The sequence below is a fragment of the Massilia forsythiae genome (assembly GCF_012849555.1).
In the GTDB taxonomy this organism is placed as follows: Bacteria; Pseudomonadota; Gammaproteobacteria; order Burkholderiales; family Burkholderiaceae_D; genus Telluria; species Telluria forsythiae.
Genome location: NZ_CP051685.1, coordinates 3,622,407 through 3,679,217, shown reverse-complemented (window position 1 = coordinate 3,679,217; position 56,811 = coordinate 3,622,407). Strand labels below are relative to the sequence as shown.

Annotated in this window: 51 protein-coding genes, 4 tRNA genes and 1 pseudogene (2 of these 56 running past the window's edge); 13 read left to right on the top strand and 43 right to left on the bottom strand. The window is 64.9% G+C overall.

Annotated features, from left to right (window positions below; genetic code table 11):
• From ltaE to HH212_RS15720, 13 genes are all read right to left on the bottom strand, one after another.
• Positions 1-100, bottom strand: the start of a protein-coding gene (gene ltaE, locus HH212_RS15780) for a low-specificity L-threonine aldolase (RefSeq protein ID WP_170203337.1). 935 nt of this gene lie to the left of the window's left edge; the window shows 100 of its 1,035 coding nt (coding positions 1-100); its start codon is at positions 98-100; its stop codon lies off the left edge, out of view.
• 84 nt (positions 101-184) lie between these two features.
• Positions 185-1,135 (bottom strand): class I SAM-dependent methyltransferase, encoded by a 951-nt coding sequence (locus HH212_RS15775; RefSeq protein ID WP_170203336.1) that lies wholly within the window; start codon positions 1,133-1,135, stop codon positions 185-187.
• Between the two features lie 135 nt (positions 1,136-1,270).
• On the bottom strand, positions 1,271-1,465 hold the full coding sequence (gene iscX / locus HH212_RS15770) for a Fe-S cluster assembly protein IscX (RefSeq protein ID WP_170203335.1): 195 nt from the start codon (positions 1,463-1,465) through the stop codon (positions 1,271-1,273).
• A gap of 13 nt (positions 1,466-1,478) precedes the next feature.
• Positions 1,479-1,820 (bottom strand): ISC system 2Fe-2S type ferredoxin, encoded by a 342-nt coding sequence (gene fdx / locus HH212_RS15765; protein WP_170203334.1) that lies wholly within the window; start codon positions 1,818-1,820, stop codon positions 1,479-1,481.
• Positions 1,821-2,085: 265 nt separating this feature from the next.
• Positions 2,086-3,975 carry a Fe-S protein assembly chaperone HscA gene (gene hscA / locus HH212_RS15760; RefSeq protein ID WP_170203333.1) on the bottom strand — a complete coding sequence of 630 codons (1,890 nt, stop codon included), beginning with the start codon at positions 3,973-3,975 and terminating at the stop codon, positions 2,086-2,088.
• Positions 3,976-4,017: 42 nt separating this feature from the next.
• Positions 4,018-4,533, bottom strand: coding sequence for a Fe-S protein assembly co-chaperone HscB (hscB, locus tag HH212_RS15755; protein ID WP_170203332.1), 516 nt, complete (start codon positions 4,531-4,533; stop codon positions 4,018-4,020).
• Between the two features lie 48 nt (positions 4,534-4,581).
• Entirely contained in the window at positions 4,582-4,905 is a 324-nt protein-coding gene (gene iscA / locus HH212_RS15750) for an iron-sulfur cluster assembly protein IscA (protein WP_170203331.1), read from the bottom strand.
• A gap of 90 nt (positions 4,906-4,995) precedes the next feature.
• On the bottom strand, positions 4,996-5,388 hold the full coding sequence (gene iscU / locus HH212_RS15745; RefSeq protein ID WP_170203330.1) for a Fe-S cluster assembly scaffold IscU: 393 nt from the start codon (positions 5,386-5,388) through the stop codon (positions 4,996-4,998).
• A gap of 49 nt (positions 5,389-5,437) precedes the next feature.
• Entirely contained in the window at positions 5,438-6,694 is a 1,257-nt protein-coding gene (locus HH212_RS15740) for an IscS subfamily cysteine desulfurase (protein WP_170203329.1), read from the bottom strand.
• A gap of 96 nt (positions 6,695-6,790) precedes the next feature.
• Positions 6,791-7,264 carry a Fe-S cluster assembly transcriptional regulator IscR gene (gene iscR / locus HH212_RS15735; RefSeq protein ID WP_170203328.1) on the bottom strand — a complete coding sequence of 158 codons (474 nt, stop codon included), beginning with the start codon at positions 7,262-7,264 and terminating at the stop codon, positions 6,791-6,793.
• A gap of 363 nt (positions 7,265-7,627) precedes the next feature.
• Positions 7,628-8,401: a uracil-DNA glycosylase family protein gene (locus tag HH212_RS15730; RefSeq protein ID WP_170203327.1), complete on the bottom strand. Its 774-nt coding sequence runs from the start codon at positions 8,399-8,401 to the stop codon at positions 7,628-7,630.
• 212 nt (positions 8,402-8,613) lie between these two features.
• The gene (gene maiA, locus HH212_RS15725; protein ID WP_170203326.1) at positions 8,614-9,258 is read right to left on the bottom strand and encodes a maleylacetoacetate isomerase; all 645 of its coding nucleotides are present in this window, start codon (positions 9,256-9,258) and stop codon (positions 8,614-8,616) included.
• Positions 9,255-10,292 (bottom strand): fumarylacetoacetate hydrolase family protein, encoded by a 1,038-nt coding sequence (locus tag HH212_RS15720; RefSeq protein ID WP_170203325.1) that lies wholly within the window; start codon positions 10,290-10,292, stop codon positions 9,255-9,257. Before HH212_RS15720 ends, maiA begins: the two co-directional genes overlap by 4 nt.
• A gap of 244 nt (positions 10,293-10,536) precedes the next feature.
• Here HH212_RS15720 and HH212_RS15715 point away from each other — a divergent pair, with 244 nt between their 5' ends.
• Positions 10,537-11,103, top strand: a complete 567-nt coding sequence (locus tag HH212_RS15715; protein ID WP_170203324.1) for a gamma-glutamylcyclotransferase — start codon at positions 10,537-10,539, stop codon at positions 11,101-11,103.
• A 121-nt stretch (positions 11,104-11,224) separates the two neighbouring features.
• Positions 11,225-11,767, top strand: coding sequence for an ankyrin repeat domain-containing protein (locus HH212_RS15710; RefSeq protein ID WP_170203323.1), 543 nt, complete (start codon positions 11,225-11,227; stop codon positions 11,765-11,767).
• Between the two features lie 145 nt (positions 11,768-11,912).
• Here the strand turns inward: HH212_RS15710 and HH212_RS15705 are convergent, their stop codons facing one another.
• Positions 11,913-12,467, bottom strand: a complete 555-nt coding sequence (locus HH212_RS15705) for an RNA 2'-phosphotransferase (RefSeq protein ID WP_170203322.1) — start codon at positions 12,465-12,467, stop codon at positions 11,913-11,915.
• A gap of 48 nt (positions 12,468-12,515) precedes the next feature.
• Positions 12,516-13,283, bottom strand: a complete 768-nt coding sequence (locus HH212_RS15700; RefSeq protein WP_170203321.1) for a PadR family transcriptional regulator — start codon at positions 13,281-13,283, stop codon at positions 12,516-12,518.
• A gap of 185 nt (positions 13,284-13,468) precedes the next feature.
• Here HH212_RS15700 and HH212_RS15695 point away from each other — a divergent pair, with 185 nt between their 5' ends.
• Positions 13,469-14,803: a deoxyguanosinetriphosphate triphosphohydrolase gene (locus HH212_RS15695; protein WP_170203320.1), complete on the top strand. Its 1,335-nt coding sequence runs from the start codon at positions 13,469-13,471 to the stop codon at positions 14,801-14,803.
• Positions 14,804-14,825: 22 nt separating this feature from the next.
• Here HH212_RS15695 and HH212_RS15690 read toward each other — a convergent pair whose 3' ends face one another.
• Positions 14,826-15,347, bottom strand: coding sequence for an AAA family ATPase (locus HH212_RS15690; RefSeq protein WP_229217304.1), 522 nt, complete (start codon positions 15,345-15,347; stop codon positions 14,826-14,828).
• 473 nt (positions 15,348-15,820) lie between these two features.
• On the opposite strand from HH212_RS15690, the gene HH212_RS15685 reads away from it, so the two are divergent.
• A complete protein-coding gene (locus HH212_RS15685) occupies positions 15,821-16,423 on the top strand; it encodes a GNAT family N-acetyltransferase (protein WP_170203318.1) in 603 nt (200 codons plus the stop codon).
• Between the two features lie 52 nt (positions 16,424-16,475).
• Here HH212_RS15685 and HH212_RS15680 read toward each other — a convergent pair whose 3' ends face one another.
• The 7 genes from HH212_RS15680 to HH212_RS15650 all read right to left on the bottom strand — a co-directional run bounded on the left by HH212_RS15680 (position 16,476) and on the right by HH212_RS15650 (position 24,627).
• Complete coding sequence (locus HH212_RS15680) at positions 16,476-17,828, bottom strand: PA0069 family radical SAM protein (RefSeq protein ID WP_229217303.1); 1,353 nt, start codon at positions 17,826-17,828, stop codon at positions 16,476-16,478.
• A 105-nt stretch (positions 17,829-17,933) separates the two neighbouring features.
• On the bottom strand, positions 17,934-18,584 hold the full coding sequence (locus HH212_RS15675; protein WP_170203317.1) for a tRNA-uridine aminocarboxypropyltransferase: 651 nt from the start codon (positions 18,582-18,584) through the stop codon (positions 17,934-17,936).
• Between the two features lie 167 nt (positions 18,585-18,751).
• Positions 18,752-19,399: an NADPH-dependent FMN reductase gene (locus HH212_RS15670; protein ID WP_170203316.1), complete on the bottom strand. Its 648-nt coding sequence runs from the start codon at positions 19,397-19,399 to the stop codon at positions 18,752-18,754.
• A 446-nt stretch (positions 19,400-19,845) separates the two neighbouring features.
• The gene (locus tag HH212_RS15665; RefSeq protein WP_229217302.1) at positions 19,846-21,318 is read right to left on the bottom strand and encodes an efflux transporter outer membrane subunit; all 1,473 of its coding nucleotides are present in this window, start codon (positions 21,316-21,318) and stop codon (positions 19,846-19,848) included.
• Positions 21,315-22,397: an HlyD family secretion protein gene (locus tag HH212_RS15660; protein ID WP_170203315.1), complete on the bottom strand. Its 1,083-nt coding sequence runs from the start codon at positions 22,395-22,397 to the stop codon at positions 21,315-21,317. The genes HH212_RS15665 and HH212_RS15660 overlap by 4 nt, the downstream gene beginning before the upstream one ends.
• Before the next feature lie 23 nt (positions 22,398-22,420).
• Positions 22,421-24,199: an MFS transporter gene (locus HH212_RS15655; protein ID WP_211172349.1), complete on the bottom strand. Its 1,779-nt coding sequence runs from the start codon at positions 24,197-24,199 to the stop codon at positions 22,421-22,423.
• Positions 24,196-24,627: a MarR family winged helix-turn-helix transcriptional regulator gene (locus HH212_RS15650; RefSeq protein WP_170203314.1), complete on the bottom strand. Its 432-nt coding sequence runs from the start codon at positions 24,625-24,627 to the stop codon at positions 24,196-24,198. Before HH212_RS15650 ends, HH212_RS15655 begins: the two co-directional genes overlap by 4 nt.
• Before the next feature lie 192 nt (positions 24,628-24,819).
• Between HH212_RS15650 and HH212_RS15645 the strand changes: the two genes are divergently transcribed.
• Both HH212_RS15645 and HH212_RS15640 read left to right on the top strand, forming a co-directional pair.
• Complete coding sequence (locus HH212_RS15645; protein WP_170203313.1) at positions 24,820-26,082, top strand: dienelactone hydrolase family protein; 1,263 nt, start codon at positions 24,820-24,822, stop codon at positions 26,080-26,082.
• Between the two features lie 154 nt (positions 26,083-26,236).
• A complete protein-coding gene (locus tag HH212_RS15640; protein ID WP_170203312.1) occupies positions 26,237-27,439 on the top strand; it encodes an esterase/lipase family protein in 1,203 nt (400 codons plus the stop codon).
• A gap of 105 nt (positions 27,440-27,544) precedes the next feature.
• Here the strand turns inward: HH212_RS15640 and HH212_RS15635 are convergent, their stop codons facing one another.
• Positions 27,545-29,467, bottom strand: coding sequence for a hybrid sensor histidine kinase/response regulator (locus tag HH212_RS15635; protein ID WP_170203311.1), 1,923 nt, complete (start codon positions 29,465-29,467; stop codon positions 27,545-27,547).
• 385 nt (positions 29,468-29,852) lie between these two features.
• On the opposite strand from HH212_RS15635, the gene HH212_RS15630 reads away from it, so the two are divergent.
• Both HH212_RS15630 and HH212_RS15625 read left to right on the top strand, forming a co-directional pair.
• Positions 29,853-32,150, top strand: a complete 2,298-nt coding sequence (locus HH212_RS15630) for an ATP-binding protein (protein ID WP_170203310.1) — start codon at positions 29,853-29,855, stop codon at positions 32,148-32,150.
• Between the two features lie 13 nt (positions 32,151-32,163).
• A complete protein-coding gene (locus tag HH212_RS15625) occupies positions 32,164-32,625 on the top strand; it encodes a response regulator (RefSeq protein ID WP_170203309.1) in 462 nt (153 codons plus the stop codon).
• Between the two features lie 63 nt (positions 32,626-32,688).
• Here HH212_RS15625 and HH212_RS15620 read toward each other — a convergent pair whose 3' ends face one another.
• From HH212_RS15620 to HH212_RS15595, 6 genes are all read right to left on the bottom strand, one after another.
• Positions 32,689-34,293 (bottom strand): response regulator, encoded by a 1,605-nt coding sequence (locus tag HH212_RS15620; protein WP_170203308.1) that lies wholly within the window; start codon positions 34,291-34,293, stop codon positions 32,689-32,691.
• Positions 34,294-34,517: 224 nt separating this feature from the next.
• A complete protein-coding gene (locus HH212_RS15615) occupies positions 34,518-34,808 on the bottom strand; it encodes an HNH endonuclease (protein WP_229217301.1) in 291 nt (96 codons plus the stop codon).
• A gap of 72 nt (positions 34,809-34,880) precedes the next feature.
• Positions 34,881-36,308: an MFS transporter gene (locus tag HH212_RS15610; RefSeq protein ID WP_170203307.1), complete on the bottom strand. Its 1,428-nt coding sequence runs from the start codon at positions 36,306-36,308 to the stop codon at positions 34,881-34,883.
• 168 nt (positions 36,309-36,476) lie between these two features.
• Positions 36,477-36,552: transfer RNA gene (locus HH212_RS15605), tRNA-Asn, on the bottom strand.
• Positions 36,553-36,636: 84 nt separating this feature from the next.
• Positions 36,637-37,764: an acyl-CoA dehydrogenase family protein gene (locus tag HH212_RS15600; RefSeq protein WP_229217300.1), complete on the bottom strand. Its 1,128-nt coding sequence runs from the start codon at positions 37,762-37,764 to the stop codon at positions 36,637-36,639.
• Between the two features lie 99 nt (positions 37,765-37,863).
• Positions 37,864-37,939 (bottom strand) — tRNA-Asn (locus HH212_RS15595).
• 136 nt (positions 37,940-38,075) lie between these two features.
• Between HH212_RS15595 and purT the strand changes: the two genes are divergently transcribed.
• Positions 38,076-39,293, top strand: a complete 1,218-nt coding sequence (gene purT / locus HH212_RS15590) for a formate-dependent phosphoribosylglycinamide formyltransferase (RefSeq protein WP_170203306.1) — start codon at positions 38,076-38,078, stop codon at positions 39,291-39,293.
• 235 nt (positions 39,294-39,528) lie between these two features.
• On the opposite strand, the gene HH212_RS15585 is transcribed toward purT, so the two are convergent.
• From HH212_RS15585 to HH212_RS15575, 3 genes are all read right to left on the bottom strand, one after another.
• A tRNA-Asn gene (locus tag HH212_RS15585) sits at positions 39,529-39,604 on the bottom strand.
• Positions 39,605-39,686: 82 nt separating this feature from the next.
• Positions 39,687-39,762: transfer RNA gene (locus HH212_RS15580), tRNA-Asn, on the bottom strand.
• Positions 39,763-39,817: 55 nt separating this feature from the next.
• Entirely contained in the window at positions 39,818-41,029 is a 1,212-nt protein-coding gene (locus HH212_RS15575; RefSeq protein WP_170203305.1) for an amino acid aminotransferase, read from the bottom strand.
• Between the two features lie 129 nt (positions 41,030-41,158).
• Between HH212_RS15575 and uvrB the strand changes: the two genes are divergently transcribed.
• Both uvrB and HH212_RS15565 read left to right on the top strand, forming a co-directional pair.
• Positions 41,159-43,258: an excinuclease ABC subunit UvrB gene (uvrB, locus tag HH212_RS15570; RefSeq protein ID WP_170203304.1), complete on the top strand. Its 2,100-nt coding sequence runs from the start codon at positions 41,159-41,161 to the stop codon at positions 43,256-43,258.
• Positions 43,259-43,370: 112 nt separating this feature from the next.
• Positions 43,371-46,544, top strand: coding sequence for a metallophosphoesterase (locus HH212_RS15565; protein ID WP_170203303.1), 3,174 nt, complete (start codon positions 43,371-43,373; stop codon positions 46,542-46,544).
• 280 nt (positions 46,545-46,824) lie between these two features.
• Here HH212_RS15565 and HH212_RS27100 read toward each other — a convergent pair whose 3' ends face one another.
• Together HH212_RS27100 and HH212_RS27895 are read right to left on the bottom strand one after the other, a co-directional pair.
• Positions 46,825-47,433: a transposase gene (locus HH212_RS27100; protein WP_211172348.1), complete on the bottom strand. Its 609-nt coding sequence runs from the start codon at positions 47,431-47,433 to the stop codon at positions 46,825-46,827.
• Between the two features lie 111 nt (positions 47,434-47,544).
• Positions 47,545-47,715, bottom strand: coding sequence for a transposase (locus tag HH212_RS27895; RefSeq protein ID WP_211172347.1), 171 nt, complete (start codon positions 47,713-47,715; stop codon positions 47,545-47,547).
• Between the two features lie 181 nt (positions 47,716-47,896).
• On the opposite strand from HH212_RS27895, the pseudogene HH212_RS15555 reads away from it, so the two are divergent.
• Both HH212_RS15555 and HH212_RS15550 read left to right on the top strand, forming a co-directional pair.
• Positions 47,897-48,085, top strand: a pseudogene (locus tag HH212_RS15555) (UvrB/UvrC motif-containing protein); the annotation flags it as partial.
• A 156-nt stretch (positions 48,086-48,241) separates the two neighbouring features.
• Positions 48,242-48,721, top strand: coding sequence for an RICIN domain-containing protein (locus HH212_RS15550; protein WP_170203302.1), 480 nt, complete (start codon positions 48,242-48,244; stop codon positions 48,719-48,721).
• A gap of 70 nt (positions 48,722-48,791) precedes the next feature.
• On the opposite strand, the gene HH212_RS15545 is transcribed toward HH212_RS15550, so the two are convergent.
• The 8 genes from HH212_RS15545 to hflK all read right to left on the bottom strand — a co-directional run.
• The gene (locus tag HH212_RS15545; protein ID WP_170203301.1) at positions 48,792-49,250 is read right to left on the bottom strand and encodes an FKBP-type peptidyl-prolyl cis-trans isomerase; all 459 of its coding nucleotides are present in this window, start codon (positions 49,248-49,250) and stop codon (positions 48,792-48,794) included.
• Between the two features lie 177 nt (positions 49,251-49,427).
• Entirely contained in the window at positions 49,428-50,024 is a 597-nt protein-coding gene (locus HH212_RS15540; protein ID WP_170203300.1) for a MarC family protein, read from the bottom strand.
• A gap of 253 nt (positions 50,025-50,277) precedes the next feature.
• Positions 50,278-51,924 (bottom strand): methyl-accepting chemotaxis protein, encoded by a 1,647-nt coding sequence (locus tag HH212_RS15535; protein ID WP_170203299.1) that lies wholly within the window; start codon positions 51,922-51,924, stop codon positions 50,278-50,280.
• A 311-nt stretch (positions 51,925-52,235) separates the two neighbouring features.
• Positions 52,236-52,778 carry a phosphoribosyltransferase gene (locus HH212_RS15530; protein WP_170203298.1) on the bottom strand — a complete coding sequence of 181 codons (543 nt, stop codon included), beginning with the start codon at positions 52,776-52,778 and terminating at the stop codon, positions 52,236-52,238.
• A 27-nt stretch (positions 52,779-52,805) separates the two neighbouring features.
• Positions 52,806-54,116, bottom strand: coding sequence for an adenylosuccinate synthase (locus HH212_RS15525; protein WP_170203297.1), 1,311 nt, complete (start codon positions 54,114-54,116; stop codon positions 52,806-52,808).
• Positions 54,117-54,119: 3 nt separating this feature from the next.
• Positions 54,120-55,274, bottom strand: a complete 1,155-nt coding sequence (locus HH212_RS15520) for an ATP phosphoribosyltransferase regulatory subunit (RefSeq protein WP_170203296.1) — start codon at positions 55,272-55,274, stop codon at positions 54,120-54,122.
• A 219-nt stretch (positions 55,275-55,493) separates the two neighbouring features.
• Positions 55,494-56,390 carry a protease modulator HflC gene (gene hflC / locus HH212_RS15515; protein ID WP_170203295.1) on the bottom strand — a complete coding sequence of 299 codons (897 nt, stop codon included), beginning with the start codon at positions 56,388-56,390 and terminating at the stop codon, positions 55,494-55,496.
• Positions 56,390-56,811: the end of an FtsH protease activity modulator HflK gene (gene hflK, locus HH212_RS15510; protein WP_229217298.1), read on the bottom strand. The gene runs 1,147 nt beyond the window's last position; 422 of the gene's 1,569 nt are visible here — the last part of the coding sequence; the start codon falls outside the window, past its right edge; it ends in the stop codon at positions 56,390-56,392. Before hflK ends, hflC begins: the two co-directional genes overlap by 1 nt.

Below are 56,811 nucleotides of genomic sequence, written 5' to 3'. Positions count from 1 at the left end.
CGCCCACCGGCGCGGCGGCCATGGCGGCGCGCATGGCGGCGCTCGGTTGGGTGACGGTGTCGCTGCGCAGGTCGATCCAGCGCTGGTGTTGGTCGCTCATGGTCTCTATCGGTCGGTGGTGGCGGTGATGGGTGCAGCGGATGCGGACGGTCGCGCGGCGGCACGGCCGCATCCGTGCAGTGTATCAGGCGGGTTGCGCTTCCGGAGCCGCGGCGGACGCGGGCCGGGCGACGCCGAAGCGCGCGGCCATCTCGTCCAGGCCCAGTTCGGCCAGCACCTCGCGCAGGCGCTCGGCGGGCCGCCTGCGCGGCAGGTCTTTGTAGGTGGCGACGATCAGCTCGTTCTTCATCGAGTGTTCCCAACCCACCAGCTCGGTCACCGTGACCTGGTAGCCGTGCGCTTCCAGGCGCAGGCAGCGCAGCACGTTGGTGATCTGGCTGCCGAACTCGCGCGTGTGGATCGGGTGGCGCCAGATCTCGGTGAGCGCGCTGCGGCCCAGGTCGCGGCCCTTGTTCTTGCGCAGCACCGACGCCACCTCGGCCTGGCAGCACGGCACCAGCACGATGTGCTTCGCCCCCTTCTGCAGCGCGAAGTCGATGGCGTCGTCGGTGGCGGTGTTACAGGCGTGCAGCGCGGTGACCACGTCGACGGTGGGCGGCAGCCGGTCGGAGCTGGTCGATTCCGCCACCGACAAATTCAGGAACGACATGCCGGGAAAGCCCAGGCGCTCGGCCAGCGCGCCCGACTTCTGCACCAGCTCCTCGCGCGTTTCGATGCCATAGATGCGCGAGTCGTCGGCGCGGCCCTTGAAGAACAGGTCATACAGGATGAAGCCGAGGTAGGACTTGCCGGCGCCGTGGTCAACCACGCTGACGCCGCGCGCCTGCTCGCCCTTTGCTTCCCGGGCGACCCGCACGTCCTCGAGCAGCGGCTCGATGAACTGCACCAGGTGGTAGACCTGCTTGAGCTTGCGGCGGCTGTCCTGGTTCAGCTTGCCGTCGCGGGTGAGGATGTGCAGTTCCTTGAGCAGCTCGATCGACTGGCCAGGCTTGATTTCCGGGGCCAGTTCGTGGAGTGACGGGGCCGGTCTTGGGGTGGCCGGCTGCTGCGTGGCCTTGTTCTGTTTCTTGCTCATTGTCGTATTCTTCCGATTACGCGGTAGGGTGGACGTGGCCGGCGAGGCGGCTTTGCCGTCCACACGTTCAACGAATGCCCGCGTTGGTTGGACGCGTGGACGGCGCAGCCGTCCACCCTACGATGCATTGCTGTATCAACGCGCCTCGTCGATCCACGCGGCCTGGATCGCTTCGAGGACGCGTTCGCCGCCGCGCAGGCGGTCGTCGTCGAAGCCGTCCAGGCCGACCACCCAGTTGTGCAAATCGACGAAGCGCACCGTCGACGGATCGACGTCCGGATAACGTTCCAGCAGCGCCTCGGCGATGGCGCTCACGTCCTGCCATTTCATGGGAAACCTCCCGTCAATGGTTCTTTTCGGCTGCGTGGTTGATCGTGTATTTCGGGATCTCGACCACCAGATCCTCGTCCGCGATGATCGCCTGGCACGACAGACGCGAGTTCGGCTCCAGGCCCCAGGCCTTGTCGAGCATGTCCTCTTCCTTTTCTTCCTGCTCGTTCAGCGAATCGAAGCCTTCGCGCACCACCACGTGGCAGGTGGTGCAGGCGCACACGCGGTCGCAGGCGTGTTCGATGTCGATGTCGTTGTCGAGCAGGACGTCGCAGATCGACTTGCCGGCCGGGCCGTCGAGCACGGCGCCGTCGGGACAGAACACGGGATGGGGGAGGATGACGATTTGTGGCACTTCTTTACCTCGTTGGTTTATTTGCTTTTTTGGGTGGGGCATTATCCCATACGGGCTTGGCAGACATCTTTCTGCCCGCTGCGCCACCCCGTCGTCCCCGCGCAGGCGGGGACCCATGCCGGGCATCCAGAATCGATTCCTGAGCAATTCGCTGGCGGTTCAAACGCCACGAATCCTGTCATTCAGTATGGGTCCCCGCTTTCGCGGGGACGACGTTTTGTGTTCGTATCCTGTCAGAATGCCGCTGGAGTTCGAGCAACAGCCCTTACACCTGATCCAGCGATTTCCCCGCCAGCACCTTGCGCACGCTCTTGTCCATGCGCCGCGCGGCGAATTCCTCGGTACCGTCGGCCAGGGCGTGCACCGCGTCGTGCAGCGCGTTCTGGCGCGCGCCGGCTTCCAGGCCCTGGTCGTTGGAGCGCACGGCGGCATCGCGCACCGCCTGCACCAGTGTCGCGATGGCGTCGCGCTCCGCGTCGCTGAGCAGTTCGTTGTCGGCGTCGAGCGCCGATTGCGTGGCCAGCAGGATGCGCTCGGCCTCGACCTGTTCCTCGCGCAGCGCGCGCGCCGCCATGTCGACGGAGGCGGAATTGTACGAATCCTGCAGCATGCGCGCCACCTCGTCGTCGCCCAAACCGTAGGACGGCTTGACGGTGATCGACGCTTCCACGCTCGATCGCATCTCGCGCGCCGCCACCGACAGCAGGCCGTCGGCGTCGACCTGGTACGTGACGCGGATGCGCGCCGCGCCGGCCGCCATCGGCGGGATGCCGCGCAGCTCGAAGCGCGCCAGCGAGCGGCAGTCGGACACCAGCTCGCGCTCGCCCTGCACCACGTGCACCGCCAGCGCGGTCTGGCCATCCTTGAAGGTGGTGAATTCCTGCGCGCGCGCGCACGGGATGGTCGAGTTGCGCGGGATGATCTTCTCGACCAGGCCACCCATGGTCTCGATGCCGAGCGACAGCGGGATCACGTCCAGCAGCAGCCAGTCGTCGCCCGCCGCGCGGTTACCGGCCAGCAGGTTCGCCTGGATGGCGGCGCCCAGCGCCACCACCTTGTCCGGATCGATGTTGGCGTGCGGGATGGTCTTGAAGTAATCGCCCACGGCGCGGCGGATGTGCGGCATGCGCGTGGCGCCGCCGACCAGCACCACGCCGTCGACGTCTTCCACCGACACGTTCGCGTCGCGCATCGCCTTGCGCACCGCGTTCATGGTTTTCGCCACCAGCTGCTGGGTGATGTCGGCGAAGGTCCTGGCGGCGACGGTAACCTGCACCAGCTCGCCCGACTTCAGGATCGCCTCGACGGTCGTGTCCTCGTTGGTCGACAGCAGTTCCTTGGCCTGGCGCGCCTTGACCATCAGGGTCGCGGTGTCCTGGTCCGACAGCGGAGACAAGGCAGCCTGCTGGGTGATGTGGCAGAACAGGCGCTGGTCGAAGTCGTCGCCGCCCAGGGCCGAATCGCCGCCGGTGGACAGCACCTCGAACACGCCCTTGGACAATTTCAAGATCGAGATGTCGAAGGTGCCGCCGCCCAGGTCGTACACCGCGAACACGCCTTCCTTGCCGTGGTCCAGGCCGTAGGCGATGGCGGCCGCGGTCGGCTCGGACAGCAGGCGCAGCACGTTCAGGCCGGCCAGCTGGGCCGCGTCCTTGGTGGCTTGCCGCTGGGCGTCGTCGAAGTAGGCCGGCACGGTGATCACGGCGCCGACCAGTTCGTCGCCCAGCGCATCCTCGGCGCGCTGGCGCAGCGTCGCCAGGATCTGGGCCGAGGTCTCGACCGGACTCTTGACGCCGGCCACGGTCCTCAGCTGCACCATGCCCGGCGAATCCACGAAATCGTAGGGCAGGTTCTCGGCGTGGGCGATGTCCTTCAGGCCGCGCCCCATGAAGCGCTTGACCGAGACGATGGTGTTCTTCGGGTCGGTGGTCTGGTGCGCCTGCGCCTTGTGGCCGATGTTGGCGTGGCCGTCCGGCAGGTAGCGCACGACCGAGGGCAGCAGCGCTCGGCCGTCTTCGTCGCTCAGCACTTCCGGGATGCTGCTGCGCACGGTGGCGACGAGGGAATTGGTGGTGCCGAGGTCGATGCCCACCGCCAGGCGGTGCTGGTGCGGCGCGGTCGACATGCCGGGTTCGGAAATCTGCAGTAGTGCCATGGTCGTGTTACCTGGTTTTGTTTTTTGGTGCGATCGCGTCCGTCACGCTTCCAATGCCTCGAACGCGTACTGCAGCTCGTCGCCGAATTTGTCGAGGAACATCAGCGCGCGCACGCCCTGCGCCGCCTGCGCGTAGTCGCCGCCGTCGAGCAGCCGGCCGACCTGCGCCAGCTGCGCCTTGCGCTCGCCGCGCACCTGGGCGTCGAGCGCGTCCAGCGCCGCCGCATCCTTGCCGGCACGCGCGTCGGCCAGCGCCTCGCGCAGTTCCATCTGCTGCATCAGGAAGTCCACCGGCATCGCCGTGTTGGACTCGGCCCCGATGTCGACGCCGTTCAGCTCGCACAGGTACTGGGCGCGCTTCTGCGGATTGCGCAGGGTCTGGTAAGCCTCGTTGGCGCGCGTGGCCCATTGCATGGCGACGCGCTTCTCGGTATCGCCGGCGTTGACGAAGCGGTCCGGGTGGACGCGGCCCTGCACCTCGCGGTAGGCGCTGTCCAGCGCATCCATGTCGAGGTCGAAGCGGGGCGGGAGGTGGAACAGGTCGAAGTGGTTCTGCATCGGTGGGTGCTGCGCCTGGCGGAAAATGGGACACGCGCGCGGACGCGCTCAGATGCGGAAGCTTTCGCCACAGCCGCAGTTGTCCTTGACGTTCGGGTTGTTGAAGCGGAAGCCTTCGTTCAAGCCTTCGCGCGCGAAATCGAGTTCGGTGCCGTCGATGTAGGGCAGGCTCTTGGGATCAACGAACACCTTCACGCCGTGCGATTCGAAGATGTTGTCCTCGCCGCCCGGCTCGTCGACGTATTCCAGCTTGTAGGCCAGGCCGGAGCAGCCGGTGGTGCGCACACCGAAGCGCAGGCCGACACCCTTGCCCCGGCGCTCGAGGTAACGGGTGATGTGGCGTGCGGCTTTTTCTGTCAGTGTGATGGACATGAATTTTCTCCAACTTGGATACGTGTTACGCGGGGTGGACGGCGAAGCCGGCTAGGCGCCCCGTCCACCCCACGCATGCCGGTCAACGCATTACGCGTTTTCGGTCGCGTGCTTGGTCTTGTAGTCGGCCACGGCCGCCTTGATCGCATCCTCGGCCAGGATCGAGCAGTGGATCTTCACCGGCGGCAGCGCCAGTTCCTCGGCGATCTGGGTATTCTTGATGGCCAGCGCCTCGTCCAGGGTCTTGCCCTTCACCCATTCGGTGATCAGCGAGCTGGAGGCGATCGCCGAGCCGCAGCCGTAGGTCTTGAACTTCGCGTCTTCGATCAGGCCCTGGTCGTTCACCTTGATCTGCAGCTTCATCACGTCGCCGCAGGCCGGCGCGCCGACCATGCCGGTGCCGACGTCGTCGGCGTTCTTGTCGAAGGCGCCGACGTTGCGCGGGTTTTCGTAGTGGTCGAGAACTTTGTCCGAATATGCCATGGTAGTGCTCCTTGAATGCGTTACGTTGCTTGGTGCTGCGTGTCCGTGATCAGTGCGCGGCCCACTGGATCGAGCTGATGTCGATGCCGTCCTTGTGCATGTCCCACAGCGGCGACAGTTCGCGCAGCTTGCCGACTTTCGATTTCAGCAGCTCGACCGCGAAGTCGATGTCCGCCTCGGTGGTGAAGCGGCCGATCGTGAAGCGGATCGAGCTGTGCGCCAGTTCGTCGCTGCGGCCCAGGGCGCGCAGCACGTACGACGGTTCCAGCGAGGCCGAGGTGCAGGCCGAACCGGACGACACCGCCAGGTCCTTGACCGCCATGATCAGCGATTCGCCTTCGACGAAGTTGAAGCTGACGTTCAGGTTGTGCGGCACGCGATGCTGCATGTCGCCGTTGATGTAGACCTCTTCGATCTCCAGCAGGCCCTTGGCCAGGCGGTCGCGCAGCGCCTGCACGCGGGCGATCTCGCTGTCCATCTCTTCACGCGCGATGCGGAAGGCTTCCCCCATGCCGGCGATCTGGTGGGTCGGCAGCGTGCCCGAGCGCAGGCCGCGCTCGTGGCCGCCGCCGTGCATCTGCGCTTCCAGGCGCACGCGCGGCTTGCGGCGCACGTACAGGGCGCCGATGCCCTTCGGACCGTAGGTCTTGTGCGCGGTGAAGGTCATCAGGTCGACCTTCAGCTTGTCCAGGTCGATGTGCACCTTGCCGGTGGCTTGCGCGGCGTCGCTGTGGAAGATCACGCCCTTCTTGCGGCACAGTTCGCCGATCTCGGCGATCGGCTGGATCACGCCGATCTCGTTGTTGACGTACATGACCGAGACCAGGATGGTGTCCGGACGGATCGCCGCTTCCAGCTGCTCGAGCGAGATCAGGCCGTTGTCCTGCGGCTCCAGGTAGGTCGCCTCGAAGCCCTGGCGTTCCAGCTCGCGCACGGTGTCCAGCACGGCCTTGTGCTCGGTCTTGACCGTGATGATGTGCTTGCCCTTCGTTTTATAGAAGTGCGCGGCGCCCTTCAGGGCCAGGTTGTTCGATTCGGTCGCGCCCGAGGTCCAGATGATCTCGCGCGGATCGGCGCCGACCAGCGCCGCCACCTGCGCGCGCGCTTCCTCCACCGCCGCCTCGGCGCTCCAGCCGTAGGCGTGGCTGCGCGACGCCGGATTGCCGAACTGCTCGCGCAGGAACGGGATCATCTTGTCGGCCACGCGCGGATCGATCGGCGTGGTGGCCGAGTAATCCATGTAGATCGGAAAATGCGGTGCGGTGACGAAGCTCTGCTCGATTTTTTTGTCCAAAGGCGCGTTCATGTGTTCACTCCATCCGATGTGCTGCTCAATGTCGATGTACTGCTCAATGTTGGTTGCTGCTCGGTGTTCTGCGTTCTGCTTTTTGCTGCTGCTCGTTCAGTGCTGTCCGACGGCCGCCTGGCGGTGCATCACCACCACGTTCTGGTCCTTCTGCTTCTGCTGGTCGACCAGGTCCTGCAAGGTGACGGAGTCGAGGAAATCGACCATCTTCGCATTCAGGGTGGCCCACAGCTCGTGGGTCATGCATTGCGTGCCGCCCGCGCCGTCGGCACCGTGGCAATTGCCCTTGCCGCCGCACTGGGTGGCGTCGAGCGGCTCGTCGACGGCGATGATGATGTCGGCGACGGTCACCTTGGCGGCGCTGCGCGCCAGGCTGTAGCCGCCCCCCGGGCCGCGCACCGACTCGACGATCTCGTGCCGGCGCAGCTTGCCGAACAACTGCTCCAGGTAGGACAGCGAAATCGCCTGGCGCTGGCTGATGCCGGACAGCGTGACCGGACCGTTGCCCTGGCGCAGTGCCAGGTCGATCATCGCGGTTACAGCAAAACGGCCTTTGGTGGTCAGACGCATCACAACCCCGGGTTGGTTTCCAGACAGTGTTAAAATCTTGCCTTTATTCAATCAACCAAGTTCGTCTGCTCAACTGCTTGCGAGACATCTTGAATAACCTGATTAGTTGATCGATTTAGTCAAGTATAGCGCATCTGACGGGGTTTGTCTTGGACGGCCCAAAACTGCAGTAAGCGCCGAAAATTCGGGGTCAGAGCACTTTCAAAATCAATAGTCTCTGCGCCACTCCAGTATCGAGACAGCGGCTGGAGATACATGGCATCGTTCCTTTCTCCACACCGACGCGATGCGGCGTCACGCCGAATGGACCAGTCAATTTCCTTGGAAAGTGCTCTGACCCCGAATTTGACCCCGAATTTGTTGTCAGCGCTGGCGCAGGAGGTGCATCGGGCCGAACAGTTGCTGCATGCCCTGGTGGCGGATGAAGCTGAGGTTGTAGGGATGCTCGGCCTGGACGTGGGGAAAGCTGGCGCTTTCGGGGACGTTTTTCAGTTGCTCGGCGATCTTGCCCCACAAGACCAGGGTCGGCTTGGCAGCGCGCGCGGACAGGGCCGCGAACACGGCTTGCTGGAACGGCACCCAGGCGCGCGCGTCGACCACCGGCGCCACGTGCTTGCGGAACACCAGTGACGCGTTCAGCAGCAGGAAACCTTCGCCCAGCAGGTTGTCCTGCAGTGCGGCCAGGGTGCGGATGCTGCCGTCACCCTGCACGGCCGACCTGGCGATCGGCGCCAGCGCGGCGCCGCCGGTGTCGTCGGCCTGCAGGCGGCCGTCGGCCACCAGCAGCATCTTCATGAAATTGCGCAGCGAGGTGGCGCGGTTGACCGGCTTCGACAGGCCGGCTTCCGACCACAGTTCCCCCACCGCCCCGTCCATGAAGCAGACCCCGGTCGCGCTTTGCGCACGCGGATACGGCCCCTCCCCCACCAGCACGTAGCGCACCCGTTCCAGCGGCAGCGCGAAGGCGGCGAACAGGCGACCGTCGGTGGGCAGGTAATCGTCCACCGCCAGCGCCGGCAGGTAGTCGGGCGTGGCGCGCATCATCGCTTCCAGGCCCTGGCGCAGGGTCGCGTGCCAGGAAGGATCGGCCAGCTTCAGGGCGTCGAGAATGGCGGTAGGGATTGTGGTGTCAGGCATGAGATGAATAGAATTATCCAGATGACAAGACAGCGCAGATTGGTGCCGTGCCCGCCCTTCGCAAGTGCCTGTGTGCGGATTTTTCTTGTCGGGCAGCGGGCCAGCTGAGCCGCAGGGTCCGATGCCTACGGTATCGGTGGCGTGCGCATGGGTCCCCGCCTCCGCGGGAACGACGGCCTGGCTTTCCCGCCTCGACGATGAAGACGCGGCGATTACTCCGCATCCGGCTGGTTCGCCGGATGCGCCGCGACGAAGCCGGGCATCTCGATGCAGGCGGCATTGATGCGCCGGATGTTCGGGTACGGCGCCAGGTCGATGCCGTGGCGCTGGGCATTGTAGACCTGCGGCACCAGGCAGCAATCGGCGATGGTCGGGGTGTGGCCGTGGCACAGCGGGCCGGCGCTGGGGTCGCGGTCGAGGTGTTTTTCCAGCACCTCCAGCCCGTCCGTCAGCCAGTGGCGGTACCACTCGGTCTTCACCGCTTCGGACAAACCGAGGGTGTCGGTCAGGTAGCGCAGCACGCGCAGGTTGTTCACCGGGTGGATGTCGCAGGCGATGATCTGGGCCAGCTCGCGCACCCGCGCGCGTCCGCTGGCATCTTTCGGCATCAACGGCACCTTCGGGTACTCGTCGTCCAGGTATTCCAGGATCGCCATCGACTGCGTCAGCGTGATGTAGTCGTCCTGGAACGCCGGCACCAGGCCGCTCGGGTTGATCGCGGTGTACTGCGCCTGCAGCTGTTCGCCGCCGTCGCGCAGCAGGTGCACCGGAATCGCGTCGTACTGCAGCTCCTTCAGGTTCAGCGCAATGCGCACCCGGTAGGCGGCGGAGCTGCGGAAATACGTATAAAGCTTCATTCCCTTCTCCCTTGGTAGTGCGCGACCTGCTGGTCGATCGCGCCGAAAATGCTGGCCCCGGCCGCATCCTGCATCTCGATGCGCACCGTGTCGCCGAAGCGCAGGAACGGCGTCTGCGGCGCGCCCTGCTCGATGGTCTCGTACATGCGCAGCTCGGCCAGGCAGCAATAGCCGACGCCGCCGTTGGCGATGCTGGAACCGTGCAGGCCGCCCTGCTTGTTGGACACCGTGCCCGAGCCGATGATGGTGCCGGCCGCCAGTTCGCGCGTCCTGGCGGCGTGCGCCACCAGCCGGGCGAAGCTGAAGGTCATGTCCTCGCCGGCGTCCGGGCGCCCGAACGGCTGGCCGTTGAGGGTCACCAGCAGCGGCAGCTTGAGCTTGCTGTCCTGCCAGGCGGCGCCCAGCTCGTCCGGCGTCACCGCCACCGGAGAGAATGCGCTGGCCGGCTTCGACTGGAAGAAGCCGAAGCCCTTTTCCAGTTCCTTCGGGATCAGGTTGCGCAGCGAGACGTCGTTGACCAGCATGACCAGGCGGATCGCGCCGGCGGCCTGTTCCGGCGCCGCGCCCATCGGCACGTCGCCGGTCACCACCGCCACCTCGGCCTCCAGGTCGATGCCCCAGTCTTCGGATAGCGCCGCGATCGGGTCGCACGGGCCGACGAAGGAATCCGAACCGCCCTGGTACATCAGCGGGTCCTGGTAGAACGACGGCGGCACCGCGGCATTCCTGGCCTTGCGCACCAGTTCGACGTGGTTGATGTAGGCCGAGCCGTCGGCCCACTGGTAGGCGCGCGGCAGCGGCGAGGCGCAGTCGGACGCGCTGAACGGGACCGCGTCCGGCACGCCGCCGGCACGCGGTTGCCCGTTGAGCTGCTCGTAGACCTGCTGCAGGCGCGGCTGCACGCGGTCCCAGTCGTCCAGCGCGGCCTGCAGGGTGCGCGCGATGGCCGGCACGGCCTGGCAGATGCCCAGGTCGCGGCTGACCACGACCAGGGTGCCGTCGCGGCCGCCGGCTTTCAGGGAAGCGAGTTTCATGGCGTTTCCTTCGATTCTTGTTTTGAGTGCCGCCATTAAAATGCAAATCCGGCGATCGTACAAATCGTATTTTTCGGTGGGACGCGTCCGGCTTGCCGATGCCTCCATTGGGCCAGACGATCGCTCCTCTCGACCGTGCGCTTGCGAACACTGCGCACCACGCGCCCTTGCGAGGGCAAGCGAAAGGGCGGGCAAGGCAGCGGCCGCGCTAGAATGGGCTTTCGTCACCGCGAGCGCCGCCACCATGTCCCTGAACACCGTCGAGATCAACCAGCGCATGGACAAGTTCGACCGCCACGCCAGCGTCTGGCTGTTCGGCTACGGCTCCCTCATCTTCAAGGCCGATTTCCCCTTCCTGGAACGGCGCCCGGCGCACATCGCCGGCTGGACGCGCCGCTTCTGGCAGGGTTCGCACGACCACCGCGGCACGCACAGCGCGCCGGGACGCGTGGTGACACTGGTGCCGGAGCCGGGCGCGCTGTGCCACGGCATGGCCTACCTGGTCACGCCGGACGCGTTCGCGCACCTGGATTACCGCGAAAAGAACGGCTACCTGCGCCTGGCGACCGACATCCGGTTCGAGGACGGCGCCAGCATCGAAGGCCTGGTGTATATCGCCACCCACGAGAACGCCGCCTACCTGGGACCGGCCAGCGAGCGCGACATCGCGCGCCAGATCGCCGCCGCCAGCGGCCCGAGCGGCCCGAACGTCGACTACCTGCTGGAACTGGCCGGCGCGCTGCGCGAACTGGGCAAGTTCGATCCGCACGTGTTCGAGATCGAGCGCCACTTGGCCGCGTTCAAGCCCTGACGGCGCGTTCGGGTGCGCGCACGCGCACGCGCACGGCCGCCGGATTGCGCGGTTTGTGGTCTAATTGCCAAGCCACCCGGCAGCCCCCGCACACCCGCAGACCACAGCCCAGGAGAACACGATGCAGCAGCAGCCACCGACCAGCCCGGCCCAGCGCCCCGAACTCGACGAGGACACGCTCGCCTTCGTGCGCCGCGTGTTCGGCCTGGTGCGCGCCGGCGAAGCCGTCGAGCTCTCCAGCCTGCTGGAGCGCGGCCTGCCGCGCAACCTGCGCAACGAGCGCGGCGACAGCCTGCTGATGCTGGCCTGCTACCACGGCCATTTCGACGCCGCCAAGACCCTGCTGGAACATGGCGCCGACCCGGAAGTGCAGAACGACGCCGGCCAGACCCCGCTCGCCGGCGTGGCCTTCAAGGGCGACCTGCCGATCGCCACCCTGCTGCTCGACCACGGCGCCCAGGTCGACAACGCCGGCCCCAACGGCAAGACCGCGCTGATGTTCGCCGCCATGTTCAACCGCGTCGACATCGCGCAGTTGCTGCTGGCGCGCGGTGCCGACCCGCTGCGCCCGGACGCCGACGGCAACACCATCCTCGACGCCGCCCGCAAGATGGGCGCGCACGACACCGCCGAGCTGCTGGCCTCGGCCACCGGCGCCGCCTGAGCGGCTGGCGAAACACGCTGCCATTGTAGGGTGGACGGCTTCGCCCGCGCCTGTGGCATGGTGACGGCCCATGCGCCGTCCACGCGTCCAACCACCATCCGCGCCGCCGATCAAGGCGCGCCACCCACCTCGAAAATCGTCATATTCACGCGTTGCCCGCCGCATCCAGGTAACGCGGCATCACCGCCTGCGTCAACCACACCCCATTGTCCGACCGGTAGAACACCAAGCCATCCGCGCGCATGCGCCGCGCATCCACCCGCAGCACCACCGGAAACCCGTGGCGCGCCCCCACGGTCCTGGCCGTGGCCGCATCGGCCGACAAATGCACGTGCTGCCGCCCCGACGCCTTCAGGCCGGACACCAGGATCGACTTCAGGAAGCGGCTGGCGGTGCCGTGGTACAGCACGGCGGGCGGCTCGGCGGCGACCAGCCCCAGGTCGACCGCGACCGAGTGCCCCTGGCTGGCGCGGATGCGGCTGCCGTCCGCGCTGAAGGCGAAGCGCTGCTTGTCGTTGCCGGCCACCACGCGCTGCAGCAGGTCGCGGTCGACCGCATGCCCGCCGGCGGCCAGGCGCGCCAGCAGTTCGTCGACGCCGGTCCAGCCGTTGGCGTCGAGCGCGATGCCGATGCTGTCCGGCCGGTGGCGCAGGACGTAACTGAGGAGCTTGCTGGTGGCGACGATGGGATCGGGTGACATGGACAATGGCTGCATCGGGACGATGCGTCCATGATACGGCAGCGCGCGTTATGCCTGCTGCTGGCCGGCGCCGGCCTGTCCGTCGATCTCGGCCGCGGCGCGCGCCAGGATCGCGGCGATGCGGCGCTGCTCGTCCTCGCCGGCATCCCCGCACGCGTGCAGGGCGTGCTTGAGCGCGTGGCGCGCATCATGGAATTCGCTCACCCAGCCGCCGCGCCTGCCTTCGCCGGCCGGATCGCCCGCGCCCTCCTCGCCGGAGAGCGCGCTGCGCATGCGCGCCATCTTGTCGGCGGCCTGCTGCAGCTTGGCCAGCATGGCGTCGGCGCGCTCGCGGTTGGCTTCCAGGTGCGCGCGGCCCTCGTCCGAAGGCGCATAGCGCTTGCGGTTGCCCTCCTGCTCGATGGTCACGTGGCCCTGGTCTTCCATGCAGGCCAGCGCCGGATACATCATGCCCGGGCTGGGCACGTAGAAGCCGTTCGAGCGCGCTTCCAGTTCCTTGATCAGCTCGTAGCCGTGGCCGGGGCGCTCGGCGATCAGCGCCAGCAGCAGCAATTGCAGGTCGTCCGAGGACAGCTTGCGTCCGCGCGGCATGCCTCCGTCGTCGTCGAAGCCGAAACCGCCGCGCCCGCCGCCGCGTCCCGGACGGCCGCCGCGCCCGCCGCCGTGGCCGTGGCCGTGCGCATGGCGGCCTTCGCCGTGGGTGCCGGGTCCGTCGCCATGGCCGCCGTGGCGTCCGGCGAACCCGGCCGGTCCGTGCTGGCGGTCGCCATGTGCCTGATGGTCGTGGCAATGATCGTGGTGATGGTGGTGATGCATGACATTTCTCCTTTATATCTTACGATACATCTTAAGATAATCGTGAAGATTGATAGAGTCAAGCATTTTTCGATGATCATGCCTTTGTCCCGGTCATGGACAGTACCCTCGTTCCCATGCGCTACACTGGTGCCGCTCGTGTCCGCCCCTTGGGCGGCGGATGGCAATTGCTGACGGAGAATGCGATGACGATGGAATGGCCGCGCCTGGTCTCGACGATGCGCCTGGGCCGCGAGGACGACCGCGGCGAGGATGCCAGCCGCACCGGCTACATGCGCGACTGGGACCGGGTGGTGTATTCGAGCGCGTTCCGGCGCATGCAAGACAAGACGCAGGTGTTTCCGCTGTCCGACAACGATTACGTGCGCACGCGCCTGACGCACAGCATCGAAGTGTCTTCGGTCGGCCGCTCGCTCGGCATGCTGTGCGGCGAGTTCATCCTGCGCAAGGAAGCGGCGCTGACGATGGCGCCGCAAGATTTCGGCAGCATCGTGGCGGCGGCCTGCCTGGCGCACGACATCGGCAACCCGCCCTTCGGCCATTCGGGCGAGGCGGCGATCCAGTCGTGGTTCTCCGACCACCGCGCGCGCTGGCTGGACGGCCTGTCGGAGCGCGAGCGCCAGGATTTCCTGCGCTTCGAAGGCAATGCCCAGGGCTTCCGCCTGATCACGCGCCTGCAGAACGCGGTCGACCACGGCGGCTTCCAGCTCACCTGCGCGGTGCTGGCGGCGTTCGCCAAGTACCCGCGCGCGTCCGACCTGCCGGCCGACAAGGGCAGGATCAGCGAAAAGAAATTCGGTTATTTTGCCCACGATGCGGACAACTTCGCGCGCGTCGCCTTGCAGACCGGCCTGCTGCAGAAAGCGCCCGGCGCCTGGGCGCGCCACCCGCTCGCTTTCGTGATGGAAGCCGCCGACGACATTTGCTACGGCATCGTCGATCTGGAGGACGGCCACCGGCTGGCGCGCGTGTCGTTCGAGCAGGCCCATGCGCTGCTATGGCCGATCGCCTTTCCCGACGGCCAGCAAGCCAGCGCCTCGTACCGCCAGCTCGACGACGACGAGGGCCGCATCGAATACCTGCGCGCCCGCGCCATCGGTAACCTGGTGCGCGCCGCGCTGGCGGTGTTCGAGGAACACTACGACGCCATCATGGCCGGGCGCTTCGAGCACGACCTGGCCGGACGCTCGCGCTTCGCGCCCCAATTGAAGGAGATCGCGGCGCTGTCGCGCGAGCGCATCTACGCCACGCCGTCGGTATTGCAGATCGAAGCGGCCGGCTTCGAGATCCTGGGCGGCCTGCTGGAAAAGATCGTGCCGGCGCTGGCGACGCCCGTCGACGAGCGCTCGCCGGTGCACCGGAAGATCGTCCAGATCGTTCCCAGGCAATTCACCCGCGGTACCTCTGCCTACGAACGCCTGCTGGGCGCCACCGATTTCATCTCGAGCATGACGGACACCTACGCGCTCAAGCTGTTCCGGCGCCTGAACGGGATCGAGCTGCCGGGGACGATGGTGTGAGCCGCGCCACCGCGGCTGTCCGTCAGGCGGGCGGCCGGGCGTCCAGCACGCCCATCACCTGCGCGGCGCGCTCCTCGACACTGCCGCGCACGATCGTGTAGGGAATACCGCGCGCTTCCAGGTCCTGCAGCACCAGGCGCTGGATGCGGCCGCGCCAGGCTTCGTTCTCACGCACTTCCTGCTCTTCGTACGGGATGTCGTCGGCGCAGACGAAGGTGTGGGCGTAGCGCGCGGCGCACTCGTCGGCGCAGCGCAGCAATTCGGCCGGCGCCGGCGGCGTCACCTGGCCGAACTGCAATCCGAGCAGCAGCGTGGTCAGCGCATTGGTGTCGACGAACAGCCAGCGCCGCGCCCGCTGCATCGCTTCGTCCTCGGCCTGGCGGTGCTTGAGCGCGATGTCGACATAGTCGTCGGCGTCCAGCTTTCCCTGTTTCTGTTCCCAGATGAAACGGCCGATTTCCGGTACCGACACGCTGTCGTAGACGCGCGCCAGGTATTCGGCCAGGGTCGACTTGCCGGTCGATTCGGCGCCGACGAAGACCACGCGCTGCGCTGCGGACTGCGCCGCGGCGGGCGGCCCGGACCCAGGCCAGGCTGCCTCCCTCGCCTGCTGCTCTTGCTGCGCCTGTTGCTCCTGCTGCCTCTGTTGTGACGGTTGTGCGGCTTGGCGCTGTTGTCCTGCCTGCTGCTCACCCGATTCCCGCTGCTTTCCTGGCGCTTGCTCCTTTGCCGCCCGTTGCTGTCCCGCCCGCTGCGCGTGCTCCACCGCGCTGCCCTGCTCCGCCATCTTTGTTCTCGTTATTGAAGAAATGGAAAGGCGCCATCGTAGCCGACCACCGCTGCCCGCACAACCCGGCCCGCGTGCGGCCCTGTCTCCCATTCATGCAAGCCGTAAAATCTTTATTTAAGATAACAAACAGGCAAGACACGCCGGGCCGCATCCGGCGTGTCGACAGCAACTTCTCGTCCGAGCCAAATCACTCGGGCCAACGCATACCTTGCTACAAAGGATCGCCAATGACGCACCTGGATGCCGGCGCCTACCTGCTGCGCCCCTTCGTTCCCGACGACGCGCCCGCCTTTGCCGCCGCGGTACGCGAATCGGTGTCCAGCGTCGGTCGCTGGATGGATTGGGCGCACGCCGGATTCAGCGAGCAGAATGCGCTGGACTGGTTCGCCGCCTGCGACGCCGGCCGCGCCGACGGCAGCAGCCATGAATTCGCCATCGTCAGCAAGGTCGAACGACGCCTGGTCGGCGGCGCCGGCCTGAACAAGTTCATCCAGCTGCACGCATTCTGCAACCTCGGCTACTGGGTCCGCACCAGCGCCCAGCGCCAGGGCGCGGCCAGCGCCGCCGTCGCGGCACTGGCGCGCCACGCATTCCAGTCACTCGGACAAGCGCGCGTCGAGATCGTCGTTGCGGACGGCAACGCCGCCAGCCTGGCCGTGGCGCGCCGCTCGGGTGCGCAGCACGAGTGCCTGGCGCGCCGCCGCCTGCAACTGCGCGGCCGTGCGGTCGATGCGCACATGTTCGCCTTGATTCCCGAGGACTTCCCCGATCTCCCTACGCACATCGCTGCGCTGCGCTGCGCTCCCGGGCACACGCGCTCGCCGGCTTGACTACACCGCGGCGGGCCTGGGCATTTGCCGTTCGGGCCGCCAGCGGATGCCGTCAGAACAAGTCCATCTGCGCCGCCTCGGCGATGGTCTGCTTGGCTGTTTTCGGCACCACCACCGGCCGCCGGAATTGCTCACCGTCCAGCTTGTTGAAACGGCTGGTATAGCCATCCAGCCCGAGGCGCTTGACGGCCTTGGTGAAGCGCTGGCGGATCAGGTCGGCCCAGACGCCCTCGCCCGTCATGCGCTTGCCGAAGTCGCTGTCGTACTCCTTACCGCCGCGCATGTCGCGGATGCGGTTCAGCACGCGCTGGGCGCGGTCCGGGAAGTGGGTTTGCAGCCATTGCTGGAACAGCGGGTTGACTTCCCACGGCATGCGCAGCACCGTGTAGTGGGCGCCGACGGCGCCGGCATCCCTGGCCGCTTCCAGGATGCGCTCGATTTCCGGTTCGGTGACGAAGGGGATGATCGGCGCCACGCTGACGCTGACCGGGATGCCGGCCTCGGTCAGCGTGCGGATGGCGCGCAGGCGCCGCGCCGGCGCCGCCGCGCGCGGCTCCAGCGTGCGCGCGATCTCGCCGTCCAGCGTGGTGAGCGTGATGGCGGCGCAGGCCAGGCCCTGCTCGGCCATCGGCGCGATCAGGTCGATGTCGCGCTCAATCAGGGCCGACTTGGTGATCAGGCCGTACGGATGGCGGCACTCGGCCAGCACTTCCAGCACCTCGCGTGTGATGCGCTTGTTCCGTTCGCAGGGTTGATAAGCGTCGGTGTTGACGCCGATGGCGATGTTGTGCGGCACGTAGCCGGGACGCGCCAGTTCCTGGCGCAGCAAATCGGCCGCGTTGACCTTGGCGAACAGCTTGCTTTCGAAATCGAGGCCGGGCGACAGGCCGAGGTAGCCGTGCGACGGCCGGGCGTAGCAATAGATGCAGCCGTGCTCGCAGCCCCGATACGGATTCAGCGACACGCCGAATGGGATGTCGGGAGAGCTGTTACGCGACAGGATCGAGCGCGCGATCTCGTCGGTCACGACGGTCTTGAGCGACGCGGCCTGGTCCTGGTGCTGGTCCCGAGCAGGCACCTGGCCGCGCGGCTGCGCCGGCGCCTGGACCGGTATCGTCCAGCCATCGTCGAAGCGCTCGCGGCCGTGCACCTCGAAGCGGCTCTGGATATTGGTGACGGCCCCGCGGCCCTTGATGGGCAGGTCGGGATGCAGGTCCAGCGCGAGGTTGGCGCCGCGGGCGCCGGCGCTGCGCAGCGCGGCTTCGGGCATGGCCGTGTCGGGCACGCGCGACACCGACCTGGCGACCGATCCGGACACCATGGCCGGCATGGCGGACCTGGCCGGCTTGGCAACCGGTTTCTTCGCTACCGGTTTCGGTGACTTGTCCGGCAAAAATGGCAACATCGCTTGCTCGTCAGGCAAGCTTACGCTCGTATTTTGACTGTCCACCACAGCGCCCCTTAAGTACTGTATGTTTATACAGTATAGTACGCCGATGCGAAGCGGGGTTCAAGCGCGGAATTGGGCGGCTTGTTGTTGCACAAATCCGTCGAATGCCGCCAGCAGCGGGCGGTAGCGCGCCGGCGCGCCTTCCAGCTGCGCCAGCGCGTGCACCGCGGCTTCCAGCGTCGACAGCTGGTGCGGCGCATGCGCCTTGCGGATTAGGTAGGCGGACGGCGGCGCGGCCTGCAACGCCAGGCGCGGCAGCCATTGCAGGGCCGGATTCAGGTAGAGCATCTTGCGGCTCTTGCGCCAGGTGGCGTCCAGCAGCACCAGTCGCAACGCCGCCGGCTGCGCATCCGGCACGGCATCATCCGGCGCAGTGACGCCCGGCGTGGCGACGCCCGGCGTGGCGACGCCCGGCGTGGCGACGCCCGGCGTCTCCGGATACAGCAGCAGCGGCGTGCGTCCGCCGCCATGCAGCAGCGTTTCCAGGTCGCCCGGTGCGAACGCCTCGCCGACGACGATGCGGCTGCTCTCCGGCAGGCACAGGTGCAGCAGGCGCGCGCTGTTCTTGGCGTTACGCACTTCGAGCGGATGCTGCAGGATCAGCAGCTCGACGCTGCTTGCCACCGGCGCCGCCCAGCGGCAGATACAGGCGCTTTGCGCGCGCAGGCAGGCGCCGCATTCGGGGCGGCGCGAAGGAAGAGGATCGGTCATGGACGGCGATTGTACGCCGCCCCAACGCAATGCGGCCGCCCTTAGAACCTATCTCAGTAGGCAGGGGGAAGCAAATGGTGATGCATGGCGAGCCATGCAAGGACGAGCAACGCAGCACCTGTTTGTCAGGCGCACCAGTAGCGACTCCGGACTACTGAGATAGGTTCTTACATGCTGCCGACCCGGCGTCCCGGCGGCGGCGCCTCTGCCGCCAGTTCCGGCGCCAGCTGCGGCGCGTCCGCCAGCGCCGGTTGCTCCGCATCGTGGCGCAGCGTCTTGAGGGCGCGGCTCCAGGCCACTACCTGGTCCAGCAGGGTGTCGAGGGCTTGCTCGTGATGCTCGCGCGGCTTGAAGGCGTGCTCCTGCCAGTCGTCGCGCAGGGTCAGCATCACCTGGGCGCGCACGTCGGCCACCATCAGTTCGCCCATCACCAGGCGCAGGCTCTCGACCGCGCGCGCGCCGCCGATGCTGCCGTAGGAGACGAAGCCGGCCGCCTTGTCGTTCCATTCCTTAAACAGGAAGTCGATGGCGTTCTTCAGCGCGCCCGAGGTGCCGTGGTTGTACTCGGGCGTGACGAACACGAAGCCGTCGAACCCGGCGATCTTGGCCGACCACACCTTGGTGTGCGGCTGCGTGTATTGCCCCATCGACGGCGGCACCGGCTCGTCCAGCAGCGGCAGCTTGTATTCCTGGATGTCCACCAGTTCGAACACGGCGTCGCCGCGCATGCCGGCCACGTCCAGCACCCAGTTGGCCACATCCAGTGCGCGGCGTCCCGGGCGGGTGCTGCCGGCGATGACTCCGATCTTGATCATGTCGTTCTCCGATGTTGGTATTTCGTTATGACCATTCTAACGGGACGACGGCGTTGCTAGCGTTCGATTAGGATCGGTATAGGGGCCATGGTGGCTCAGTATGGGTCCCCGCCTTCGCGCACTGCTGTCCAAGATAATCGTTATCTCTGCTTTAACCCATAGCTCGTCGTCCCCGCGCAGGCGGGGCCCCATACTGAGCAACAGAATTCGTTACCATTGAAGCAACTGGAATATGTCAGAAATACCAATCGTGGATGCTCAGCATGGGTCCCCGCCTCCGCGGGGACGATGGTCTTCAGGCCAGCAATACTATCTTGGACAGTAGTGCGCCTTCGCGGGGAGTCGTTTCAGGCAGTGCCTGGAACGACGGTCTTTAGGCCAGCAATACTATCTTGGACAGTAGTGCGCCTCCGCGAAGACGAGGGTGGTGATGTCAGTGCTTGGTCTCAGGGGGCCGGCGCCGTCCTCGCAGGCGCCGCGGCGCCCCACCCACCCCCCAATGCCCGGTACAGGTCGACATGCGCGGCCAGGTAGCTGGCGCGCAGTTGCAGCACGTTGGTCTCGGCGCTGAAGTTGTTACGCTGGGCGTCCAGCTCTTCCAGGTAGGACGAGTAGCCGTTGCGGTAGCGGTTGTGTGCCACGCGCAGCGTTTCGCCGGTGGCGACGGCGCGCGCCTCGGATTGCTCGAGCTGTTCGCGCAGCCTCTGCACCGCGGATAAACCGTTCTCGGTTTCGGCGAAGGCGTTGCGCACTACCGCTTCGTAGGCGAACACGGCGCGGTCGCGCAGCGAGGCGGAAACGTCGGCCTGGGCGCGCAGGCGGCCGGCGTCGAACAGCGGCGCCAGGATGCTGCCGCCCACGCTCCACAGCGTGGTGCCGGAACCGAGCAGGTCCGGCAGGCTGTGCGCGTAGCCGCCGACGGATGCGGTCAGGCGCAGCGACGGCAGCATCTGGTCGCGCGCCACGGCCAGATTGGCGTCGGCGGCGGCGATGGCGCGCTCGGCCTGGGCGATGTCCGGACGGCGCCGCAGCAGCGCCGATGGCAAACCGGGCTGGATCGCCGGCGCGCGCAGTTCGTTCAGGGTGGTGCCGCGCGCGATCGGTCCGGGGCTGGCGCCTAGCAGCAGCGCCAGCGCGTTCTCCTGCTGGGTGATGGAACGCTCCAGCTGCGGCACCACGGCGGCGGTGGCGCGGAACTCGGCCTCGGCCTGCGCCAGTTCCAGGCGCGAGCTGTAGCCGACCTCGAACTGGCGCCGCGCCAGCGCGAGCGAGCGGCTGCGCGAGGCCAGCGTGTCGCGCGCCAGCGCCAGCTGGGCGTCCAGGCCGCGCAGGTTCAGGTAGCCGGACGCGGTATTGGCGGCCACCGCCAGCGCGGTGGCGTCGGCCGCCGCCTGCTGGCTGGCCAGGTCCAGGCGTGCGGCATCAAGGGTGCCGGCCAAGCGTCCGAACGGATCCAGTTCGTAGGACGCCTGCACGTTGCCCTGCAGCGTGGTCGCTTCCACCGGCGTGCCGAACGGGCCGATGGCGCGCGCCCGCGCGGGCGTCAGGCCCACGCTCAAGGCCGGCTGTAGCGCGGAGCGTGCGACGTCGATGCGCGCCCGGTATTCCTGCAGGCGCGACTGCGCCGTGCGGATGTCGGCATTGCTCGCCAGCGCCTGCGTCACCAGCGCGTCCAGCGCCGGGTCGCCGAAGCTGCGCCACCAGCCGGTCTCGACCGCGCCGGCCTGCGGAGCCGCCTCGACCTCGCCGCGCCATTCGCCCGGCACCGCCAGCGTGCGCGCGGGCGGCGTCTGCACCGGAAGGCGGCAGCCGGCCAGCAGCAGCGGGCCGAGCGCCAGCACCGCTGCGCCGGCCGCCAGGCGCGCGCGCGGATGCGGCGCCATGCTGCCGGCGCGCTTCCCGCCCCTGCCGCGCCTCATCGCGCCGGCCCCTTGGGCGCGGTATCGATGCTGGCGACCACCGACATCCCGGGCCGCAAGCGCTGCGCCAGCGCCTGATTGGCGTCGATCGAGATGCGCACCGGGATGCGCTGGGCGATCTTGACGAAGTTGCCGGTGGCGTTGTCCGGCGTGATCACCGAGAACTCCGAGCCGGTGGCCGGCGCGATCTCCTGCACACGGCCGCGCAGCCTGGCGTGGTTCAGCGCGTCCACGGTAAAAGTGACCGGCTGGCCCAGGCGCACGTCAGCCATCTGCGTTTCCTTCATGTTGGCGATCACCCACATGGCTTGCGGCACCAGCGCGGTCAGCTGGGCGCCGGCATTTACAAAGGCGCCCAGGCGCACGCCCACCTGGCCCAGCTGGCCATCGCGCGGCGCCAGGATGCGGGTATTGGCGAGATCGATCTCGGCCAGCTTCACCGCCGCCTCGGCGTTGGCCACCGCCGCCGCCAGGGCGCCGCGGTTGACGTCCACGGTGCGCAGGTTCTGGCGCGCGATGTCCAGCGCCGCCGCGGCCTGCGCGGTGGCGGCCACGGTCTGGGCGCGGGTGGCGCGCGCGGCGTCGCGCTCGCGCGCCGACAGCGAGCCGTCCGCCGCCAGCTCCTCGACCCGGCGCAGGTCGGCGCTGGCGCGCCGCGACTGGGCATCGGCATTGGCCACCGCGGCCTCGTTCTGGGCGATGGTGGCGCGCGCGCTGCCCTGGCTCTGGGCGAAGTTGGCCAGCGCCGCGCGCTGGGTGGCCAGCGCGGCGCGCGCCTGCTCCAGGCGCTGCAGGTAGATGCGGTCGTCGATGCGCATCAGCAGCTGCCCCTGGCGCACGGTCTGGAAATCCTGCACGTCGACCTCGACCACGTAGCCGGACAGTTGCGGGCTGATGATGGTGACCTGGCCGCGCACCAGCGCATTCTCGGTGGACTGGATCGCGCTGTGGAACGGCGGCAGGTTCCAGGCGTACAGCACGATCAGCACGCCGGTCAGCGCGACCAGGGCAAACAGCAGTCCGCTGGCGATGACCTTGCGGTTCGATTGTCGCTGGGTGGTCGTGGCGGATTCTGGCATGGGCGGTCGATCGTCGGTGGAGGTCATGGGTTGGCCGCTTGCGGCATCGGCTCGCCGGGCGCCACCGGCTGCGGCGGGCGCGTATCGCCGCGGCGGTCGCCGGACGGCGTGGCCAGCGGCGAATCGGTCGGGCGCGGCATTTCCAGCGGCGCCGCCGGAGACGGTCGAGCTGCCGCGCCCGGCGCCTCGGTGGGCGGCGCAATGTATTTCACCCACATGCCGCGCCCGAAGATCCACACGGCCAGCAGTACCGCCAGCACGGCAATCAGGAGGAACACGTCGTTGTAGGCCAGGATGTTGGCTTCGCGCGTGGCGCTCGCCGCCAGCGCCGCTGCGCCCTGGCGGCTGCGCGCGGCCGGATCGGCCAGCACGCGCGCATAGGCGGCGGCGCCCTGCTGGATGCGGCCGGCGACCAGCGGGTCGAGCGAACTCAGGCTCTCGGCCAGCAGCGAGGAATGGTATTTCTCGCGCATCACCTGGAAAGTGCCCAGCAGCGAGGAGCCGAGCAGGCCGCCCATGTTCTGGGTCAGGCTGAACAGCACCGAAAAGCTGATCAGGTTGGCCGGATTGGCGATCACGGAGCCCATCAGCGTCAGCAGCAGCGGCCCCAGGAACAGCACGCCGCCGAAGGCCAGCATGCCCTGGCTGACCATCATCTGCGCCGGGCGCGTCAGGTTGTCGGCCTGGGCGTCGATGTAGGCGCCGACGGCCATGATCAGCAGCGCCACGATCTGCGGCGTCAGCAGGTCGGCGCGCCGCACCGCCAGCGCCGCGAACACGATGCCGAGGATGGTGGCGACCAGCACCACCGCGAACAGCACCTGCAGCTGGTCGTTGTTCAGGCCGACCAGGCGCAGGAAGCCGACCGCGCCCACGCTCTGCTCGGACAGCACCACCCGTACCAGCATCATCGCGATCGCCAGGCGCACGATGCTGCCGTTGGTCAGCCAGCGGATGTTCAGCAGCGGATTCTGGCGGTTGCGCTCGACGCAGATGGCGGCCAGGATCAGCACGATCGAGGCCGCCAGCGCCACCCCGATCCAGCGCTGCTCGGTCCACCACAGCACGCGCCCGAAGGTCAGCGCCGCGGTCAGCAGAGCCACGCCGGGCGCGAACAGGATAAAGGTGAGGAAATCGGCCGGCCGGAACGCTTTGAAGCGGTCGCCCGGCGGCAGCTTGAGCCACAGCACCGCGCCCAGCGTCACCAGGGTCAGGCCCAGCTCGAACACGTACAGCCCGCGCCACTCGGCAATCTGCAGCAGGCTGCTGGAAAACAGGTAGGCCAGCGGCAGCGCCAGCTGCGAGATGCCGGTCGAGATCACGATGCCGCGCGGGCGCCATGCCTTGGTGAACGCCTGCAGCGTGTAGTACAGGCCTAGCGTGGACAGCGCCGCGCCGACCATGCCGTGGGCGGCGCGCACCGCGATCGCCGAACCGATGTCGTTCACGAACAGGTGGGCGAAGGTCACCAGCGCATACAGCACCAGGAAGGCTTCGGTGAAGGCGCGCAGGCCGAACTGCTGGCGGAATTTCACCAGCACCAGGTTCATCGAGGCGTTGGTCATCACGTAGGCGGCCGGCAACCAGTTGGTCTCGTAGGCGTAGGCGCCCAGCGTCCCCTGCAGGTTGACCAGGTTGGCGCTGACCAGCGCGTTGCCCAGGCCGCCCGTCAGCGTGACCAGGGTGCCGACCAGGAAATAGGCGGCGCGGCGCGGATTCGAATGGGCCGGGAACGAGGGGCCGCCGGGCATCGTCGGGCGTTCATCCGGCGCCCATGTGCGCGGCGCGTACTTGTCGCTCATGCGTGCTCCAGGATCCGCTGCAGTTCTTCCAGCACCGCGGCCGCGCTTTCCAGGCGCTCGCCGTCGATGCGCTCGGCGATGGCAAGCCGCAGCAGCGCCGCTTCGCGCTCGACGCGCCCGGCCAGGTCGCGCCCGGCATCGGTCAGCGCCACCAGTTTGACACGGCGGTCGTGCGGACCCGGCAGGCGCTCGACCAGGCCGCCCGCCACCAGGCGGTCGATGGTCGAGACCAGCGTAGCGCCGTCCACGCCCAGGCGGCGCGCCAGTTCGCGCTGCGATGGCGGCTCCATGGCGGCGGCCAGCACCGCCAGCGCGCTCCAGCCGGCCGCGGTGACGCCGTTGGCCTTCAGGTGGCGCTCGAGCGCGGCGCGCCAGGCGCGGGCGCCGGCGTGTAGGGCAATCGTAAAGCGTTCTTCGACAGGAAACATGGGTCATCCAATCGTTGGCTGGACGGATTATCTGCCTGTTCTGGCAAACTTGGCCACACGCGAAGATTTAGGTCGAGATTTAGTCAATTGGATATTGCTCTGAAAAATCAACGTGCTTAGAATCAATTCATTCCGCTAAGCAATCAGTTCCCTGACGGACACATCCGCAGGGCGTTGTCTTCAGAGCTATCCATGTTCAGAGCACTCGCATCCGTTCGCACACTGACCACCGCGCTGATCGCCAGCCTGGCCCTGCTGCCGGGCCTGGCCATCGAGCAGGAACTGCAACTCGACTACCACATCAACGAGCGCATCGTCCTGATCCCGGCCGGCAATAACCACCAGTCGCGTCTGGAAACAACCGTGTTCCAGCCTAACGGTCCTGGCCCCTTCCCCTTGATCATCATCAACCATGGTAAGGATCCGGGACGCACCAACCTGCAGCCGCGCGACCGCTTCTATTACATGGCGCGCGCCTTCGTCGAGCGCGGCTATGCGGTAATCGTGCCGATGCGCCAGGGCTTCGCCAACTCGACCGGGCGCTACCGCGACCACGGCTGCGACATGACGGCCAACGGCTACACGCAGGCCGAGGACATCCTGTCAGCGCTCGACTATGCGCGCGCCCAGAAGTGGGTCGATGCCGACCACGTCGTGATCGCCGGCCAATCCTACGGCGGCCTGGCGACGATGGCGCTCGGCACCCAGGATCTGCCCGGCGTGCGCGGCCTGATCAACTTCGCCGGCGGCCTGCGCGACGACGGCGACAGCTGCGGCTGGCGCTCGGCGCTGGTGGCCGCGTTTTCGCAGTACGGTGCGGAAAACCGCGTGCCGAGCCTGTGGATGTACGGCCGCAACGATTCGCTGTTCGGCCCGGAACTGGTGGCGCGCATGCACGACGCCTTCGAGCAGGCCGGCGGCAAGGCCGAACTGGTCGAGTATGCGCCGTTCAAACGCGATTCGCACGGCATGCTGGCCAGCCGCGACGGCGCCAGGGTGTGGCTGGAAGACACCATGAAGTTCCTGAAGGGGGTCGGCATGCCCACCGAGGTGCTGTACAAGATCCCGGAACCGCCGATGCCGCAGCCGACCGATTTCGCCGGCGTCGGCGATATCGACTCGGTGCCTTTCCTGAGCGAGAACGGGCGCCGCGCCTACAAGGAATACCTGACCAAGCTGACGCCGCGCGCCTTCGCCATCTCGCCCAGCGGCGGCTGGTGCTGGGCCGAGGAAGGCGAAGACCCGGAATCGCGCGCGCTGGCAACCTGCTCGGCCAAGAGCGACAAGCCGTGCCGCCTGTATTCGGTCGACGAGCACGTGGTCTGGAATCCGGACCTGCTGGAAAAAGCGGCGGTGACGGCGTCCAACACGCCGGCCCCGGCGCCGGCGCTGGATGGCCCGGGCGGCGCGCCGGGCGCCACCGCGCTGGGCAGCACGGCGATGCTGCCGCACTGACGCAGCGTCGACCACTCGCTTCGAGCACGGCGGGCCCACGGGTCCGCCGTTACTTTTTCCGCACCGCAGCAATCGGAGCAGACACAGCGCAAACCCGCGCGCGGACACCGATCCGACAATGGGCATTCCGCCCGTTCGACGATTGGAGAACACGATGTTGCGATTGATAAAGGTTTGCGCGTGCGCGCTGCTGGCATTTCCCCTGCTGCTGACGGCGGGCAATGCCGGCGCCGCCAACAACTACCCGGTGGTGCTGGTGCACGGCTTCCTCGGCTTCGGGCCGGACGCCTATCCCGGCAGCGGTTTCCTGTACTGGGGCGGCTACCAGAACATCGCCGCCCACATGCAGCTGTACCATGGGCCGCACGCGGTATACGCGGCCGGCGTCGGCGCCATCAGTTCCAACTGGGACCGCGCCGCCGAGCTGTACGCGCAGATCAAGGGCGGCTGCGTCGACTACGGCGCCGCCCACATGGCGAACTCGGGCGACTTCGGCCAGGTGCAAAAGCCGCCGGGCAAGTGCTGGGCCGCCGACCCCAAGGACAATCCGGACGGCTACCCGCTCGCCCTGTATCCGCAATGGGACGAGGCGCATCCGATCCACCTGATCGGCCACAGCCAGGGCGGCACCACCATCCGCGCGCTGATCCAGCTGCTCGAGCACGGCTCGCCCAACGGCGACGAAGGCGGCTACGACCTGTACCGCGGCGGCAAGGTCGGCTGGGTGCGCAGCGCGGTCACGCTGTCGGCGCCGCACAACGGCACCACGCTGCGCGACGCCATCCTGAACGTGCTGCCGATGCTGCGCAGCCCCTTGCGCGACATCGTCGACCACCGCCTGGCCAACTGGGAACTGTCGCCGGACGGCGCGCGCGAATTCAATACCTGGGCGCAGACCTCGCCGCGGGTCTACTATTTTTCGGTGGGCACGCTGGCGACCGAGGCCGGCGCCTGGTGCTGCAACGGCACCGACCGCCTGCTGGCGCCGGTGCAGAGCGCGAATTTCCAGTACCCGCGCGTCGACATGATGTCCTACTTCAAACCCTATGCCGGCGAGTGGATCGTGCCCTCGCTCGGGCAGCCCGGCATGGGCTCGTACACCCAGTCGTCGCCCGACCGGGTGCGCATCGACAGCAGCTGGTTTCCCAACGACGGCGTGGTCAACACGGTCAGCATGCGCGCGCCAAACGGCCAGCCGGTGCGCGACTACGACGGCACGGCGCTGCGCGGCAGCTGGAATTTCCTCGGCAACTACCGCGGCTACGACCATTTCGACATCCTGAACTGGCCGCACCAGGGCGATTCGGCCGATGCGATCTACGACCGCATCAGCGACATCATTTTCGCACTGGAGTAATACCACTGAGCGCCTGACGGGCCCGCAGGGCAAGGCGCATCGTCGAAGACAGTACGCTAGTACGGCGAGACGAATGCAACGCTGCCATGCGGGTTCGTCAGGCGCTCAGCGCATCGCCGAGCGCAGGGTGCGGGCGAGATCCGACAGCCGATACGGCTTGTTGACGAACGCGAACTCGCCCAGTCCGCTGCCGTGGCGCTGCTTCAGCGCCGGCAGCGGGTAGCCGGACGCCAGCATGATGCGGGTGTCCGGATAGTGCTCGCGCGTGTAGCTGGCCAGTTCGATGCCGTTCATCCCGTTCGGCATCACCACGTCGGTGAACAGGATGTCGACGTCGCGCTGGCGCATGACGTCGATCGCCTCGTAGCCGCTGGCCGCGGTCACCACCTCGTAGCCCATGCTGGTGAACAGCGAGGCGGCCACGTCCATCAGGTCCGGCTCGTCCTCGACGATCAAGACGCGCTCGATGTGGCCGTTGTCGTCCTCCACGGTGGCGTCGACCACCGCCGGCAGGTAGATCGACACCGTGGTGCCCTCGCCCGGCCGGCTCTCGATGACGACTTCGCCGCCCGACTGCTTGATGAAGCCGTACACCTGCGACAGGCCGAGGCCGGTGCCCTTGCCGACTTCCTTGGTCGTGAAAAAGGGTTCGAAGGCGCGCGCCACCACGTCCGGCGGCATGCCGGTGCCGCTGTCGGCCACGCTGATGCGCACATACTCGCGCGGCGGCAGCGCCGCCAGCTGCGCCGGCCCCGACTTGCCGTCCAGGGCCGCGTTGGCGGTGGTCAATAGCAAGCGCCCGCCGTCCGGCATCGCGTCGCGCGCGTTCACCACCAGGTTCAGCAACGCCGATTCGAAGCGCGCGCTGTCGATCTCGGCGCTGTGGGCCTTGCGGTCCAGGTCGATGGTGAAATCGATGGCCGAATTGCCGGCGCGCCGCAGCACCGTCTCGAAGCCGCTGATGATGCGGTTGATGTTGCGGACCTCCGCCTGCAGCGGCTGCTGGCGCGCGAACGCCAGCAACTGCTGGGTCAGGCGCGCGCCGCGGTCGACCGCGCGGCGCATGCTCTCGATGGTGCGCACGTCGCCCTCGGCGCGCTGCAGGGCCAGCACTTCCAGGCCGCTCGACAGCACCGACAGCAGGTTGTTGAAGTCGTGCGCCACGCCGCCGGTCAGCTGGCCGATGGATTCCATCTTCTGCGCCTGGAACAGGGCCTTGTCGGCCGCTTCCAGCGCTTGCGCCGCGCGCTTCTTTTCGGTCAGGTCGCGCGTGATCTTGGCGAAGCCGATCAGGGTGCCGGATTCGTCGTGGATGGCGTCGATGATCACGTGCGCCCAGAAGCGCGAACCGTCCTTGCGCACGCGCCAGCCTTCGGCTTCGAAGCGCCCGGCGCTCGACGCGGTGCCCAGCGCATGCGCCGGGATGCCGGCCAGCTTGTCCTCGTCGATATAGAAGCGCGAAAAATGGCTACCGACGATCTCGTCCTGCAGGTAGCCCTTGATGCGCTCGGCGCCGGTGTTCCAGTTGGTGACCGTGCCCTCGGGCGACAGCATGTAGATCGCGTAATCGGTCACGCCCTGCACCAGCAGGCGGAAGCGCTGCTCGCTCTCGCGCAGCGCATCCTCGGCGCGCTTGCGCTCGGTGACGTCGCGCGTGACCTTGGCGAAGCCCAGCAGTTGCGCATGTTCGTCGTAGATCGGGTCGATCACCACGTGGGCCCAGAAGCGCGAACCGTCCTTGCGCATGCGCCACCCCTCGGCCTCGTACTTGCCCTGCGTGAGCGCGGTGTCCAGCGCCCGCGCCGGCATGCCGGCCTCGCGGTCTTCCGGCGTGTAGAAGCGCGAGAAGTGCTCGCCCAGGATTTCCTGGGTCTGGTAGCCCTTGAAGCGCCTGGCGCCGGCGTTCCAGCTGCTGACCAGCCCGCGCGGGTCGAGCATGTAGATGGCGTAATCGCTGATCCCGGAGATCAGGTATTCGAAACGCCGTTCGTCCAGCAACGATTTTCTAGGTTGCGTCTGATCATTCATGGCGTATCAAGTCGTTATGGCTAAAGTGTTTCTTAAATTCAATTTTCTGAAACTAATCCAGTCGATCATACACCGGCCTATCGCCTTGCGCCGCGCGGCTACCGGCATTCGGCACGATTCTCACGTGCATGCAACACTATTTCACATTATCAACAAAAGTAGTCTTAATCAAAAGGAAATCATTCTTTGTTCAAATTGTGGCGTTTCATGCCATGTACATGCGGGCTTATCCATTTGAAATTGACGGATTTGATCCGCTATGATTTTATGTTGTTGAAATGTTGCCGCAAATCTAAAGAGAAGAAACCGCCCTTAGACGTCGATCAAGATGTGATCAAGGTAAAATACTCTCTTGCATGCACTCTGGAGCTGACGCTCACGCACCATGAACAAGGCCATCAACGCAGAACTCCTTGACTTGTCGAATTGCGCCAAGGAACCCATCCGCACGCCCGGCAGCATCCAGCCGCATGGCTTCCTGCTGGCCCTGTCGGACGAACTGACCGTGCTGCAGGCCAGCGCCAACCTGGGCGACTGGGCGGGCTGCAGCGCCGCCGCCGTGGTGGGCGGTCCGCTGGCCGGCGTGATCGGCGAGGATGGCGTGCAGCGCATCGTGGCGCAGCTCGGCCCCGAACTCGGATCGCATCCGTTCTATGCCGGTACCGTCGGCATCCGCAGCAAACGCCATTTCGACGTGCTGGCGCACCGCTGGGATCGGGTAACCTATCTGGAATTCGAACCGGTGGACCGCGCCGAGGCGGCCGACTTCCGCCACCTGTACCCGCTGATCGGCGACTTCCTGCTGAAGGTGAACGAGGCCGGCAGCATCCAGATGCTGGCCCAGCAGGCGTGCGAGCACGTGCGCGCGGTGACCGGCTACGGGCGCGTGGTGGCCTACCAGTTCGACCCGGACGGCCACGGCCACGTGATGGCCGAGTCGCTGGAGGCAGGCTACCACGCGTACATGGGCCAGCACTTCCCGGCCACCGACATCCCGGCCCAGGCGCGCGAGCTGTACCTGTTGCAGCATATCCGCCTGATCCAGAACGCCGATTACCATCCGGCGGCGCTGGTGCCGGCGCTGAACCCGCTCACGCAGCAGCCCAACGACCTGTCCTTCGCGGCGCTGCGCAGCGTGTCGCCGGTGCACCTGCAGTACATGCGCAACATGGAAACGCTGGCCTCGATGTCGGTGTCGCTGATCGTCAAGGGCAAGCTGTGGGGATTGATCTCCTGCCACAACCGCGATCCGAAACCGGTCGGCTTCGAAAAGCGCACCGCCTGCGAACAGCTGGGCCAGATCCTGGCGCTGTGCATCGAATCGCGAGAAGACGCGCGCGAACTGCAGTTCCGCCTCGAGGTGCGGCGCATCATGGTGGCGATGCTGGCCGGGCTGACCCAGGGCAGCAATTTCATCGACAACCTGTCCAGCGTGTTCCCCGACCTGCTGCGCTTCGCGCGCGCGGCGGGCGCCGCCATCGTGGTCGACGACCGCATCCTGCTTCACGGCGACACGCCCGGGAAGGAAGAAATCGCGGCCCTGGTCGACTGGCTGGCGCGCAGCGAGCACGGCGACCTGTACCACACCGACAACCTGTCGCGCGCCTGGCCGCCCGCCGCCGCCATGGTGCGCAACGCCAGCGGCCTGCTGGCGCTGCCGATCTCGCGCATCCACAAGCATTACCTGCTGTGGTTCCGGCCCGAATACGTGCACACGATCGAGTGGGCCGGCAACCCGCGCGAAAAGGAAGCCGCCGACAAGGCGCTGCACGGCGCGCCGCTGCAGCTGTCGCCGCGCACCAGCTTCGCGTCCTGGCGCGAAACCATTCACGGCAGCAGCGTGCGCTGGCACGCCGGCGAACTCGAACTGGCACTGGAATTCCGCACCGCCCTGCTGGGCATCGTGCTGGAGCGCGCCGAACAGATGGCCGAGCTGGCCGGCGAGCTCGGGCGCGCCAACAAGGAGCTGGAAGCGTTCTCGTATTCGGTGTCGCACGACCTGCGCGCGCCGCTGCGCCACATCGTCGGCTTTTCCGACCTGCTGCTCGAATCGGCCGGCAGCGAGGATGCCGTGCAGCGCCAGCGCTTCCTGAAGAACATCAAGGAATCGGCGCGCCTGGCCGGCAAGCTGGTCGACGACCTGCTGTCGTTCTCGCAGATGGGCCGCGCGGCGCTGCGTCCGACCGAGGTCGACATGAACGACCTGGTAAATTCATGCATCCACAAGCTGGCGCCGGAAACCCGCGGCCGCGACATCGAATGGGACGTCGCTCCGTTGCCGGTGGTGTGGGCCGACCCGACCTTCCTGCACCTGGCGCTCTCCAACCTGCTGGCCAACGCCGTCAAGTTCACCGGCCAGCGCGAGATGGCGCGCATCCGCATCAGCGCCGACGACCACGCGCAGGAAACGGTCTTCCACGTGGACGACAACGGCGCAGGCTTCAACATGGATTACGTGCACAAGCTGTTCGGCGTGTTCCAGCGCCTGCACCGCATGGAAGATTTCCAGGGCACCGGCATCGGCCTGGCCAACGTGCGCCGCATCGTCGAGCGCCATGGCGGCCGCGTGTGGGCCGACTCGGTGCTCGGCGAGAGCGCCAGCTTTTCGTTCGCCCTGCCCAAGCACGAAGACGAAGACGAAGCCGACGACGGCGCCCAAGCAGACAACCCAACCAAACAGTAATCTGAAAGAAAGCATGCTCAAGCCCATCCTGCTGGTCGAAGACAATCCGAACGACCTCGAGCTGACGCTGATCGCCCTGTCGAAAAGCCAGCTCGCCAACCAGGTCGTCGTCATGCGCGACGGCGCCGAGGCGCTCGACTACCTGCACCGGCGCGGCGAACATGCCACGCGCGTGGCCGGCAACCCGGCCGTGGTGCTGCTCGACCTGAAGCTGCCGAAGGTCGACGGCCTGGAAGTGCTGAAGGATATCCGCGAGACCGACAGCCTGAAGCCACTGCCGGTGGTGATGCTGACCTCGTCCAAGGAAGAACAGGACCTGGTGCGCAGCTACGAACTGGGCGTGAACGCCTACGTGGTCAAGCCGGTCGACTTCACCGACTTCGTGCGCGCCATCTCGGACCTCGGCATCTTCTGGGCGGTGCTGAACGAACCGCCGCCGGGATCGCAGCGCTACATCAAGCCGCCCAAGAATTGATGGCGGCGCCGGCGGGCATGCGCCCCGTCCGGCAAACCACGGCAGGCGGGCGCCGCACGGCGCTCAGCCTTGCCGGCCCCGCCGCAGCAAGTGGCGGATACGGGCGCTGAGCGCGTCCGGATGGTAGGGTTTCTGCAGCAGGTCCACCGCCGCGTCCAGCTTGCCCTCGTGCGTCAACACCCCTTCCGCATACCCCGAGGTATACAGGACCTGCGCCCGCGGCAGCTTCGCGCGCACCGCTTCGCCCAGCTGCAGGCTGCTGACCGGGCCGGGCATGATGACGTCGGTGAACACCAGGTCGATCGCCTGCCCGTCGTCGATGATCGCCAGGGCGGCGGCGGCGTCCGCCGCCTGCAGCACGCGGTAGCCGAGCGCCGACAGGATGCCGCAGGTGGTATCGCGCACCGCATCCTCGTCCTCGACCACCAGGATCGTCTCCGCGCCGCCCTGCAGCGGGGCGGCGGCGCTGTTGCGCTGGCGCACCGGCTCGGCATCGACGCGCGGCAGGAAGATGCGCACGCTGGTGCCGCGGCCGATCTCGCTGGCCAGGACGATGTCGCCGCCCGACTGCTTGACGAAGCCATAGGCCATCGACAGGCCGAGCCCGGTGCCCTGCCCCAGCGGCTTGGTGGTGAAGAAGGGTTCGAAGGCGCGCTCCAGCACGTCCGGCGGCATGCCCTTGCCGGTGTCCAGCACTTCGATCGCGATGTAGCGGCCCGGCGCCAGCGTCGCCGGCACCGGCGTGTCGGGCTCGACGTTGGCGGCGCGGATGGTCAGCGTGCCGCTGCCGCCCATGGCGTCGCGCGCATTGATCGCCAGGTTCAGCAGGACGTTGTTCAACTGGTTCGGATCGACCAGCGCGCTGCCCAGTCCATCGGCGATGTCGGTGACCACGCTGGCGTTCGGGCCGAGCAGGCGGCGCATCATGTCGTCCATCTCGCGCAGCAGGTGGCCGGGATGGGTCACCACCGCCTGCAGCGGCTGGCGGCGGGCGAAGGCCAGCAGGTGCGAGGACAGCTTGGCGCCGCGCTCGACCCCGGACAGCGCCATGTCGACGCGGGTGCGGCCGGCGTCGTTCAGGTTGCCGACCAGCTTGAGCAGCTGCAGGTTGCCGCCGATGATCTGCAGCACGTTGTTGAAGTCGTGCGCCACCCCGCCGGTCAGCTGGCCGATCGCTTCCATCTTCTGCGCCTGGTACAGGGCCGACTGGCTGGCCGCCAGCTGTTCCTGGCTCAGGCGCAGCGAGACGAAGGCGGCGTCGCGCTGGCGCCGCGCGCCGAAGGCATCGCTGTGGTAGCGCACGCGCGCCACCAGTTCGCGCGGGTCGGGCCACTTGACCAGGTAATCGTTGGCGCCGGCCGCGAAGGCCATGGCCTTGATGTCGGGATCCTCTTCGGAGGACAGCAGGATCACCGGCACGTTTTCCGTATCGCGTTCGGCGCGCAGGCGGCGCGTTACCTCGAACCCATCCACGCCCGGCATGCGCAGGTCGACCAGCACCACCGTCGCCGCCACTTCCCTGGCCAGCTCCACCGCCAGCTCGGCCCGGTTGGCATAGCGCAGGGTATGCGCGGCACATCCCTTCAAACCATGGGAAATGATGTCTTCAGCAAATGGTTCGTCGTCGATGAGCAGAACGGAACAGGGGTTGGGTTCGTATTGGCTCATCAGGTCGATGCAGTCAGCAACATGAGATGTCTCTAAATTGCAAATTCGTAAGCGCTGATTTTACCTCAAGCGGCTGAGCCATAACGCAATGATAGGAACCGAAATGTAAAAAATGTGTCAAATAAAAGGGTAAATACACGCTGAAAACAGCGTATTCATGAACATTTCACGAAATATCCAGCCTGAGTCGGGGTGGCTTATTGCTCATGGCCACTGAAGGCATGCTAGCGCTGCTTCTTCTTGTTGGACGTGAAGGTGCGCGTGTAGAACTCGGGCGGCTTGTTCGCGACCCAGCCGATGAAGGAACCGATGTCGGCATCGGCCTGGAGCGCGCCCCAGGTGTGATAAGAGCGCAGCAGCTCCTTTTCCGAAAAGGTCGCGTGGATCTTGCGGTGGCAGATCTTGTGAATCGGGAACTGCTCCTTGCCTTTCAAGGACTTCGGAATCAGGTGGTGCCGATCGATGTTGATCGTCCCCAGCGGCCTTCCGCACAGGGGACACAGTGGGTCAGTCACGTGCGCCTCGCAGATGAATGGCGCCGCCCCGACGGCGCCGCACGCATCCCATGTGGAGGCGATGGGCCGGGTTTAAAGGCCGGCGCCGGGCGCCACCGCCAGGCGCGAGAAGCTGGCCACGCTGGCGGCAAAGGCGAAGGCGGCGGCCAGGCCGAGCGCGTACCAGCTGCCCTGCAGCGTCGAGATGGTCAGGCAGAACGCCACCAGCGCGGCGCCGGTGGCCTGCCCGGTCAGGCGCGCGGTGGCGACGATGCCGCTGGCGCTGCCGCTGCGCGCGGCCGGCGCGCTGCCCATGATCGCCTTCATGTTGGGCGCCTGGAAGAAGCCGAAGCCGATGCCGCACACCGCCATGCGCCAGCCGATGTCGAGCGCCGACGGCGCCGCCGGCATGCGCAGCAGCGCCAGCAGGCCGGCCGACAGGATCAACAGGCCGATGCCGCCCAGCAGGCCGGGCGAATAACGGTCGCTCAGGCGCCCCGCCAGCGGCGCCATCACCCCGACCAGCACCGGCCACGGCGTCATCAGGAAGCCGGTCTCGATCGGCGAGCGGCCCAGCGCGCTCTCGAAATAGAACGGCAGCGCGACAAAGGCGAGCGCCTGGGCGGCGAAGGTGCATACGGCGGTGAGGGTGGACAGCGCGAACATCGGGCGGCGCAGCAGGTCGACCGGCAGCAGCGGCGCCGGGTGCCGGCGCTGGCGGTGCAGCAGCAGCAGGAAGAACACGCAGGCCACCAGCGCTTCCGGCAGCAGCTTGTGGTAGTCGACCCGGTGCGCGCCGTCGCCCAGTGCCAGCACCGCCATGCCGAAGGCGATCACGCAGTACAGGCCGGCCAGGCGGTCGAAGCGGTGGCTGGCGCGCGGCGATTCCGGCAAGGCCTTGCGCGCCAGGAAGAAGGCGACGATGCCGGGCAGGACGTTGATGCCGAACAGCCATTCCCACGACGACGCCGCCAGGATCAGCGAGGCCAGGCTGGGGCCGACCGCGAACCCGACCGCCACCACCAGCGCATTGTTGCCGAAGCCGCGCCCGTGCAGCTTGGCCGGGTAGACGACGCGCAGCAGCGCCGTGTTGACGCCCATGATGGCGCTGGCGCCCAGGCCCTGGAACAGGCGCGCCACGATCAGCGCCGGCAGCGACCAGGCCAGCGCGCACGCCAGCGAGGCCAGCGTGAACAGCGCCATGCCGGCCACGTACACGCGCCGGTAGCCGACGGTCTCGGCCAGCGCCGCGATCGGCAGCAGGGTCGCCACCATCGCCAGCTGGTAGGCGTTGACGATCCACACCGAATCGGCCGGCGCCGCGTGCAGCTGCGCCGCCATGGCCGGCAGCGCCGTGTTGGCGATGGCGGTGTCGAGCGACGACATGCCGACGCCGATCGCCAGCGACAGGATGGCCCAGCCGCGCGGGCCGGGCGGGAGACCGTCCTGCAAGACTGCGGACGGCGCTTGCGGAAGCGGTTGCGCCGGCTGGGCGGTGCTTGTATCGACTGGCTGTTCCATGCTGGTCCCTGGCGGCAAATGGTCCATTATAGAAAGGCCGGCCAAGCTTTGCTGACGCCGCGCAAAAGGCCAGCGTTATGGATACAGACAGGAAAGAAAAAAGAAAAAGCAGCGCAAACGAAAAAGCCCGCTTCGTTCGAAGCGGGCTTTCGGATACTGCTTGTATTCTGGCTCCCCGACCTGGACTCGAACCAGGGACCTGCGGATTAACAGTCCGTCGCTCTACCGACTGAGCTATCAGGGAATCGAGACCGAATTATAACGGCTGGGTATCGACTTGACCAGTGTTGCATGAAAATCAGTGAACGATTCTTTGGAGTGAATAGTGTCAACTCAGCGGCGCCAGCAGCGCATGCTGGGACGCCGTGTGAAAATCGCGCCACACGCGGTTGATCTCGCTGTCGGCGCGCATCGCCTGCAAGCCGCAGTACGGCGTCAAGCTGTCCACCGCCCGCCGCGCCGCGCTCACCCAATCCATCGACAGCGCCTGCAGGCCGTCCGCGGTGGCGGCATCGACATGGCCGTCCACCAGCACGCGCGCCCAGGCGGCGTCGAGCGCCGCGTAGAGGCGCGCGCGCGCCGTGGCCAGGCCGGCGCTGGCCAGCTCGAGCGCGGCGCGCACCGCCGGCACGGCAGCCAGCATCTCGCCCGGCACGCCGAAGCGGTGCCGGCGCCGGCCGATGCACTCGCCCGCCAGTTCGAGGAAATGCGCGCCCATGCCGGCCACGTTGGCCGCCAGCGTGACGAAGGCGAAGGCCAGGAAGGGAAAGCGGTACAAGGGGCCTTGCTCGCGCGCCCTGGCCGGATCGATCTCGAAGCCGTGCCCGGCGCCGATCCAGCGGTCGCGCACGCGGTAGCCGTGCGAGGCGGTGGCGCGCAGGCCGATCGTGTTCCAGTTCGGCTGCACCTCCACCAGTGCGGCCGGCACCACGAAGGCCTGGACACGCGGCTGGCCGGCGTCGTCCGGCAGCGGCCGGCCGCCCTCGCGCAGGATGGCGTTGAAGGTGAAATGGGTCGCCATCGGCGCGCCGCTGGCATAGTCCCAGTGGCCGTCGATGCGCCAGCCGTCGCCTTCGCGCTCGGCAATGCCGGTGGGCGCGCCGCTGCCGGCCAGGCACACCCGCGGCGTGGCCAGTACCCGGCGCGCCAGCGCGGGCGGCAGGAAGCCGGCGAACCAGCCGGCGCCGGCGCACAGGGTCACGGTCCAGCCCATGCTGCCGTCCACGCGCGCGAGCGCTTCTTCCAGGCGCACCACGTCCGGCAGCGCCATCTCGGCGCCGCCCAGTGCGCGCGGCGCCAGCATGCGCAGCCAGCCGCGCCGGTGGAGCAGCGCCCGCTGGGCCGGATGCAGCCAGCCGGCGCGCTCGGCAGCGGCGGCATGGCGGGCGATGCGGCGCGCGTCGCGTTCGAGCAGAAGGCTGGCGGCGCTGGTGGTCGAGGTAAAAGCCATCGGCATGGGACTCGCGAAATCGGGTGAAGTAACGAAAGCACAACGTCGGCGCAAACGAAAAAGCCCGCTTCGTTCGAAGCGGGCTTTCGGATACTGCTTGTATTCTGGCTCCCCGACCTGGACTCGAACCAGGGACCTGCGGATTAACAGTCCGTCGCTCTACCGACTGAGCTATCAGGGAATTGAGGCCGCATTATAACCGCCAGCGCCATTCCGGCAAGACCTTTTTTGCAATCGTGCGGCCGCGGGGGCGCTTCGGACAGGCGCGCCGCCGTTTGCTATAGTCGCCACTTTCCCAGCACAACCCTCTTCCTTCCATGAACATACCCCGCACTCCCGGCAACATCGGTACTCCGCTCTCCCCGTCCGCCACGCGCGTCATGCTGCTCGGCTCCGGCGAACTCGGCAAGGAAGTCATCATCTCGCTGCAGCGCCTCGGCATCGAAGTGATCGCGGTCGACCGCTACCCGGACGCGCCCGGCCACCAGGTGGCGCACCGCGCCCACGTAATCGACATGACGGACGGCGACGCCCTGGCCGCACTGATCGAGCGCGAGCGCCCGCACCTGGTGGTGCCCGAGATCGAGGCGATCGCCACCGCCAAACTGGCCGAGCTGGAAGACGCCGGCGCCATCACCTGCATCCCGACCGCGCGTGCGGCGCTGCTCACGATGAACCGCGAAGGCATCCGCCGCCTGGCCGCCGAGGAACTCGGCCTGGCGACCTCGCCCTACCGCTTCGCCAGCAGCCTGGAGGAACTGAGGCAGGCCTGCGCCGAGATCGGCTTTCCGTGCGTGGTGAAACCAGTGATGTCCTCGTCCGGCAAGGGGCAATCGAAGCTGGACGGTGCCGGCGACGTCGAAGCCGCCTGGCACCACGCCGCGGCCGGCGGGCGCGTCGATGCCGGGCGCGTGATCGTCGAGGGCTTCATCGACTTCGACTACGAGATCACGCTCTTGACCGTGCGCGCCACCGGCGCCGGCGGCCAGGTGGAAACGCAGTTCTGCGCGCCGATCGGCCACAAGCAGGTGCAGGGCGACTACGTCGAATCCTGGCAGCCGCAGCCGATGACGGCGGGCGCGCTGGCCAACGCCAAGGAAATCGCGCAAAAGGTCACCGCCAACCTGGGCGGCCGGGGCGTGTTCGGTGTCGAACTGTTCGTCAAGGGCGACATGGTGTGGTTCTCGGAAGTCAGCCCGCGCCCGCACGACACCGGCATGGTGACCATGGCGACCCAGGTGCAGAGCGAGTTCGAACTGCATGCGAAAGCCATCCTCGGCCTGCCGGTAAACGTGGCGCTGCGCGCGCCGGGCGCCTCGGCGGTGATCTACGGCCAGCTGGACCAGGCCGGCATCGCCTTCGAGGGCGTGGCCGAGGCGCTGCGCGTGCCGGAATCGGACATCCGCCTGTTCGGCAAGCCGGAATCGTTCGCGCGCCGGCGCATGGGGGTGGCGCTGGCGACGGCCGGCGACGTGGATACGGCGCGTGCCCGCGCCCTGGAAGCCGCGTCGAAGGTGAAACCGGTATCCGCGTAGGGTGGACGGCTACACCTTGGCGCTTGCATCATGACTTCCCGTGCGCCGTCCACGCGTTCAAAACACATCCGAAAACCGCCGTCGTGCTCGGGTGCGGTCACGCGGGCGCCGGCGATCACCGCGTGGACGGCCAAGCCGCCTCGCCGGCCACGTCCACCCTACTCTGCGATCGACATCCATGACAAAAAAGGGGCGCCGATCGCTCGACACCCCTTTTTTGCTTGCTGCTCAATTCTGGCTCCCCGACCTGGACTCGAACCAGGGACCTGCGGATTAACAGTCCGTCGCTCTACCGACTGAGCTATCAGGGAAAAGATGTTGCAATTATAACAGCCTCCGACAACCTGCACAGCGCGTCGCGCTTGGTGTGCCTGCCGCCGAAGGCGTGAATTCTGGCTCCCCGACCTGGACTCGAACCAGGGACCTGCGGATTAACAGTCCGTCGCTCTACCGACTGAGCTATCAGGGAATCGCACCTCAAACGCTTCCGACTGAACTAGCGCTCGATCGGAAGAGCCAGGATTTTAGAGAACTTTTGCGATGGCGTCAACAACGCGATCGATGTTCTTCGAGTTCAGCGCGGCCACGCAGATGCGGCCGGTGTCCACGGCGTAGATCGACTCGTCGCGCAGCTGGCCGACCTGCTCCTTGGTCAGGCCCGAGTACGAGAACATGCCGACCTGCTGGCGCACGAACGCGAAGTCCTTGCCCGGCGCCTTTTCCGCCAGCTTGCGCACCAGTTCTTCGCGCATCTGCTTGATGCGCACGCGCATGCCGGCCAGTTCGTCTTCCCACAGCTGGCGCAGTTCCGGAGTCGACAGCACGGTGGCCACCACCTTGCCGCCATGGGTCGGCGGGTTCGAGTAGTTGGTGCGCACGATGCGCTTCAGCTGCGACAGCAGGCGCGCCGCTTCCTCGCTGGACGAGGCCACCACGGACAAGGCGCCGACGCGCTCGCCGTACAGCGAGAACGACTTCGAGAACGAGTTCGATACCAGCAGCGGGCCGCCGGCCTCGACGAAGCGGCGCACCACCGCGCCGTCTTCGAGGATACCCGAACCGAAGCCCTGGTAGGCCATGTCCAGGAACGGGATCAGGCCGCCCTCCTGCACGGCGTCGATGACCTGGCCCCACTGGTCGGCCGTCAGGTCGGCGCCGGTCGGGTTGTGGCAGCAGGCGTGCAGCACCACGATCGCGCCTTCCGGCATGGCGCGCAGGGCGGCCAGCATGCCGTCGAAATCGACGCCGTGGGTGGCCGGATCGTAATAGGTGTAATTGTTGACGGTGAAGCCGGCACTTTCGAACAGCGCGCGGTGGTTTTCCCAGCTCGGGTCGCTGATGTAGACATCGGAACCCGGCGCGAAGCGCTTGAGGAAGTCGGCGCCGATCTTGAGTGCGCCGGTGCCGCCCAGGGCCTGCACGGTGATCGCGCGCTTCTCTTGAATAACCGGGCTGTCGGCACCAAATACGAGTTCTTGCACAGCCTTGTAATACGCGCCCAGGCCTTCGATCGGCAGGTAGGTGCGCGGTGCCGGCTGTTCCATCAACACCGACTCCGCCCTGCGTACGCAATCCAGCAGCGGCACCTTGCCATTGTCGTCATAGTAGACACCGACGCCCAGGTTGATCTTGCCCGGGTTGGTATCCGCATTGAAGGCTTCGGTAATGCCCAGGATGGGGTCGCGCGGGGCCATGGCGATGGCGCCGAAGATACTGGCAGGAGCTGTGGAATTCATCGTGATAAACTGGGTCGCAGAGTGAGTTTGTCGGTTGGGTTCGCAGCAAATGTATAGACAGCGGCCCGAGCATGCTGCAGTGCATGATCGGTCGCAGGCGGACTCCCATTCTAGCAAAGGTCTGATTCCATGGCAGATTTATCGGTCGCAAATTCTCCAGCCCCGAACGTCATCACGTACCCGAATTCCCCGTTCAAGCTGCACCAGCCCTTCCCGCCCGCGGGCGACCAGCCGACCGCGATCGACGGCCTGATCGAGGGCATCGACGATGGCCTGATGTACCAGACGCTGCTCGGCGTGACCGGCTCCGGCAAGACCTACACGATGGCCAACGTGATCGCCCGCGCCGGGCGTCCGGCGATCGTGTTCGCGCCGAACAAGACGCTGGCGGCCCAGCTGTACGCCGAGTTCCGCGAATTCTTCCCGCAGAACGCGGTCGAGTACTTCGTCTCGTACTACGATTACTACCAGCCGGAAGCGTACGTGCCGCAGCGCGACCTGTTCATCGAAAAGGACTCGTCGATCAACGAGCACATCGAGCAGATGCGCCTGTCGTGCACCAAGTCGCTGATGGAACGGCGCGACGTGGTGATCGTGGCGACCGTGTCGGCCATCTACGGTATCGGTAATCCGAACGAGTACCACAAGATGATCCTGACGCTGCGCGCCGGCGACAAGGTGGCGCAGCGCGACGTGATCGCGCGCCTGATCCAGATGCAGTACACGCGCAACGAGATGGACTTCTCGCGCGGTTCGTTCCGCGTGCGCGGCGACACCATCGACATTTTCCCGGCCGAGCACGCCGAGCTGGCGATCCGCGTCGAGATGTTCGACGACGAGATCGAATCGCTGCAATTGTTCGACCCGCTGACCGGGCGCATCCGCCAGAAGATCCCGCGCTTTACCGTGTACCCGGGTTCGCACTACGTCACGCCGCGCTCGACCGTGCTGCGCGCCGTCGACTCGATCAAGGCCGAGCTGCGCGACCGCCTGGAACAGTTCCGCGAACAGGGCAAGCTGCTGGAAGAGCAGCGCCTGGAGCAGCGCACCCGCTTCGACCTGGAGATGCTGGCCGAGGTCGGTTTCACGAAGGGCATCGAGAACTACTCGCGCCACCTGTCCGGCGCCATGCCGGGCGAACCGCCGCCGACGCTGATCGATTACCTGCCCAAGGACGCGCTGATGTTCATGGACGAGTCGCACGTGATGATCGGCCAGTTGAACGCCATGTACAACGGCGACCGCTCGCGCAAGGTGAACCTGGTCGACTACGGTTTCCGCTTGCCGTCGGCGCTGGACAACCGGCCGCTGAAGTTCGAGGAATTCGAGAACAAGATGCGCCAGTGCATTTTTGTGTCGGCCACGCCGGCCGAGTATGAAAAGCAGCACGCCGACAACGTGGTCGAGCAGGTGGTGCGCCCGACCGGCCTGGTCGACCCGCAGCTGTTCGTGCGCCCGGCGCGCTCGCAGGTGGACGACCTGATGGGCGAGATCACCGACCGCATCGCCAAGGACGAGCGCGTGCTGGTGACCACGCTGACCAAGCGCATGGCCGAGCAGCTGACCGAGTACCTGGGCGACCACGGCATCAAGGTGCGCTACCTGCACAGCGACATCGACACCGTCGAGCGCGTGGAAATCCTGCGCGACCTGCGCCTGGGCACCTTCGACGTGCTGGTCGGCATCAACCTGCTGCGCGAGGGCCTGGACTTGCCGGAAGTCTCGCTGGTGGCGGTGCTGGACGCCGACAAGGAAGGTTTCCTGCGCTCGGAACGCTCGCTGATCCAGACCATCGGCCGCGCGGCGCGCAACCTGAACGGCGTGGCGATCCTGTACGGCGACCAGGTGACCGACTCGATGCAGCGCGCCATCGACGAGACCGAGCGCCGCCGCGCCAAGCAGATCGCCTTCAACGCCGCCAACGGCATCGTGCCGAAGGGGGTGAACAAGAAGATCAAGGACATGATCGACGGCGTCTACAGCGCGGCCGCGGCCAAGCAGATGCAGGACGGCTCGATCGCCTCGGCGCAGGAAACCGCCAAGGTCGAGGCGATGAGCGAGAAGCAGATCTCGAAGGAGATCAAGCGCCTCGAAAAGCTCATGGTCGACCACGCCAAGAACCTGGAGTTCGAAAAGGCGGCGCAGGTGCGCGACCAGCTGCACGTGCTCAAGCAGCAAGCCTTCGGCGCGCCGGGGGCGGACAACGTGGTGTCTATTTTGGGGAAGTAAATAAATTTTAGATGATTAATTTATATCTTAAAATATAATTTATCGATATTGAATTAATTACGAGATGGTTGGTAAATATAAACTCTAAAATTGAGATAATCTAGGAAAAATCTTGAAAATTCGCGCATTGCACTTATCCGATCTTCATTTAAGCACTAAAAAAAATGACCACGATCAGCACACAGTTATTGCGGCTTTATGCAAAGATATCGAGAACCTAAGAGAATCTGAGGATTTTGATTTTATTTTTTTTACTGGGGACCTTGTCGGTAAGGGATCTTATTCTGAAGATTACCGCATAAAAGTTAAAGAAGATTTTATTGATAAGATATTATCAGCAGCAAATCTAACACAAGATCAATTTTTTTTGTGCCCCGGAAATCATGATCTTGAGTTGCTGGCTAGAGATAAAATTTATGAAAGTGGGCTGCAAAATGCTCTTTCAGACCGTATAAATGTAAATGAATTTATTTCAGAGCATGAATCACATACTTCAGCATTCAGATCTTTGGAAAAATTTAATTCTCTTTCTGCAGATTTTGGATCAACGAGTTGTTTAAAAAGAACTCCACTTTACGCTAATTTTCTGCTTCATTTACATGGCCAAAAAATTGGGGTTGCAGCACTTAATTCTGCATGGCGTGCTACTGGCCGCTCTAATGATCAAGATTGTGGAACACTTATTTTAGGTGAGCGTCAGATAGAACTTTCAGCTAAAGGTTTGGAAAATTGCGATGTTAAAATTGCATTAGTTCATCATCCTTTAAACTGGCTATCGCCTAAAGATTTTGCGTCAACACAACGAGCAATTGCTAGAAATTTTGACATACTGTTGCATGGTCATGTCCATGAGGGAGACGGACTATCTTTGGTTGCTCCTCATAACAATTTGATTATTTGCGGCGCAGGATGCCTATATCAATCACGTGATTACTTTAATGGTTTTTCGATAATTGAAATTAATACCAAAGAAAATACTTTTCATCAAGAAACGCGAGAGTATTTTCATGGACGAGATTGTTTCGATGTAAGTGTACGCTTTGCAGGAGGAGGGATTTTTAATTCTCCGTTAAAAAAAAACTCTGAGGTGAACTTTGTTTTACCAGAGCGAAGTGTTCAAAGAATTTGTGATGAAGCAAATAGGCAACTTGTTTCATCAGCAATTTCTGATGTTGCTCCAGAAGATATTGGTGATTTGTTCGTTGAACCTAGAATTTCTCGAGTTTCACCTAATCAGATAGATGTAGATATAGCTTCTCAAGGAAAAACAAATTTGATTAGCATTCCTGACCTCGAAAAAGATCCAAAAAATTTCTTTATTTGGGGTGGAAAAGAGTCAGGAAAAACAACAACCTTAAATTATCTTGCTGTAAGAGCAACTCGAGCAACTGCTTTATCTGGGAATGTTGCTTTCTGTATAGATGGTCGGAATTTCTCAAGTGCTAGTTCGATACTTAGCGCATTTGGAACGTTCTGTGATGGAGCATTGAAAAGATCAGAGATTGAGCGTGCATTAGAAACAGGAAAGGCAACTATACATATTGACAATTGCCCTCTTGATAGAAATTCATTACAGTACCAAAATTTAGTAAAATTTACTAAGTTATATTCAAAAAATAAATTTATCTTTAGCGCGGAAGATAGTGCGCGCATTACTCTCGTAGAACAAGCCTTGCCTGATCTAGGCGTTAACGTTTCAGAGCTCTTTTTACTTCCTTTCAGTCGTAGGCAAGTACGTGCATTAATTAAAAATTGGTTTGGAGATGCTGCAGATGAATCCTCTCACATTCTTGATGGTGTTTTACGTGTTACAGCAAAGCTACAGTTACCGCGTTCTCCATTTTTAATGAGTATGATACTTTGGTTGAACGAGAGAAAAATTGCCTTCTCCCCAGTAAATTATGCAACATTAATTGAAAATTTCATTGAAGGTCTATTAGAGAAATTAGCTGATACCAATTTTAGATCTGAGATATATACGTTTCGTATCAAGCAACATTTTCTCTGCGAATTGGCCGCCAAGATGAGTAGAGACCCAGTGCACTCCATATCTCGTTTGGACTTAGAATCCTTTGCTGTTGAATACTTTAAAGCCCGGCCACAGCCAAAAGCAAAACCTTTAGAACTTATTAACCATTTCTTTAGCCGTGGAGTCTTGCTTGAGATTGGCGAGGATGTTCGCTTTAAACTAGAGTGCTTCCGAGAATACTTTGTAGCGCGCAGAATGCTTGATAAGCCAGATTATCTTGATGAATGCACATCAAAAGATAACTTGCTAAAATATATAAATGAAATAGATTATTACTCAGGCTTAAAGCAAGACAATATCGAGTTACTAAGCTTGGTTGCGCATCGATTAGAATATGCATCTCGAGCGGTTGATTTAAATATTACATCCAATGATTATTCAAGAGTTGCATCACATGATGACTCAATTTTGGACAGTCTGCGGGATCGCGTGCATGACTTAATACTATCACGCCCAAATAATCAAGAACAAGAGGCAATTCTTGATGATTTTGATGAAATAAATTTGCATACTCAAAAAAATGATAAATCAGAAAATAAAGAAGAAAAGATTAACCATTCATCTATAGAGGCTGATCAGATAGAAGTTGTTCAATATGACTCAAAATATTCTGATTATTTAAAACATCTTATATTAGCATCGATGGTTTTAAGGAATTCTGAATTAGTTGACGACAATACTTCAGTCGAACAGATATTTCATACCTGTATCGAACATTGGTCAAGAAATATAATTTTTGCATTAGTTCAACTTGAAATTCTCTCACAAGATCGTGGCTCCTTTACAGACGAACATAGAAATGAAAGGAGTCTTAAAAAAATGGTTAGCACTGTAATTCCAGCAATTTTTCTGGCTATGGTTATTGAATATTTAGGCACAGCAAAACTAGCTGATGTAATGAATCGTTTTTTAGAAACCCATGCGAATCAGGAATTACCTGGTTTGATCACCGTCTTACTTTATGCGGAACTTGGCTTGCCAAAATACATGGATAAGATTGAAGATTTTATGGAAAGACCTAATGTTCTTGGAGGCTCAAGAGATCTTATTTTTACAAATTTACTTACTAACTATATGTTTAAGAAATTATCTTCAAATGATCAAACAAGGATCGAGGCATTCTTAGCAAAGCAAGCAAAAACGTATAGAAGCTCTACTAGTACTGGAGGAGCAGAAAAAGCAGCCTTTATTCAGCAATTACGCGATAGAGCTAGAACAATAAAAATATCGTCACCAGATTCTATTAAAGATAAATAATAAATTAACAAGTATTTAATGGCTTTTATCTACGTTATGACTAAATTAAGTAAACACAGGATGTATTAAGGTTACCTCGAATAACCCAGTTTTGAACGCCAGCAGGCAATCTGAAGCATGATTCAGATTGCCGCGGTGCTGCGATAATACGATTTTTGATCGCAACGTGTACTTGAGCAGGTCGGTTTGGCAGCCCCAGGCTGCCAAACCGCGGGTTTATAACGGCGCCGACCGCGTTCTTTCAGGAAGACCAGACGCTTGAGGTTGTAACTGGCAGCTTTCAACTGCAGGGCCAAGGTCGTGGGCACGATGCCAAGGCAGCCCACCAGTTTCCCCCCATCGGAGCCAAAGAGCCGAACACATGTTCGACACGGGCGCGCGGCGTAGCGATCGAGCGGTTAAGCCGCTTCTGCGTCTCGGAAATGCCTTTAGTTGCATGGCCTCGTCGCTGGATATGCACGCGCCAGCCAGCTTGCTTCAAGTTGGTTTCCCGTTCGATGCTGGGGTAGCCTCGGTCAGCATACATGTCGCGGCTGGTGTTGCTCGGGTAGTGCAACTCTTCAAAGATTATGGTGTCGGCCACGGCTGCATGCGTGACTATGATTCTGCGCATCAGCTTGCAGCGCTTGTCGATGCCGGCGTGCAGCTTGTAGCCGAAGTGATTCTTGCCGTGCTTTTTGGTCCACTTCGCGTCGACATCCTTTTGCGCTCGCTTGTGCCGTTTCCAGCCCAGCGGCACCGTGCCTTCCTTGACCGTTTCGGCCTCCTCACGCTTGTTGCGCTGGACCGGGGCTTGCACCAGCGAAGCGTCGACGATCTGGCTGCAGCGCGCCAGATAACCCTGCGACAGCAACTGCTTCTGGACTTGCTCGAACACCTGGTTGCCCACGCTATCTTGTGCCAGGCGGTCACGGAACAGCTAGATCGTCTTGGCGTCCAGGATGCTGCTACTCTCGGTCAGATCCAGGAAACGCAGAAAGCTGCGACGGTCCAGCAACTGCTACTTCAGCGCACCGTCGGCCAGGTTGTACAACTGCTGCAGTATCAGGATTTTGATCATCAACACAGTTGGGTACGGAGGATGACCGCCTTTAGCGCGGAAAGGACGCGGTGCAGCGGCGTCAATACGCGCCGCCAGCGCCTCAAAATCCCCATGCTCGCGTAGCCCCACCTACGGGTTGCCCAATTTTGTGCGACGGTCTTCGCGCTCTTGCTCGGCAAATAGACTAATCCGGGGCTTCATCATGACGACACTCGCCGGCTTGTTCGATGCGAGGACTTTACCCAGCCGGCGTTAGGTCAGCCGAGGTTTTTCGAAGTGCGCTTAATCATTGCTTTTGTAGAAAATAGTGAAGCTATATATCGTGAGCGAGAAGCAGATTTCGAAGGAAATCAAGCGCCTCGAAAAGCTCATGGTCGACCACGCCAAGAACCTGGAGTTCGAAAAGGCGGCGCAGGTGCGCGACCAGCTGCACGTGCTCAAGCAGCAAGCCTTCGGCGCGCCGGGGGCGGACAACGTGGTGTCGATGCTGGGCAAGTAAACGCCAGCCCTGCATGCGCGACCGGAAGCGACCTGCGGGTCGCTTTTTTCATGGCGTCCGGGCGCCGTTACATAGCGATAACACAGCGATAACACAGCGATATAGAAAAGACATTGCGAACATGCTATCTTGCTGTCTGTCACTTATGGAGGAAACATGCACAGCCGTCTTGCCCTTCTCGGCGCATTCGCGCTCGCCCTGGCCAGCAGCCTCAGCTTTGCCGCAGCCGACATCACCTACCTGCAGAATGGCCTCGACCTGCGCGGCCAGTGCCTCGGCGCCGAGGGCGAGCACGTGGCCATGAACAAATGCGACAAGTCGCCGTCCCAGCAATGGGTGACGGTACGCGGCGACATTCCCGGCTATTTCAAATTGCAGACGGTGGCCGGCGGCCAGGCCGCCTGCCTAAGCGCCTCCACCACGACCGGCACCGACGCCATCCATATGGCGCCCTGCGGCAAAGGGAAGGACCAGCAGTGGATCCTGAAGGGCGGCGTGCCGCGCATGATGTTCACCAACCGCGCCACCGGCAACGAGCGCTGCCTGCAAGCCGTGCAGACCGGGTTCAAGCTGAGCACCTGCGAACGCAGCGAGCCGGGCCACTTCTGGCGCGGCAGCTGGGAACCGACGATGTAGGGTGGACGGGGTGAATCAGGCCACTGGCCTGATTCACGAACGTCCACACTACGAACCCGCGACGGACGCGTTATTTTACGTCGAGCAGCTCGACGTCGAAGACCAGGTTGGCGTTCGGCGGGATCGGGCCGGCGCCATCGGGGCCGTAGGCCAGCGCGGCCGGGATCAGCAGGGTGCGCTTGCCGCCCACCTTCATGTCTTCCACGCCCTGGTCCCAGCCCTTGATGACGTTGCCGGCGCCGAGCTGGAAGGTGAACGGCTCGCGCCCGATCGAGCTGTCGAACTGGGCGCCGTGCTGCTGCGGCGCACTGGGCGCGAACAGCCAGCCGGTGTAGTTGACGGTGACGGTCTGCCCGGCGGTGGCGACCTTGCCGCTGCCTTCGACGGTGTCGGTCTTCTTGAACGCTTGCGGCGAGGTGTCGGCGACGGTGGCCGGGCCGGTGGCGTTGGTCTGCTTGTGGCGGTCGCAGGCGCCCAGGGAAAAGGCGAGGACCAGGCCGAGGGCGATGGTGGTGATGGTGGATTTCATTGGCGTTTCCATTTCGTGGTTAAGTATGCTCCGTCGCCCCCGCGAAGGCGGGGGCCCATGCCCAGTATCCAAAGTTCGTAGCTACAAAGCATTCGAGCAGCGTCAGCTTTCCCTAAATCATTTATGCCGTATGGGTTCCCGCCTTCGCGCGAACGACGGTTTTCGGCAGTAAGCCGCTCACAGCGTTTTGACGAACGCCCGCACCCCGCCCAGCAGCATCTCGATCGACATCGCCGTCAGGATCAAGCCCATCAGGCGTTCGAACGCCGTCATCACCTGCGTGCCGAGCACCTTTTGCAACCGCTCGGCGCCGAGGAACACGGCCAGCCAGACGATGCCGACCGCGGCCAGCGCCGCCACGTGCACCATCACCTCTTCCGTGCTGCGCGAGGTGAACAGCAGCACGGTGGCCAGCGCCGAGGGGCCTGCCAGGGCCGGGATCGCCAGCGGCACGATGAAGGGTTCGCCGTGCTCGCTCTTGCCGAGCACGCCGTCCGGATGGGGAAAGATCATGCGCATGGCGATGATCAGGAGGATCACGCTGCCGCCGATGCGCAGGGAGATGTCGGTCAGCTGCAGCGCCGTCAGGAAGTGGCGGCCGAAGAACATGAACAGCAGCAGCAGCAGGAAGGCGATGGCGCACTCGCGCACCACGATGCGCGGGCGGCGCGCCGGCGGCACGTCCTTCAGCGCGGTGACGAACAGGGGCACGTTGCCGAACGGGTCGGTGACGAGCAGCAGCAGGATGAAGGTCTGGAAAAAACTCTGGGTCATGGGGCGGATCGGTGAACGCAAGGTCGCGGCGGGCGCCGAAACCCTGCAATCTTAACCGATTGCAACCCACCGTGGCGGCGCCGGCCGCCGCCGTTCAGAACCTATTTCAGTAGGCAGGGGGAAGCTAATGGCGATGCATGGCAAGCAGGGGCAAGGCGCGAGGACGCCGCATGGCGAGCCATGCAAGGACGAGCAACGCAGCACCTGTTTGTCAGGCGCGCCAGTAGCGACTCCGGACTACTGAAATAGGTTCTCAGGCAAATTCGGTCTGTTCCAGGTCCGGCGCCGGCAGGCCGAGCGTGCCGCGCGCAGCCGGCGCCGGCGCGGCGCCGCGGCGGGCCGGCGCGCGTTCGCCGCGCAACTTGAAGCGGCTGACCACTTCTTCCAGCGCCAGCGCCTCGTCCTTCAACGTGGCGGCGGTGGCGGCCACCTCTTCCACCAGCGCGGCGTTGTGCTGGGTGATCTGGTCCATCTCGCTGATGGCCTGGTGGGTCTGCTCGATGCCGTCCGACTGTTCGCGGCTGGCGCTGGCGATCTCGACCACGATGCCGGACACCTTGTCGATGCCGCCGACGATCTCCTGCACGGTGGCGCCGGCCTGGCGCGCCAGGGCGCCGCCCTCGGCGATCTGCGCCACCGAGCCGTCGATCAGCGCCTTGATCTCGCGCGCCGCCGTGGCCGAACGCTGCGCCAGCGTGCGCACTTCGGACGCCACCACCGCGAAGCCGCGGCCCTGCTCGCCGGCGCGCGCCGCTTCCACGGCGGCGTTCAGCGCCAGGATATTGGTCTGGAAGGCGATGCCGTCGATGACGTCGATGATCTCGACGATGCGCGCCGACGATCCCTCGATGCGCGTCATCACCTCGACCACCTGCCCCACCGACTGGCCGCCGCGGGCGGCGGTCCGGGCGCTGGCGCCGGCCATCGCGCTCACCGCATTCGCATTGTCGGCATTGTTCTTGACGGTCACCGTCAACTGTTCCATCGAGGCCGCGGTCTGCTGCAGCGCCGAGGCCTGGCGCTCGGTACGTCCGGACAGGTCGATGTTGCCGTTGGCGATTTCGGTGGCGCCGTCGGCCAGTGCCTGGGCGCCATGGCGCACCTGCAGCACGATCGCATTCAGGCCCTCGTTCATGGCGTTCAGCGCACGCAGCAGCGCCGCGGTTTCGGTGCGGTCGCCCGCTTCCACCATGGCCGACGCGGTCAGGTCGCCGGCGGCAACGGTGCGCGCCATGTCGACCGCCTGCGCCAGCGGACGGCAGATCGAACGCGTCAGCCAGAACGCGAACAGCGCGGCCCCGAACGTGGTCACCACGCCCAGGCCGATCATCAGCGCGCGCGCTTCCTCGTAGGCGCGGGCGGCGCCGACGGCGTCGTCCCGGCTTTTCTTCTTCTGCAGCGTCATGAAGGTGCGGATCGCACCCTGCCACTGCATCATCGCGGGGCCGGCGGTGCCGAGCAGGTAGTGGATCGCCTGCGGATCGCCGTGCTCGGCCATCGCGCGGAAGCGGTCGTTCATCGGTTCCACCGTGTTTTCGAGGCGCTTGATTTCGCGTACCAGCTCGGCGCCGCGCTCGTCCAGCGGCAGCGCCTGCAGGGCGGCGTAGGCGGTATCGTATTTTTCGTTGGCGGCCACCACCTTGGCATACTCGCGCGCGGCCTCGCTCTGGTTGGCCAGCAGCGCCATCGAGCGGATCACGCGCGACACCACGTGCACCGAGTCGGACATGTCCTCGAGCAGTTCGATCTTGCGCATGTTGATCTGCACAATGTGCTCGGTGGCCACGTTGGCGCGTCCCATTTCAAACAATCCGGTGGCGGCGACGACGATCAATGCCAGGATCATCGCACCGAAGCCGATGCGCAGACGCGTCTTGATGGTGGAGCGGAAAAAATTCATGGTGGCTGTAGGGTGAGGACGAATTCCGGATGCCGTCGCCAGTCGCTGGCGCCGGCCCTGTCACAGGCATCGTTACCACGACATCGGTCCCACGCGATGGCCTGTTCCTCGGCGCGGATTACCAATATTCTGGATCACGTAAATACCGATGAGCAAGACATTTATTGACTCTCGGCATCTTTTCAGCTTTTCAGCAACACCGCAAGGGAATTTCCAACCATGCTCGCCTGAAGCACACGGTTCTGCCCTGATTTACAACGTTCAAAAAAAATCGAGGCCGTAGCCTCGATTTTCTAGGAAATTTATCCTGATCAGTTCTTTTCGAACTTCTTCATCCACGCCGACAACTGGTGCGGACGCAAACCGTCGTAGTCCTCGAACGGCTGGTGGATCCACGGATTGTGCGGCAGGTCTTCCAGGTGGTAGTCCGGCACCAGCGACGACGTACCCTTGACCCAAATCACGGCCGAGCGCACTTCGGTGACGTCCGGGTAATTCGACTGCAGGTGCTCGCGCACGCGCTGCAGGGTCACGCCGGAATCGGCCAGGTCGTCCACCAGCAGGATGCGGCCGGCCAGCGGGCCCTTGGTCATCGTCATGTACTTGGCGATGTCCAGGTTGCCCTGCTTGGTGCCGGCTTCCTCGCGGTAGGAACTGGTCGACAGGATCGCCAGCGGCACGTCGAAAATGCGCGACAGCACGTCGCCCGGACGCACGCCGCCGCGCGCCAGGCACAGCACCATGTCGAACTTCCAGTTCGATTCGTAGACCTTCAGCGCCAGGCGCTCGACCAGGCGGTTGTAGTCGTCCCAGGAGACCCACAGGTCCTTGTCAGTCGATGCAGGGGTATTCATCTGCTAGATTCCTATTCTTATTCGATATCAAGCCGCGAACGGATGGCGCAGCACGATGGTTTCTTCGCGGTCCGGGCCGGTCGACACCATGTCCACCGGAATGCCGACCAGTTCTTCGATGCGCTTGATGTAGGCGCGCGCGTTGGCCGGCAGTTCGTCCATCGACTTGGCGCCGACGGTCGATTCGGTCCAGCCCGGCATCTCTTCGTACACCGGCACGCAGGCGGCCGCTTCCTCGGCGCCGACCGGGAAGATGTCGGCATCGCGGCCGTCGATCTTGTAGCCGGTGCACAGCTTCAGCGACTCGATGCCGTCCAACACGTCCAGCTTGGTCAGGCACATGCCCGACACGCCGTTGATCTGCACCGAGCGGCGCAGCAGCGCGGCGTCGAACCAGCCGCAGCGGCGCGCGCGGCCGGTCACGGTGCCGAACTCGTGGCCCACGCGCGACAGGTGCTCGCCGACGCCGGCGTCGGTCGGCAGTTCCGACGGGAACGGGCCCGAACCGACGCGGGTGGTGTAGGCCTTGGTGATGCCCATGATGTAGTGCAGCATGCCCGGGCCGACGCCCGAACCGGCGGCGGCGTTGCCGGCCACGCAGTTGGACGAGGTGACGAACGGGTAGGTGCCGTGGTCGACGTCGAGCAGCGAGCCCTGCGCGCCTTCGAACAGCAGCTTGCCGCCGGCCTTGTGGGCGGCGTACAGGGCGGACGACACGTCGCCGACCATCGGGCGCAGGCGCGGCACCAGCGCCATGGCGTCGTCGAAGGTCTTCTGGAAGTCGACGGCCTGGGCGCCCAGGTAGCCGGTCAGCACGAAGTTGTGGTAATCCAGGTTTTCGCGCAGCTTCTCGGCGAAGCGGGTCTCGTTGAGCATGTCGGCGATGCGGATCGCGCGGCGCGCCACCTTGTCTTCATAGGCCGGGCCGATGCCCTTGCCGGTGGTGCCGATCTTGTTGGCGCCGCGCTTGGCTTCGCGGGCGACGTCGATGGCGACGTGGTAGGGCAGGATCGCCGGGCAGGCTTCCGAGATCTTCAGGCGCGAGGCGACTTCGACGCCAGCGGCCTGCAGCTTGTCGATCTCGCGCATCACGTCCGGCACCGAGACCACCACGCCGTTGCCGATGTAGCAGGCCACGCCTTCGCGCATGATGCCCGACGGGATCAGTTGCAGCGCGGTCTTCTGGCCCTTGATCACCAGCGTGTGGCCGGCGTTGTGGCCGCCCTGGAAACGCACCACGCCGGCGGCGTGGTCGGTCAGCCAGTCGACGATCTTACCCTTGCCCTCATCGCCCCACTGGGTACCGATGACAACGACGTTCTTAGCAGTATTTGACATCACTTAACCTAAGTTTTTGAGAATCCAATTTCCTTGTTCGAGGACGAGCACGCGGTCGCACTCGAACTCGTCCTGTACATTGTCGTGGCCCGGCATGGACTGGATCACGACTTCGCCGGCCTTGCGCAGGCCGGCGATTTGCGCGCGCAGTTCGGGGGCGTTGCCCCAGGGCGCGCGGATGGCGTGCTTGCGCCCGGCGCTCGGCAGCAGTCGCGCCAGTTCGCGCAGGTCGAGCGAAAAGCCGGTGGCCGGACGCGCGCGCCCGAAGGCTTCGCCCACGTGGTCATAGCGGCCGCCGCGCGCCACCGCGTTCGGCAGGCCCGGCACGTACAGCGCGAACATGGCGCCGCTTTCGTATTGGTAGCCGCGCAGGTCGGCCAGGTCGATCGCGACCTGCGCCCGGCCCTGCGCCGAGGCCGCCAGCGCGGCCAGTTCGGCCAGCGCGCGCGTGATGCCGGGAATCGCCGGCAGCAGTTCGCGCGCCCACGCCAGCACCTCGACGTCGCCGTACAGGCTCGGCAGCGCCAGCAGGGCGTCGCGCGTGGCCGCGGCGTAATCGGCGGTCGCCTCTTCCAGGCCGGGGAGGTCCTTCGAGCGCAGCAGGCCGTACAGCAGCTGCTCGTCGCGCTTGGCGGCAGGATCGTCGTCCAGCAGCGCGCGCAGCACGCCGACGTGGGCCAGGTCCAGGCGCGGCCGCTCGAAGCCGGCCAGCGCCAGCGAGGCCAGGGCCAGTTCCTGGATCTCGGCGTCGGCTTCCAGCCCGGCGTGGCCGTAGATCTCGGCGCCGATCTGCAGCGGCTCGCGCGTGGCGTGCAGGCCCGAAGGACGGGTGTGCAGCACGCTGCCGGCGTAGCACAGGCGGGTGACGCTGTCGCGGTTAAGCAAGTGGGCGTCGATGCGCGCCACCTGCGTGGTCATGTCGGCGCGCAGGCCGAGCAGGCGGCCGCTCATCGAATCGATCAGCCTGAAGGTGCGGGTATCGGTATCCTGCCCGGCGCCGGCCAGCAGCGAATCGACGTATTCGAGCAGCGGCGGCATCACCAGTTCGTAGCCGTAGGTGCGGAAGGTGTCGAGCATCAGGCGGCGCAGCTCTTCGATCTTGCGTGCTTCGGACGGCAAGACGTCGGCGATATTCTCGGGCAGTAGCCAGGTAGGCATGGGCAAAGCGGATCGGTTTGTTAAATTTCAGGCAATTTTCAGCAAACGGCGACGCGGCTTTGCACGCATCCCTTGCGCCGAATCGACGATTTTAACCGAAAACAAGGCGCGTTGGGGCAATGGCGTGTTGTGGCAACGGCGTGTCGGGCGGTAGGGTGGACGTGGCCGACGAGGCAGGTTCCCGTCCACGCGTTCAAACGGTGATACGCAGGTTGAATGCTACTTGCCCGCGCCCGGCCCCTTGAAGTACTTGAAGAACTCGGAATTCGCATCCAGTACCAGCACGTCGTTGCGGCCCTTGAAGGTCGCCTTGTACGCTTCCATCGAGCGGTAGAAGCGGTAGAACTCCGGATTCTTGCCGAACGACTGCGCATAGATCGCCGCCGCGCGCGCGTCGCCCTCGCCGCGGATCGACTCGGCGTCGCGCTGGGCCTCGGCCAGGATCACGCTGCGCTGGCGCTCCGCATCGGCGCGGATCTGCTCGTTCTCGGCGGCGCCGGTGGCGCGCGTCTCGCTGGCCACGCGCACGCGCTCGGCGCGCATGCGTTCGATCAGGGAAGCGTTCACCTGGTCGCTGAAGTCGACGCGGCGCAGGCGCACGTCGGCCACCTCCACGCCCAGCCGGCGCGCGTCCGCGGCGACGCGCTGGCGCACCGCCTCGGCCACCTGCCCGCGCTGGCCGGACAGGACGTCGCCGACGCTGCGCTTGGCGATCTCGGCGGTGAGCGCATTGCGCACCAGCTGGCCGACGCGCTCGTTGCCGCCGTCCCTGGCGCGTTCGCCGCTGCGGCCGCTGACGGCACCGCCGGACAGCAGGTACTGGCGCGCGTCGGCGATCTTCCACTTGACGAAGGCGTCGACCACCAGGTCCTTCTTTTCGTTGGTCAGGAAGCGCTCGTTGCCCGGCATGTCGAGCGTCTGCAGGCGCTTGTCGAGGTAGGACACGGTCTGCAGCGGCGCCGGCAGCTTGAAGTGCAGGCCCGGGCGCGCGACCACGTCGCGCTCACCCATGCCGGACACCACGGCGTAGCGGTGCTGGTCGACCGAATAGGTGATCGAGGACAGGATGGCGGCCGCGGCCACGGCGGCCACGGCGATGGAAAGCACGCGGTTCATCAGCGGCTCTCCCGTTCGCGCGACGCATCGCGGCTGCGCAGGTCGCGGTGGCGCGCCTCGCCATGTTCCGGCGCCGGCGCCGGCTGGGCCTGCGCTGGCGCCTGTGCCTGGCCTTGTTGCGGCTGGCCTTGCTGCCCTTGCTGCACTTGCGGCTGGGCCTGCTGCGGAACTTGCTGGGAACCCTGAGCCTGCGCTTGCCCCGGCGCCTGCTGCTGGGCCGGCTGCCCCGGCTGTCCGGCCGCCGGCGGCTGCGCCGGCATCATCACCGGGCCGGAACGGCTGCCCAGTGCGGCTTCGTTGGCGGTCGATTGCGCCAGCAGGCGGTCGAGCGGCAGGTAGATCTGGTTGGTGCCGGTCTTGGCGTCGATCATGACCTTGCTGGTACTGGAAAGAATCTGCTGCATGGTGTCGATGTACATGC

Coding starts and splice junctions, on each gene's coding strand:
- HH212_RS15775 (WP_170203336.1), bottom strand. CDS start 1,135: ATGAGCAAGAAACAGAACAAGGCCACGCAGCAGCCGGCCACCCCAAGA.
- iscX (WP_170203335.1), bottom strand. CDS start 1,465: ATGAAATGGCAGGACGTGAGCGCCATCGCCGAGGCGCTGCTGGAACGT.
- hscA (WP_170203333.1), bottom strand. CDS start 3,975: ATGGCACTACTGCAGATTTCCGAACCCGGCATGTCGACCGCGCCGCAC.
- hscB (WP_170203332.1), bottom strand. CDS start 4,533: ATGCAGAACCACTTCGACCTGTTCCACCTCCCGCCCCGCTTCGACCTC.
- iscA (WP_170203331.1), bottom strand. CDS start 4,905: ATGTCCATCACACTGACAGAAAAAGCCGCACGCCACATCACCCGTTAC.
- iscU (WP_170203330.1), bottom strand. CDS start 5,388: ATGGCATATTCGGACAAAGTTCTCGACCACTACGAAAACCCGCGCAAC.
- HH212_RS15740 (WP_170203329.1), bottom strand. CDS start 6,694: ATGAACGCGCCTTTGGACAAAAAAATCGAGCAGAGCTTCGTCACCGCA.
- iscR (WP_170203328.1), bottom strand. CDS start 7,264: ATGCGTCTGACCACCAAAGGCCGTTTTGCTGTAACCGCGATGATCGAC.
- HH212_RS15730 (WP_170203327.1), bottom strand. CDS start 8,401: ATGCCTGACACCACAATCCCTACCGCCATTCTCGACGCCCTGAAGCTG.
- maiA (WP_170203326.1), bottom strand. CDS start 9,258: ATGAAGCTTTATACGTATTTCCGCAGCTCCGCCGCCTACCGGGTGCGC.
- HH212_RS15720 (WP_170203325.1), bottom strand. CDS start 10,292: ATGAAACTCGCTTCCCTGAAAGCCGGCGGCCGCGACGGCACCCTGGTC.
- HH212_RS15715 (WP_170203324.1), top strand. CDS start 10,537: ATGTCCCTGAACACCGTCGAGATCAACCAGCGCATGGACAAGTTCGAC.
- HH212_RS15710 (WP_170203323.1), top strand. CDS start 11,225: ATGCAGCAGCAGCCACCGACCAGCCCGGCCCAGCGCCCCGAACTCGAC.
- HH212_RS15705 (WP_170203322.1), bottom strand. CDS start 12,467: ATGTCACCCGATCCCATCGTCGCCACCAGCAAGCTCCTCAGTTACGTC.
- HH212_RS15700 (WP_170203321.1), bottom strand. CDS start 13,283: ATGCATCACCACCATCACCACGATCATTGCCACGACCATCAGGCACAT.
- HH212_RS15695 (WP_170203320.1), top strand. CDS start 13,469: ATGACGATGGAATGGCCGCGCCTGGTCTCGACGATGCGCCTGGGCCGC.
- HH212_RS15685 (WP_170203318.1), top strand. CDS start 15,821: ATGACGCACCTGGATGCCGGCGCCTACCTGCTGCGCCCCTTCGTTCCC.
- HH212_RS15680 (WP_229217303.1), bottom strand. CDS start 17,828: ATGTTGCCATTTTTGCCGGACAAGTCACCGAAACCGGTAGCGAAGAAA.
- HH212_RS15675 (WP_170203317.1), bottom strand. CDS start 18,584: ATGACCGATCCTCTTCCTTCGCGCCGCCCCGAATGCGGCGCCTGCCTG.
- HH212_RS15670 (WP_170203316.1), bottom strand. CDS start 19,399: ATGATCAAGATCGGAGTCATCGCCGGCAGCACCCGCCCGGGACGCCGC.
- HH212_RS15665 (WP_229217302.1), bottom strand. CDS start 21,318: ATGAGGCGCGGCAGGGGCGGGAAGCGCGCCGGCAGCATGGCGCCGCAT.
- HH212_RS15660 (WP_170203315.1), bottom strand. CDS start 22,397: ATGCCAGAATCCGCCACGACCACCCAGCGACAATCGAACCGCAAGGTC.
- HH212_RS15655 (WP_211172349.1), bottom strand. CDS start 24,199: ATGAGCGACAAGTACGCGCCGCGCACATGGGCGCCGGATGAACGCCCG.
- HH212_RS15650 (WP_170203314.1), bottom strand. CDS start 24,627: ATGTTTCCTGTCGAAGAACGCTTTACGATTGCCCTACACGCCGGCGCC.
- HH212_RS15645 (WP_170203313.1), top strand. CDS start 24,820: ATGTTCAGAGCACTCGCATCCGTTCGCACACTGACCACCGCGCTGATC.
- HH212_RS15640 (WP_170203312.1), top strand. CDS start 26,237: ATGTTGCGATTGATAAAGGTTTGCGCGTGCGCGCTGCTGGCATTTCCC.
- HH212_RS15635 (WP_170203311.1), bottom strand. CDS start 29,467: ATGAATGATCAGACGCAACCTAGAAAATCGTTGCTGGACGAACGGCGT.
- HH212_RS15630 (WP_170203310.1), top strand. CDS start 29,853: ATGAACAAGGCCATCAACGCAGAACTCCTTGACTTGTCGAATTGCGCC.
- HH212_RS15625 (WP_170203309.1), top strand. CDS start 32,164: ATGCTCAAGCCCATCCTGCTGGTCGAAGACAATCCGAACGACCTCGAG.
- HH212_RS15620 (WP_170203308.1), bottom strand. CDS start 34,293: ATGAGCCAATACGAACCCAACCCCTGTTCCGTTCTGCTCATCGACGAC.
- HH212_RS15610 (WP_170203307.1), bottom strand. CDS start 36,308: ATGGAACAGCCAGTCGATACAAGCACCGCCCAGCCGGCGCAACCGCTT.
- HH212_RS15600 (WP_229217300.1), bottom strand. CDS start 37,764: ATGCCGATGGCTTTTACCTCGACCACCAGCGCCGCCAGCCTTCTGCTC.
- purT (WP_170203306.1), top strand. CDS start 38,076: ATGAACATACCCCGCACTCCCGGCAACATCGGTACTCCGCTCTCCCCG.
- HH212_RS15575 (WP_170203305.1), bottom strand. CDS start 41,029: ATGAATTCCACAGCTCCTGCCAGTATCTTCGGCGCCATCGCCATGGCC.
- uvrB (WP_170203304.1), top strand. CDS start 41,159: ATGGCAGATTTATCGGTCGCAAATTCTCCAGCCCCGAACGTCATCACG.
- HH212_RS15550 (WP_170203302.1), top strand. CDS start 48,242: ATGCACAGCCGTCTTGCCCTTCTCGGCGCATTCGCGCTCGCCCTGGCC.
- HH212_RS15545 (WP_170203301.1), bottom strand. CDS start 49,250: ATGAAATCCACCATCACCACCATCGCCCTCGGCCTGGTCCTCGCCTTT.
- HH212_RS15540 (WP_170203300.1), bottom strand. CDS start 50,024: ATGACCCAGAGTTTTTTCCAGACCTTCATCCTGCTGCTGCTCGTCACC.
- HH212_RS15535 (WP_170203299.1), bottom strand. CDS start 51,924: ATGAATTTTTTCCGCTCCACCATCAAGACGCGTCTGCGCATCGGCTTC.
- HH212_RS15530 (WP_170203298.1), bottom strand. CDS start 52,778: ATGAATACCCCTGCATCGACTGACAAGGACCTGTGGGTCTCCTGGGAC.
- HH212_RS15525 (WP_170203297.1), bottom strand. CDS start 54,116: ATGTCAAATACTGCTAAGAACGTCGTTGTCATCGGTACCCAGTGGGGC.
- HH212_RS15520 (WP_170203296.1), bottom strand. CDS start 55,274: ATGCCTACCTGGCTACTGCCCGAGAATATCGCCGACGTCTTGCCGTCC.
- hflC (WP_170203295.1), bottom strand. CDS start 56,390: ATGAACCGCGTGCTTTCCATCGCCGTGGCCGCCGTGGCCGCGGCCGCC.